Source organism: Bifidobacterium saguini DSM 23967 (genome assembly GCF_000741715.1).
GTDB classification, from domain to species: domain Bacteria; phylum Actinomycetota; class Actinomycetes; order Actinomycetales; family Bifidobacteriaceae; genus Bifidobacterium; species Bifidobacterium saguini.
On sequence record NZ_JGZN01000003.1, the window covers coordinates 1 to 57671 of the forward strand.

Genomic DNA, 57671 nt, shown 5'->3' on the forward strand with positions numbered 1-57671 from the left:
GCCTGCCCATAGTACGAGAGGACCTGGGTGGACGAACCTCTGGTATGCCGGTTGTCGCGCCAGCGGCACGGCCGGTTGGCCACGTTCGGAAGGGATAACCGCTGAAAGCATCTAAGCGGGAAGCCTGCTCCAAGATAAGCATTCCATGGATCCCCGGATCCTGAACCCCCCATGAAGAACACGTGGTCGATAGGCCGGACGTGGAAGCCCCGCGAGGGGTGGAGCCGACCGGTACTAACGGGGGAAGGCGAAACCCTACGCCAACCTTTTTCGAGTTGGCGACCGTGCTGCGCACAATGACACGCGGACGACAGAAAGACATTGCATCGTCGCGGAACATCGGAAAACGAACATCAGGAAGCGTCCACCATCCGGTCCCCGAACCACCACATGCCGGCCAAGACATGGTCTTGGACCGTATAACAGAAGATTTGCGGCGGTCATGGCCCAGGGGAGACGCCCGGTCCCATTCCGAACCCGGAAGCTAAGGCCTGGCACGGCGATGGTACTGCACCCGACAGGGTGTGGGAGAGTAGCACACCGCCGCATCAACACGTTAGAGAGAGGGAGGAACCAAACGGTTTCCTCCCTCTTCGCATATGCGCGAACAAATGTGATTGATGCAAACAAACACGCTTTGAACCATGTTTAAGGCGCGCGAAGTAGCGTAGCCAATTAACTGTGATACGTCGTGAAGCTCTACGAGGATGTACGGAATCATTGGCATCGCAATCGTTGATAATGCAGGATGTCTGTAATCATTAGAAGACTTGTCGCTACATACCGCTAATCTTTGTAATTTGCATGAGGTGTGTCATATTGCGGGCATACCACCGACAATGAAGCGTCCGCATAGGCATATGGTGGCCATGCGCGCGCTCCCAGGGGAATACCACAACTTTAGCGAGCGATAAGGAACGTCCATTGGCTAATACAGCTACGACGAACACCACTACCATCATCGCACGCGCCGACCAGCATGACATTGACCTGCACAAGGCGTCGGATCGCGTGAACTTCGGCTCCATCAAAGAGCCTATCGATGTGCCCTATCTGCTGGGCGTACAGACCGACAGCTTCGACTGGCTGATCGGCAACGAGCGCTGGAAGAAGCGCGTCGAGGAAGACGAGGCCAACGGCACCAACACCGTGGCTCACACTTCCGGTCTCGATGAGGTCTTCAACGAGATCTCCCCAATCGAGAACTTCGCCCAGACCATGTCCCTGACCTTCTCCGACCCATACTTCGAGGAGCCGCGTCACACGGTCCAGGAGTGCAAGGAGAAGGATTACACCTACTCCGCACCGCTGTACGTGAACGCTGAGTTCGAGAACGGCGATACCGGCGAAATCAAGTCTCAGACCGTGTTCATGGGTGACTTCCCGCTGCAGACCCCGCACGGTACCTTCATTATCGGCGGCACCGAGCGAGTCATCGTCTCCCAGCTTGTGCGCTCTCCGGGCGTTTACTTCGATCGTCAGCAGGACCGTACTTCCGACAAGGAAGTCTTCGGCGCCAAGATTATCCCGTCCCGCGGCGCATGGCTCGAGTTCGAGATCGATAAGAAGGACCAGCCGCAGGTGCGCGTGGACCGCAAGCGTAAGCAGTCCGCCATCGTGTTCCTGATGGCCATCGGCATGACCAAGCCCGAGATTGCTCAGGCCTTCAAGGACTGCCCGCTGGTGCTCGATGCACTGCAGCGCGAGACCCTGGAAACCCAGGACGAGGCTCTGGTCGACCTGTACCGCAAGATTCGCCCGGCCGACACCCCGACTCCGGAAGCCGGCAAGAACCTGTTGGATTCCTTCTACTTCAACACCAAGCGCTACGATCTGGCCCGCGTCGGCCGCTACAAGATCAACCGCAAGCTCGGTCTTGAGGCTGACTTCAATGATCGTTCCCTGCACCAGGAAGACATCATCGCTACCATCAAGTACCTGGTGGCTCTGCATGATGGCGCCAAGACCTTCGCAGGCACCCGCAATGGCGAGAACATCGATCTGCGCGTGGATGTGGACGATATCGATCACTTCGGCAACCGTCGTATCCGTCAGGTTGGCGAGCTGATTCAGAACCAGCTGCGTACTGGCCTGAGCCGTATGGAGCGCGTGGTACGCGAGCGTATGACCACTCAGGACGCCGAGGCTATCACCCCGCAGTCTCTGATTAACATTCGCCCGGTGAACGCCACCATCAAGGAGTTCTTCGGTACTTCCCAGCTCTCCCAGTTCATGGATCAGAACAACCCGCTCTCCGGTGTGACGAACAAGCGTCGTCTCTCCGCTCTGGGCCCTGGTGGTCTGTCCCGTGACCGCGCATCTATGGAAGTGCGAGACGTGCACCCGTCCCACTTCGGCCGTATGTGCCCGATTGAGTCTCCTGAAGGCCCGAACATCGGTCTTATCGGCTCCCTCGCAACCTTCGGCCGTGTGAACCCGTTCGGCTTCATCGAGACCCCGTACCGTAAGGTCGTCAACGGTCACGTCACCGATGAAGTCGAGTACATGACCGCAGACCGCGATCTCGACCACGTCATCGCCCAGGCCAACCAGGAGCTCGACGAGAACGGCAACTTCGTGCAGAAGTCCGCACTTGCCCGAGTCGGCGAAGAAGAAGCAGTCGATGTGCCGGTGAGCTCCGTGGATTACATGGATGTCTCACCTCGTCAGATGGTCTCCCTTGGCGCCTCCCTGATTCCGTTCCTGGAGCACGATGAGGGCCACCGTGCACTGATGGGTACCAACATGCAGCGTCAGGCCGTGCCGCTGATCGAATCCGAGCGCCCGTTGGTGGGTACCGGCTCCGAATGGCGTGCTGCCAACGACTCCGGCGACGTGATCAAGGCCGAGAAGGACGGCGTGGTGACCTACGTCTCCGCCGATCTGATTCGCGTGATGAACGACGATGGCACCACTAGCTCCTACAAGCTGGCCAAGTTCCAGCGTTCCAACCAGACCACCTGCTACAACCAGCGCCCGATCGTGCACGACGGCGAGCGTGTGGAAGCCGGCTCGGTCATGGCTGACGGCCCCGCCATCCAGAACGGTGACCTGGCTCTGGGTAAGAACCTGCTCATCGCCTTCATGCCTTGGAACGGCTACAACTACGAGGATGCTGTGATTATCTCCCAGCGCCTTGTGCAGGACGATACCCTCTCCTCCATCCACATCGAGGAGTACGAGATCGACGCTCGCGAAACCAAGCTGGGTGCCGAGGAAATCACCCGCGACCTGCCGAACGTCGGCGAGGACGCAGTGGCCAACCTCGACGAGCGCGGCATCATCCGTATTGGTGCTGAAGTCGAAGCTGGTGACATTCTGGTCGGTAAGGTCACCCCGAAGGGCGAGACTGAGCTGACTCCAGAAGAGCGCCTGCTGCGCGCCATCTTCGGTGAGAAGTCCCGCGAGGTGCGTGATACCTCCCTGCGTGTGCCTCACGGCGAGACCGGTACCGTTATCGGCGTTAAGGAAATCACCCGTGAGGATGCCGAGGAAGACGGCGACGAGCTGCCTAACGGCGTGAACCAGATGATTCGCGTCTACATCGCTCAGCACCGTAAGATCACGGTGGGCGATAAGCTCTCCGGCCGCCACGGCAACAAGGGCTGCATCTCCCGCATCCTGCCGGAAGAGGATATGCCGTTCCTCGCCGACGGTACCCCGGTCGACATCATGTTGAACCCGCTGGGTGTGCCTTCCCGAATGAACCTCGGCCAGGTGCTCGAGCTGCACCTTGGTTGGATTGCTCACTCCGGTTGGGACATTTCCCTCGACCCGAACCTGGAAGCCGAGTGGAAGAAGCTGATTCCGTCCGGTGCCGAGAAGGCTGAGCCGGGCACCCCGGTGGCAACCCCGGTGTTCGACGGTGTCAAGCCGGAAGTCTTGAAGGGCCTGCTGTCCACCACGCTGCCGAACCGCGATGGCGATCGACTTGTGGGCCCGGACGGCAAGGCAACCCTGTTCGACGGCCGTACCGGCGAACCGTACACCAAGCAGATCTCCGTTGGCTACATGTACATGCTGAAGCTGCACCACCTGGTCGACGACAAGATCCACGCTCGTTCCACCGGTCCGTACTCCATGATCACCCAGCAGCCGCTCGGCGGTAAGGCCCAGTTCGGTGGCCAGCGCTTCGGCGAGATGGAAGTGTGGGCCCTCGAGGCCTACGGTGCTGCCTACACGCTGCACGAGATGATGACCACCAAGTCCGATGACGTCGACGGCCGCGTGCGCGTCTACGGCGCCATCGTGAAGGGTGAGAACCTGCCACCGGCAGGCATCCCTGAATCCTTCAAGGTGCTTCTCAAGGAAATGCAGTCCCTGTCCCTGAACGTCGAAGTGCTCAACGCCGAAGGCGTGGCCATCGACATGAAGGATGAGGAAGACGATCCGGTGAGCTCCGCCGACGATCTGGGCTTCAACATTGGTGCCCGCCCTGATGCGGCCGCCAAGGAAGACCAGAAGGCAGAAGAGCCCGAATACCAGTGATCCCACGGGTCGTAAGCCCACTTGATTGGCCGGCCTCAAGCTCAAGTAAGAGCTGCTGAGGCCGGCGCAATCCAGCAGTATGCAAGGCATACGCAGGCTTACGACTCCACACAGCGTGAACGAAATTTTTCAATAGAAACGGATTAATAAGTGCTGGACGTCAACGCATTTGACAAGCTTCGCATCGGCCTGGCCACCGCGGATGACATTCGCGGCTGGAGCCACGGCGAAGTCAAGAAGCCTGAAACCATCAATTACCGTACTTTGAAGCCTGAGAAGGACGGTCTGTTCGGTGAGCAGATCTTCGGTCCGACCCGTGACTGGGAGTGCGCCTGCGGTAAGTACAAGCGCGTGCGCTTCAAGGGCATCGTCTGCGAGCGATGCGGTGTCGAAGTGACCCGTTCCCGCGTTCGTCGTGAGCGCATGGGCCACATTGAACTGGCCGCACCGGTCACCCACATCTGGTTCTTCAAGGGTGTGCCTTCCCGCCTCGGCTACTTGCTGAACGTCACCCCGAAGGATCTGGAACGCGTCATCTACTTCGCCTCCTACATGGTCACCGAAGTGGACGATGAGCAGCGCCACAACGATCTGCCTGGCCTGCAGGACGAGTTCGATTCCGAGATCGCCCGCCTCGAGCAGCGTCGCGACTCCGACATCGAAGCCCGCGCCAAGAAGGTGGAAGAGGACCTCGCCGCCCTCGAAGAGGCTGGCGAAGCCAAGGGCCCGGCTCGTGCCAAGCTGCGCAACGGTGCTGAGCGCGACATGGCTGCCATCCGTACCCGTTACAACGATCAGATCGCCCGCGTGGACGCAGTCTTTGACAAGTTCAAGAAGCTCAAGCCCGGCGACATGGTTGACGATGTGGACCTGTGGCGTGAAATGCAGGATCGCTACGGCGATTACTTCGACGGCTGCATGGGCGCCGAAGCCATCAAGAAGCGTCTGCAGTCCCTCGATCTCGAGGCTATCTCCAAGGAACTGCGCGAGGAGATCAAGGACGCTTCCGAGCAGCGCAAGACCAAGGCCTTGAAGCGCCTGAAGGTCGTCAACGCCTTCCTGACCACCGGCAACAAGCCGGAGGCTATGGTGCTCGACGTGATTCCGGTCATCCCGCCGGATCTGCGCCCGATGGTTCAGCTCGACGGTGGTCGTTTCGCCACCTCCGATCTGAACGATCTGTACCGTCGTGTGATCAACCGTAACAACCGTCTGAAGCGACTGATCGAGCTTGGCGCTCCGGAGATCATGCTCAACAACGAGAAGCGCATGCTTCAGGAAGCCGTCGACTCCTTGTTCGACAACGGCCGTCGTGGTCGCCCGGTCACCGGTGCCTCCAACCGCCCGCTCAAGTCCCTGTCTGACATGCTCAAGGGTAAGCAGGGTCGTTTCCGTCAGAACCTGCTCGGTAAGCGAGTCGATTACTCCGGTCGTTCTGTGATCGTCGTCGGCCCGTCTCTGCGCATGCACCAGTGCGGTCTGCCGAAGCCGATGGCACTCGAGCTGTTTAAGCCGTTCGTCATCAAGCGTCTCGTGGACCTTAACTACGCGCAGAACATGAAGTCCGCCAAGCGTCTCGTGGACCGTGGCGACTCCGAGGTGTGGGGCGTGCTCGAAGAGGTTATCTCCGAGCATCCGGTGCTCCTGAACCGTGCACCTACGCTGCACCGTCTGGGTATTCAGGCCTTCGAGCCGATCTTGGTGGAAGGCAAGGCTATCCACCTGCCGCCGCTGGCCTGCGCCGCCTTCAACGCTGACTTCGATGGTGACCAGATGGCAGTCCACCTGCCGCTCTCCGCCGAAGCTCAGGCTGAAGCCCGCTCCCTGATGATGGCTTCCGACAACATCCTGAAGCCGGCAGACGGCCACACCGTGACCATGCCGTCTCAGGATATGATCCTCGGTCTGTACTACCTGTCCACCGTGCTGGAAGGCGCCAAGGGCCAGGGCCGTGTGTTCTCCTCCCTCGAGGAAGCCGAAATGGCTCTTGACCGTCACGAGATCGACATGCAGGCCAAGGTGCTTATCCGCCTGCCGGAGAGCTTCGTGCTGCCGAAGGATTGGGAACCGGGCGAAGTCAAGGTGCTCGACCCGCGTGAAGGTGAGAGCGACGTTGCCAAGGAAGAGCGTTTCCACGATGGCAGTGTGCTGTTCGCCACCTCCTACGGCCGCATTCTGTTCAACCAGACTCTGCCGACCGATTACCCGTTCGTCAACGACCAGGTGGCCAAGGGCCGTCTGTCCAAGATCGTCGATGACATCGCCATGCGCTACTCCACCCAGCAGGTGGCCGTAACGCTGGATGCTCTGAAGGATCTTGGCTTCACCCGTGCACCGTGGTCTGGCGTGTCCTTCGCCTTCTCCGACGTGAACGAGCCTCCGGAGCGCGACCAGAAGATTGCCGAGTACGAGGCTAAGGCCGATAAGGTCAACGCCAACTACGAGATGGGTCTTCTGACCGAGGAAGCTCGTCGTCAGGAACTCATCGACCTGTGGACCGAGTGCACCGCAGCCGTTTCTAAGGAAGTCGAGGATAAGTTCGATCCGACCTCCAACCTGGCTATCATCGTGCAGTCTGGTGCACGAGGCAACATGATGCAGATCAACCAGATCGCAGGTATGCGAGGCCTCGTGGCAAACCCGAAGGGTGAGATTATTCCTCGTCCTGTGAAGTCCAACTACCGTGACGGCCTGTCCGTGCTGGAGTACTTCATCTCCCAGCACGGTGCACGTAAGGGTCTGGCCGATACCGCACTGCGTACCGCAGAATCCGGTTACCTGACCCGTCGTCTGGTGGACGTTTCCCAGGACGTCATCGTCCGTGAGGAAGACTGTGGCACCAAGGCCGGCCTGATGATTCGCGTGGCCGATCGCGACGCCGATGGCAACCTGACTCTCGTCAAGGCCGCTGACGGTGGTCCGTACTCCCGTCTGCTCGCTGCCGATGTCATTGACCCGGCAGATGGCCAGACCGTGCTGTACAAGCGTGACGATGCTCTGTCGATGGACGTGCTCAACGACCTCGTTGCCCACGGTGTGGAAGAAGTCAAGTGCCGTTCCGTGCTGACCTGCGAGTCCAAGCGTGGCGTGTGCTCCAAGTGCTACGGCTGGTCTCTGGCCACCAACACTCTGGTCGACGTTGGCGAAACCGTTGGTATCGTCGCCGCCCAGTCCATTGGTGAGCCTGGTACCCAGCTGACGCTGCGTTCCTTCCACTCCGGTGGTGTGGCCGCCGCATCCGATATCACCCAGGGTCTTCCTCGTGTTACCGAGCTTTTCGAAGCTCGTACCCCGAAGGGCGAGGCTCCGATCACCGAGTTCGCCGGCACCATCAAGATTGTGGAGAACGATCGCGGTCGCCAGATCATCCTGACTCCGGATGCCGATTCCGGCGCTCCGAAGGAAGAGGGCATCATCAAGCCGATCACCTACCAGGTGTCCAAGCGTGTGCCGCTGAAGGTTGCCGATGGCGATCACATCAAGGTCGGTACCCAGCTGGTCGAAGGTTCTGTGGATCCGAAGAAGATCCTCACCATCCTCGGCAAGCGTGCTGCTCAGGTGAACATCGTGGAAGAAGTGCACACTGTGTACCGCTCCCAGGGCGTGGATATCCATGACAAGCACATCGAAGTCATCGTGCACCAGATGACCCGCCGCGTCACCATCATCGACTCCGGCGATACCGATCTGCTGCCTGGTGAGCTGGTGGACAACGCGCGCTTCCGCGAGATCAACCGCAACGTGGTCAAGAACGGTGGCAAGCCTGCAGTCGGCCGTCCGGCTCTGATGGGTATTACCAAGGCCTCCCTGGCTACCGATTCTTGGCTGTCTGCCGCATCCTTCCAGGAGACCACCCGCGTGCTCACCGAAGCCGCACTCTCCGAGAAGGTCGACGACCTCAAGGGCCTCAAGGAGAACGTCATCATCGGTAAGCTCATCCCGGCTGGTACCGGCCTCGCCCGTTACCGCAACGCTGTGGTGGAGCCTGACAAGGCCATCCGCGACACCATTTACCCGAACTTCGGTCTGGGTGGCGACGGTGACCTTGGCGATGCCAACTTCTCCGATGCTGACCTGTCTGACCTGAACTTCTCGAACCTCGAGTTCGGTGATTTGAAGCTCGGTGACGACTTCAACCCTGACGACTTCTACTCCGATCAGGGCGGTCTGACTGACGGTGACGATCAGCAGTGAGCTCACACTGACTGATTCGAGTCACTAAGCGCAATGCATAAGGGCGGTTCGGAACACTTCTGGTTCCGAACCGCCCTTTACGTTATGCACTGATAATTGCTGAAATAGACGACGATTGATATTGATCAGTACGTCAACAGTGCACTGAATAATCAGTTCGATAATCAATCGGACTGCTGAGTCAACTCGAAGAACAAATCTCCCAAGCGTATGCTCGTCGGAACAGTTATCTCCACCGGCGAGTCTTTCAATACCTGTGTCTCCTGCCCATCATGAAGAATATAGGTGCCATTCAAAGAACCATAATCCTCAATCCACAGTGAGCCATTGGCGTCAATGCTGATAGCCGCATGATTACGCGAAATGGTGCGAGTCGGGTCATCAATGCGTGCGGACTGGGCTCCCTGTGGCACATCAAGCGACGGCTTGCGACCAAGTAATGTGCTGGTCTTGATAACGATGTCTTGGCCAGTCACATCATTATGAAGCACATAAGCGATCTGCGGATTCTTGGCAGTAAACGAGGAGGACAGCACGGTGCTATCCCAATCCTCAATATGATTATCATGCAGATTCTGCTGCGAATCATCGTTATGCGCTTGCGGTGTGGTATCGAATTGAGGGTCATCTTCGTACCAGCCAAGCTCCGGCGCGGGAGGATACGGTAAAACCGACATGGCGCGTCCTTTCACTGGCGCGTGGCCAAAGCGGCTTCGATAGCAGGATCGCCTAATTGATGTAGCCAATCCACCAATGCTGGATATGTATTGGGGTTACGAGCAATGCATACGCGCAATTCCGGCGCATACTGAGCAATTTGAGCGATTTGCATCTGATCCGTAGTATGCAAAGCCTGCTCAACGGTAAAACCATATGGATTAGTAGGAATCGGCTCCTCGAATTGTGGCGTTGCCTGCTGGGTTGCTTGCTGGGATGTCTGCGGTGCTGCCTGTGTAGCTTGATCGGTTTGCTGCGTTGCTTGTGCGGCAGCTGCAGTCATATGCTCTTCAGATGCTATTGCAGTATTCTGCAACACTTCCGCAGTAGGCTGAGTCTGCACTGTAGAAGTCGGCTGTGCAGTTTGCGCAGGCTGTGCAGTCTGCACAAACTGCACGTTTGCGGACGCCTGCTGATCATGAATAGGGCCGCCAATGGCATCGGCGGTAAAACCGATTTGTGCTAGAGTTTCGCGGGCACGTGCATCGCCAAACTCTGCAAGCCAGCGCTTGAGACCGGGATAGCAACGTGGATTGACGGCTACATTCGCGCCAAACTCTGGATTTTCGTAGGCGATTTTTGCTAAAAGAATCGGATCCGCGTGAGGGTCTTGCACTGCTGCAACTGCAACATCATAATCAACCATGAGATAACCTCCTTATATACACTACGGCTGAATTGCACGGCTGGTTCGTAACGTTTGCAACGTGGTATCTTCGATGACGCCGAGGTCTTCGCCAGCACCAAGACGAAACGCGTTAAACGTGTGGGTGGGCATTTTCGAATCGGGTATATCCACCACGATGACTGTTATGTTGTCGGTGCCTCCGGCATCAAGCGCTGCAGCAACCAGCGCATCCACCGCTGCTCGAGGACTTGCATGGGCGGCAGCAATACTTGCGATGCGATGGTCCGGTACTTCGCCGTACAGGCCATCGGAACATATGATGAATCGCCCAGACATATCGGCAACATAGATATCCGGCGCAATACCATCCGGGTCGCCGAGACACTGGGTGATGATATTGCGCGGTACAAGCGCTTCGGCTACTTCCGGTGTCATCAATCCTGAATCGATAGCTTCCTGCCGCTGCGAATGGTCATGCGTGATCCGAGCCAGCGAAGCAGCATCCCACATGGCAACGTTGCTAGTGTGACCAATGTTTTGAGTGTTTGGGCTATGTTGTGCCATTACAGATTCGCTAGGGGAGTGTGCATAGCATGGATTCATATGATATGTGCGGGAATCTCCGATATTGATGATGTACGTCTGACCGAGATCGTGAGAACGTGAGCTATCCAGAGTGGAGTCATCGATATCGGTTGTTTGCGCATCAGCTGCTGAATCTGGCATATATGCGACTGGCATCTCGACCATATCGCAATCTGTGTTGGGTGAATGCTCAGCTCCTGACGGATAGCTGGCTCCAGACAAAGGACGTGCCGGTAACACCAATCCACAAATCGTAGTCCCCGCTACGCCCCCGAGCTGCTTGCCTAATGCCAGAATATGCTGTTGCGCTGCAGTGAGAGTCTCGCTGATATCCTGACGATGCCGAGTGGGCAGGTTTGCAAGCAGGCTGAGTTGCCGAATGGCTAATTGGCTTGCTTGTTCTCCGCCGAATCCGCCGCCCATGCCATCGCAGACCATGTATACGCCCTGCTGGGCAAAACCTGCATCTTGATTATTCCGCCGTTTGAGACCGCGATCGCTGGTCATCGCTATGCGGATGGAACCTACGATCATGATGTCTTCCCCTTAGAAGGTCTGCGTGAAATGAGTATGAACGATTTGGCTTGCGGCTTCGTTGGACGCTTGTGTGCCAGTATACGCACACTTGCTAAGGAAAGACGTGCTTGTAAACGCCTTACACAAGGTAACGAATGCAGCATTGTTGCGCGTAGCGCATCAACTTGGACCCAATATCGGCTGGCCTGTTCTGATTGCACGGCATTGCCGGAGAACGCGGCATAGTCAGCTTCTCGACATAATTGATGCAATATCTCTTCAGAGGCATTGAGCTGACGCGCTATATCATCGGCTTGATCTCGTCGAGTGCCTTGCACGGTAACACCACTTTCCGCGGCCAAAGCGCAGATGGCATTCCAGCCGGAAGCTACGCGGGTCTGCGGGGAACCATGCCGTCGAGCTCTGGCCAGCAATACGGCTTTGCCGGCTATAATCAATGCGCAAATCATCAGAATCGTCCACAAGGGGCTGCCATAGAGTGCTACTGCACGAGTCGTGCGCCAAAATCGCAGCCAGAACAGACTGGTTGGTTGATCGTCGGCATCAGCGCCGGAAAGTGAGCTTTGACCCGTGGCTTGAGCCTGATCGCGCAGCGGATCCGTGAGCGGCACTGGTGGTTGACGCACCAAAGTCTGAGGATTGGGAGGAGTCAGATTCTGATTATCATCCGGAACCTTGGTCTCCTTGGGGGTGGGGTAGAAGGCCACCCAGCCGTATCCTCGCAATTTGATTTCCACCCAGGCAGTGACATCATTGCCAGTGAAATCGATTGTGGTGGTATGACCAGAAACGGTTTGCGTACGGGCTTCGGAAATACTGCCATCCTTATCTTTCGGTAGGAACCCCATAACCACACGCGAAGGTAACCCGAGCTCTCGAGCCATCAAAGCCATAGCTGAGGCGTATTGTTCGGAATCGCCTACCATAGCGGTCCCCGATAGCAGTTTATTAATGCGGTAGTTACCATGCCCAGCTTCCGAAGGATAATCACCTTGCAAACCATGTGAGAACCAGCCTGAATCCTTCAATGTAGTGGTCAAGGCTTCTGCCGCCGCGCCTCCGGAAGCTTGACCGCCAGCAATAGAGGTGGCTAGTTTGCTTGCCGAATCCGGTACCTCCTCGGCTCGAGGCTGACTGATTCGAGCTGAATCGGCTTTTTCGATTTCCTGTTTACTGGGAATAGTGGGAATGATGCCAGATTCGGTATACGTCATTCCTTTGCGAGTACCAGAGGAGAAAATGGCCGAATCGGTATCACTGTTGTAATAAAAAGTGTCCGCATCATGCTGGTTGGCGAATCGAACGCTTGACGCGGCACCGGCCAGAGGAAGCCAGGTATCGGTAAGACCTTCATGCACGGTGAACTTGGCCGTAAAACGTTTGCCTTGCTCATCAGTGACGATGGAAGTACCCACTCTGCGATAATTCGAAGAATCCGAAGCCTCAGCGGAATCGGAAAGATTCCATACCGAACCGTCGAAACGATCCATAACCGCCAATCTAACCGGCGTACCGGCTGGCAGATTGGTTACCGTGAGCAGTACATCGTTTTTGTGGTTTTTTACATAGGATCGCATACCGCTTAGCGGACTGGTGTAGTCATAAGGCTGATAGGCGGATCATAAAAATCTCTTAACACCATACGGTTTTGCGGAACCGCAGTAGTGCCTGCAAACGCCAATGCTGCAGCCAAGAGCAGAATAATTGATGCGGAAATCCACCGGCCCCATTCCATCAAACCAAGCCGCCAGGAAAGCCATACGATGAGGAGTATCGCGAAAACAATACCGCTGATGGCACGATGCCATCCGGTATGTGTGCCGAGCAATGCACATACGGTCATAGCTGCCATCAACGGTAGTGCGCTTAGTAATGACAGCCAAGCGTTGATATTGAGTGTGAATAGGGAAGCGAAAAATGTCAGCCACAATCCAATGGTCCATATGGCCATGAGACTGCCGTCGGCAACACCTATAGGGGGCTCAATGGCAATCAAGTATTTGAAAGAGCCGAACGTCATTTCCCAGCCTCGGCTCAAGGTGGTGAGGCTGGGAATGATGTGAGCGATGGTTGTGGAATTCAGTGTGATTATCGGTCCGAGAATGAACTGGGCTATGACCAACAATACGATTTGCCACCATAGGCGTAATGCAGGTTGCGTGCCGGCAAGTGCAATGAGCGCGCCAAACAGAGTGGAAAGCAAAGCGGCTGCTACCCACTGTGCAGGTGCTCCGTATACGTCGATAAGGTTGGCTTGGGCCAACAACATAAGCAGCATGATGACGGCAAGACTTATACCGTATTTCACTGATGCCTTCTGGGCTCCCTGCAGCCCATGCCGCATGCCGCCTCGAGTCATCCATATTACGGAATGAGTGGAATCTGCCCATGATCCGGTGGTAGACACTGCTGCAAACGTGTTAAACGCCGCGTCATCTTCGGATAATGATTGAAGCGCCGGTGCCGTAGGAATGCTATTGGTCATGCGAGCACCCCCATGATGATAGGCAGATCATCCAATTCGCCTACCGTGGCCAAAGTGAAATTGTTGAATTGCTTGATGGTTCGGTTTGCCCCCAGATGAGCTTGCAACACCACGCATCTGGCTGAACGGGGCAAAGCTTTGGTCATACGTTTGATATGATCGAGGCCTTTCAACGATCCCACGGTAAAGAAATAGAATGAAGCATCCGGGGCATGTGTCAGGGTATTTACCGCCAGATTGGGGTTGTCCTCACGGTCAGGCGTGATACCGCTTGCCTGATCAAGCAATTCCATAGCATTGCGTGGGCGTGTATAGGATTGACCTGCGTGCGTAAACACCGGCCTATCCTGGAACAGACATTTCACTCCGATGGATGCGTGAATGGACACAGCCATTTCGAATTCCTGCGCAGTGGCATAATCATTGGGATCAACGCCAATAGTCAATGAAGTGTCCGTTCGTTTGGTTGCTTCATACTGACGAATCATTAACGATCCGGCTTTTGCTGAGCTGAGCCAATGTACGTTGCGTACATCATCGCCGGGAGTATATTCACGAAGCCCGTAGAAATCGAGATCATCGTCAACGATGTGACCGGACGGCTGGCCTTCGAGGTCTCGAGGAACGCCGGCATTAAGCGTATTCAGTCTTACGGTTTTGGGATGAATGAAAATGGTGAGACGCTCGCCCAATTGCTTTTCATGACGGATAAGCCCGAAAGGATCGCCCTTGCGAACCCGCAGAGGGCCTACGGCGAGCACCGCTCGAGACACTGTGCGGAATGATAATTCAGTACGTTTGGATTGCCCCGAGGCCAGCATAGGGATGGTGAAACGCTCATGAGTTTCACCGAGCGGCAAATCGCCTCGCGCATGAGTGGTGGCTGTTTTCCCCGTATTGTTGATATCGACAATGATGCGCATGGAATCGCCCACGGTCACGCGCTGGCTTGATGCTTTGATATGTGCGTCAAATCGAGTATTGCCCAAGGATAGTGCAATGGCCGCTGAGAGCATTACCGTTGCCACGATGCCAAGCGCTAGAAGTTCGTGCCATCCCAGAACAGGGAATAACGATAGACTGATTGCCGCAGTGGCTCCTACTGCCCATCCCCACGGTGAAACATATGCTCCAAAGGCATGTTTGATGCGGTGAGCGTAGTGTTTCAACATGCGTTTCAGCGCGCGTCCACGACGTTTGCTGAAACGCGATGCTGCAACAAATTGAGTAGCCATGATCGTCTCTTTCAGGCACCAATGGTGGGAGCGGGAACGTCATCGAGGATTTGTGCAATCAGCATTTCGGCAGTAGTGCCATCGAAAGCCGCTTCGGGAGTGAGCACAATACGGTGCGCCAGCACTGCCACAGCAAGATCTTTGACATCATCCGGCACAACATAGGCGCGTCCATCCGCGGCTGCCCAAATTCGGGCACATCGTGTGAGCGCAAGTGCACCGCGCATGGAAGAGCCGACGGTAATGCGTTCATGGTGCCGTGTTGCCTCAACGATGCGCACGATGTATTCGCGAATGACGTCGTCCACATATACGTCGGATGCGGTGGCGCGCAGTCGAATAATATCGTCTCCAGTTAATACGGGGGAAACGGTTTGTGCGCGATCCGTGACATCCACTTGCTTGAGAATATCCACCGAAACATCATGGCTGGGATAGCCGATAGAGGTTTTAATGAGAAAACGATCCATCTGTGCTTCGGGAAGCGCATAAGTGCCTAGCTGCTCAATAGGATTCTGTGTAGCTATTACGATGAATGGTTGCGGCACCGCATGCGTTGTGCCATCCACCGTAACCTTCTGCTCCTCCATGACTTCCAACAATGCGGACTGTGTTTTTGGTGAAGCTCGGTTGATTTCGTCGGCTAGCACGATGGAAGCGAAGATAGGACCTTTGCGAAATTCGAACTCTGCACGCTTTTGATCATAGAAAGTGACGCCCACCACGTCTGACGGCAGTAAATCCGGGGTGAATTGGATGCGTTTGAAACTGGTGGAAATGGAGTTGGCAAGGCCTCGAGCCAGCTGAGTTTTCCCGGTACCGGGATTATCTTCCAGTAGCACATGTCCACCCACCATTAACGCGGTAACACATTGCTTGATGGGTATGGTCTTACCGATAACCACTGTGGAAATGTTATTGACCAAGTCGTTGAATGAGCGTTGAAATGCTTGAATGGCCGCAGTGGGTTGAGTCAATAGGCCGGTAGAAGGCGTGGGAAGTGGCCTGGCCGGCAGCGATGGTGCGGTTGGTGTCGCTGATTCGTCGGGAATGCGCACTCTGTCTTTGTCGAATGACGGAGTGGTGGCATGCGTATGTGGCAGATGCCCGAGACGAGTGCGATCTGATAGCTGTGTGGCATCGGAAAGCTGCGTTTCGTCGTTGATGTGCTCGCTCATTATTCTCTCCTGCTGGATGCTGTTTGTTGTGAGGACTGTGGTCGAATGAAAGGTGCTTATATGGGCTTGTTATCTCGGGGTGTTGGCGAGTCCTAATATCCAAGGGTTCGCCATGAGTCTGGTGACTCGTGCGGAGGCTTTCAACGATGCGGACTCGCTGGCCGCTGAAGATCGCGTGCCTTGGATAGTGCCACCGGTAGCGGTATTATCGAGCCCCTGTAATCCGTTGTTGCCAGTGACTTTCACACTCCAGGTGTACGAGTCCGCAGTTGGTAGTCCGGTCACGTCCAAAGGCTGGCCGGGCGTCCAAGTGAATGGCTTGTCGTTAATGATGATTTGAACGGTTGCATCTTTGCCATATGTGTTGACGGATCCTCCAGAGACAGTAACGATATGTTCGTTATCGCTCCACTGCAATTCATTCGGTGCTGTGATGGATGCCGGAACCTGATAGGTGTAGGGACTTTCTGAGGAAGGTCCACCGGTAGCCGGTTCGCTGCTTGCTCCGTTGAATATCTGCTGCACTGAGGCGTTGCCGCAGGTTGCCCAGGGAGACATGGTGAATGAATGAGATGATTTGTCTTCAACGGTTGCGGAACCTATGCCATCTGCGGAAACTTGGAAAGACTGGGCATAGCCTTGTTTGGACCAACTTACGATGCATTGATTGCCGGAACCGGAAGTTCGCACATTGCTAGGCGCCTGAACCTGATACTGAGGCGTGTATGCAACCTCTGCTGATGCGGCATTGGCGTTACGCGTGGGATGCACGACTGCCGTAATGGTGTATTCGCGGACGTTGAGTGCATTTTCTGGCACGGTGAATGTGGCAGTGCCATTGGAACAAGCGACTGTTGTTTGCAAGGCGCCGGTAAGGGCGATTTCAGTACAACCCGCATTGCGATTATTGGCGGAAGACGCGGTTAGGGTGACCGTTGTGCCATCATTGGCCATACTCACATTGGGCTTATCAGGGTCTCCCCAAATATCTTGTGGGCTGGATGCAGCGGATTCAGGGCCCCAATTCACCTTATTGTGGGCTTTGACTGTGGCGGTAATGGTGGCGCCATCGGAGATATCGTTGTTGTTGAAGTCAAAGGACAAATGAGTGCTGGGTCCTCCGGTTTCCTTGGTCTGAGGGGCTCCTGCTCCGCTGACGGTTACGATGTAATTGTCGATGGAACTGAAATCTCCCTCGGGAGGGTTCCACGTTACTGTGGCTTTCTTGTTTCCGCCTTGCACAGTGACGTTGGAAGGCGCTGACGGTACTCGATCCGGTGTTGCTTCGACAGCGCTGGAGGATTTGGACCAGCCCACTTCATTCTTGGCGCTGACCGTGAATGAGTAGGTTTTTCCATTAGACAAGCCGGTGATTTGGCAGGCGGTTACCGCTCCGCATGATTTCTCTCCTGTGCCGGCGCCGGTCCACTGCACCTTGTAATCCGTGATAGGGCTGCCATTGGCGGAGCCTGGTGTCCAGTTGAGATTGACCGCTCCATCTTGTGGATCGCCAGCTATGGGAGAAAGCAAGGGTGCGTCAGGCTTATCGATAACCGAAATCGTGATGCTGCCTGTAACTTCTCGCTCCTTGGTCTTCGTTCCATCTTGGACGGTAACTAATACTGTGTTCGAGGATGCTCCGATATCTGAAGCGGCCGATATCTCAATGGTGCCAGAGGCTCCGCAACCGGTTACGGAAAGTTTGGCTGCATCATCGGTACGACAATTGACTACGGTCAGTGGCGTTTCAGGGAAAGGATTGTATGCGTTGGCCAATATGTTCATCGACTCAGTGGAACCGGCTTTGATAGTGAGCGAGGTATTGCTGAGTCGTGCCAATGAACGTGTAGAGACGGCTACGCGTACTGTAATTCCTGCATTTACGGTCCCTTTACTGTATTTGATTGCTACGGGGATGGACACAGTAGTGCCAGGTGCCGCGTCAACATTTGCGGAGATTTTCAGTAGGCCGCTGGACGACAGATTTGCCTTTATCGGTCCCGAGGAGGCTCCACCCGAATAGGTGTATTGCTTCTCATCGTCATGCAAGCCGCTTGGAGAATGAGTCAGTGCGGTCAGATCAATGGTTTTTGCTTCCGCGCCCGCTTCGACATCGATGGTGGGAGAGGAGAATGTAGGCGGCGGAACGTCTCGGCCGATAACCGTGATCTGGAGAGTAATCACAGCGGAATTGATGATTTTGGTCTTCGATGAGCCGGGTTTGCCATCCACGGCAGTGAACGTTATGGATGCCGGTCCGGCATAATCGCCATTCGCCGTGAATTTCAACGTAGTGTCATTCACATATAGGTCGGAATTTGATGCCTTGGTTGCGCTGACTGAACTTGCACTTTCAATATGAGGCTCTTTACCGGCGCCTACTCGTACGTAATCGTTGATGTTGATTTGGATGGTTTCTCGAGCATTGACTTTCAGCTCAGGAGCCTTGGGGCGCAGAGTTGGTGGAAAAACGCCGTAGGCCGGTACTTGGATGAACGCGGTAGACGTGATGTTGTATTTCGTGTTTGTCACCGTGTAAGGAACCGCACGAGCTTCAGATGTGAGATCTACCGTAATAATGGTTGAATGATCGCCACCTTTGACGCGTGCGTGGTCGGCGCCGGAAGGATGTACGCCAACAGTAAGCTCATCTGCAGTGCCTGAAGGGTTTGCAATCCATTGGGAAACGTCCACATCGACGGACTTTTTATCGATGGTTGCAGCAGATGGTACGCGATAATCGTATGCCGTGGGCGGCTCTATTGGAGCATTGGGGTCGACGTTGATACTCAATGTAGCGGTATCAGAGAGCCCGGCTTTATCTCGAACGGTATATGCAACGTATGCTGTGGTGACGTTGGCGGGTGTGGTGAAGGAAATCATATTGTTTTGTACAGTGACGCCTTCTACACCTTGCGCTTCAACGGATTTATCGACGATCAGGTCGGTATTGTCCCCGGAAATATCGTTTTGTGTCACTGGCACGGTAGCTGCGGTATTGGGACGCAACGTAATCTCATCATCGCGCGCATATACGCCGGAGTCAGAAGCACCTTGGAATACGCCTACGCGTATTTGAGCTTGAGCGCGCTGGCCGGTCCAATCTTCTACAGCGTATGAGAAAGTGTCCGTACCGGAAGAGTCCGGGTATGCCTCATAGACCAGATAATCAGAACCGACCTCGGTGATACGACCAAGAGAAGGAGCCTTATTGCCTAAGCCGAGCAGCTGGTCGTCATCGCCATCCGCATCGATGCCGGTAAGGGTAATGGGAATACGTACCTTTTGACCGGCAGCTACCTGTGCTTGCGTATTATGCGGGGTAGGAGGTGCTTTGCTTTCGGCGTTGCTCTCATGCACGGTAATGGTGATGGTTGCGGACGTTACATTGCCGAGATTGTCTTCCACGGTGTACGTAATAGGGAATACGCCGGCGTCTTGTGAAGCTTGATATCTGACTGTATCCGCGGATACGAAGGCAAGCCCTTTGAAGGTTTTCTTATCGTATTGCAGATTGTTTTTCAACCGTACGGTAGTGCCATCTGGATAATCCACATGATCGAGCACGTCCACGGAAACAATGCCTCCGGTACGCACCTGCGTGTTGATATTGCTGGCCTTGGGGGTAGAACTTGACGCGGTCAGAGCCGGAGGCTGCAACACGATGGTGCCGGTGGAAGTGCCAGCTGCATTAGCCACCGTGTAACTGATGGATGTGGGCTTTGTAGGAACCTGACGTGCGGTGATGTACACGCGCTTATGACTTACCAGACCGACTTTGATGCCGGAATCGGCGGCCGCGCTTACTGAAGTGACGGATAAGATGCCGCCCATTGGATCGACATCATTGGTGAGCGGCTCCACGATAGCGGTATTGTCCGCTCCTAGCAGCGCCACATCATTGGCGGCAATCGGTTTGGCTGACTCGCCAGTGACCGGCTGAACTTCCACACGAGCCAGACCCGTGGCGGGAATAGAGCCTTGTGTAATGGTGTACGGCACATAATAGGTGCCCGGGTTGGATGCCCTGAATGAAATGGACATGTCCGCAACATTAGTGGTAGTGGTCGCTCCATTGGGAGTGTCCACTTGGCTGAGCTGTGCGGGTTGCGCGGAAGTGCCATGCACGTACGGGGTAAGATCGATAACGGTATCGGTTTCCGGCGTAGTGGTTTTTGTTACGGGATCGATGATGGCAGCCAATGTATTTGCCGGTTTTACTGAGAAATACATCAGGCCACTGCCAGTGGCTTCACCATCAGAGACCGTGACTTCCACGGCTACTCGTCCTGATGATTGGGCGCCAGTATTGAAAGTGAGTTGCCCATCTGCTCGTGTGGAGACCTGCACTTGGTCGCTGTTTTCAGGCACGGCGGCGACCAATGTCAACGGATCGCCATCCGGATCGGTGAAGCTGCCAAGCGCGTTGGCTGTGTAGCTTGCCCCTTGTTCCACACTGATTTCCGGAGGCGTGTCTGATTGCAAGGGAGCATGATTGCCTTGCCCTGTGAGATTAACCGTTACTGTGGCGTTGGAAGTCTGCCCTCGTCCGTCTGAAATATCATAGGAAAATGTTGCCGTTCCGGGTGACGCGGATGAGGCATCCAATTGCAAGTATCGGCCATCATAAATTGGAGCGACGGTAACGTTAGTACCATTTACCGCACTGACCTGAGTGATGTTCAGCACCGAGCAGTCGGTTTGTTCGTCATTGCGCAGCACGTCAAGAATCTGTTCGGATCCAGCACGAGCCCCGATATGATCATCTACGGCTCGAATTTGACCAGACTGTGCGGAACAGGTTTTCGAAAAATCATGATGATTGTCTGCGGAATCGTTGGTGTTCTGATCCTGCGCGTTCTGCTCGGTTTGTATGGTATTCCACTGGATTTTGATGACTTTGGTGTCATGATTAGGGTTCCATACGTTGCCATTGGTCACGTCATTGAGCACTACCAGCCGGTGATTGGTGCGAAATACCAATTCGGAAGTGGTGTTGACGGATTCAAGAGTTTGGAAATCCTTGTCTGAACCTTCGGATGAGCATACGCGAATATAGTTATTGGCTCGTTGACTCCATGCTGCGTATACGCAATCGTTGGTGGATACTGGCTGAGCGGCGGTTGATTTGCCACCTGTGGAGAATAATCGCGCCGAATTATGATTGCCGAGTTGGGCTATGGCCAGACCTTGTGCAGAAGCGGCGGCAACCCATCCGTGTTGCTTACCATCGGTGGAAGGGGCTTGAAGCGTGAGCGATCCAGTGGTTTTCATGCTCACTCGACCATCTTTGAATAGCAGTACATTACCGGATGAGATTACAGGCGTATCACCGATAATGGTGAAGCTCTCAGCAGGCTGCGGCTTGCCGTCAGATAATGATTCCATCTCCTGTGCTTTTGCATCATTGGGATGGTGAAGCACCACAACCATGCCATCTGATGGTCGATAGCCATATACCTCGCCGGTATGGGTTACCGCAATACGGCCGCCTGACCCCAGCTGCATCTGAGGCGAGTCAGTGGTTGGCGTCAGCGAATCAAGTTGATCGGATGAACCTGCCCACACATTGCCGGTTTTTTCATTGATGAAGGCAATGGTGCCTCCACCTTCGATGGCTGTGGTATTGGCTTTGATATCGGTTTTTGCGTCAGCGCTGACCGTGGATGCTTTGATGAAAGTAGCCTGATTGGGCTCAGTCAAAACGGTGTCACTATTATGCTGGACAACGTCGAATCGCGGTGCTGACGATGAAATGCCGGCATCCGCTTCCTGATTCTTGACATTAAATCGTGCGGCTTTTTGATGATTCAGCGAAGTTACCCATACGGTGCCATCATCCAATTGCACATGGCGGCGGGTAATGGTGCTGACGATGACTGCTCCGGCGATAAGCGCCAATAATGCCAGGAGGGTTAACACAGGCATAAGCCATGTGCGGTTCTTGGAGGGCAAAACGTGACGCACAAGAGCACCTAAACGATGCCGGTTGCGCGGCTGAGATGGCGTGACCATAACAATTCCCCCGAACTCCTGTTGTCCCTCTTGATAGCCTAGTCTGATTCAGGTTTTGCTGTACAAGCAACTGCGGGACTGGTGGACATCTGCCGGTTGCTGCGCACTATGGAAACCTGAATACAGGTTTGTGCGCCGTCCTGAGCATCGACCGTAATTGAAGTATCCGTAGTGGTGGTGGTTTGCACACTCTGATCAGCTGCTGTGGACTGGATGAATGACCATGCATAGCTGTCGCCGTTTTGTGGATCGGGATTCGTCCAGGTGAAAGTGACTGAAGAGCCGTCTTGAGAATATTGTCCGGAAAGATTCTCAGGAGATGGTATCTGGTTATTAAGCGTTGCGGCTGCAGAATCATCTGTATTGCTGCGGTTGCGTGTTGAATCGTCTACACCGGATGCATCGACATGTGTGGGTGTGGCTGTTGAGGCAGAATCCATATGAGGAAGAACCACAAAGACGAACGTCGAGGTTACGACTGCAATCGCTGCTAACGCCGCTCCCGTGATGATTGCAGGCTTAAGCCAGGTTCGATGCGTTCGATTGGGTGTATGCGTGTTTGTTGCATTCTTGATACGGCGTTTGGCATCTTTGGGATATGGGGGTATCCCTTCGGCGACTAGTGGAGTGATCTGTCCGTATTCTTCATGCTGGACTCGTTGCATAGCGCGCGCGAATTCAAGTGCCGAATAATAGCGTTGATCAGGATTTTTCGATAAAGCCTTGCCGAGTACCGATTCCACCGTTGCCGGTACATCTGGTCTGCCAATACGGGGCAATGGCTGGTTGATAATGAGTTCGGCAAGTTCGGATGATGTGTGTGGATGATACTCATGTTGGTATGGCGAGCATCCTGCCAACAGTGCATATAACGTGGCCGCAAGCGAATAAATATCTGCTGTTTCCGACCCATTGGTCCGATGTTCAAGTACTTCCGGGGGAGCCCAGGGAAGAGAAAAACCGGTGGCTGCACGATCGTATACATCGGTTGAAATGCCGAAATCGCTGAGGACGGGTAGCCCCTGCGTGGTGATGAGGATATTACTAGGCTTGATATCGTGGTGAATGATGTTATTGCGATGCGCGGTATATAACGCACCTGCGAGTTTGATGCCGAGATCCAGCACCTGCTCGCATGACATGGAGCGTGATTTCATAGCGCTGTTGTATGAGCCGCCAGAAGCATACTCAAGAACCATGAAACCATGACCATTAGCGCTTACTCCGGCATCATAGACCGACAGGATATATGGGTTGGAGGAAAGCTTGGCCATGAAGTTCGCTTCGCGGCTGAAAGCGGCGGCGGCATGGGGTTCCAGTGTGGCATTGCTGACTTTTACCGCAACCGGGCGCTGCGGCATGCGTTGATTGTAGAGGAAAACCGTGGCTGCGGCGCCAGAGCCTAAGCGTTGAACAAAATCATAGCCCGGCAATTGCGGCGGTGCGATGGTAACGGACATCGAGAGCCTCCCCCTTGACGCTTGAACAATACTCCCCTTGTTCAGGATACTGCCAGCATAAAGGCAATATTGAGGTAGGGAATAATTTTTCCCTAGTGAACAATGGGGCTTAGTCTTGAATCATGAGTAAGAACGTGAACCCTTCATTACTGTTGGACGGCATCGAGCGCGATGGTGCGGCGAGGCTGGTCATTGGTGTGCCCGGTGCCGGGAAAACGGAATATGCATTGGCACTATTGCTGGAAGGATTGCGCAGGTATGGCGATGCTCACGCCGTAATGACGGTGTCAGGGCGTATTGCAGCCGATCAGTTGGGCAATCGCGTAATTCGCGAGCGAGGGTTCTCAACCCAGGCAAGACCGGTCACCACATTAGGAGCGGTGGCGTTCCGCGTGATTGCGGCATCCCGTGCTTCGCGTAATTTACCTGCTCCGCGTTTGCTGAATGGTGCCGAACAGGATATGTTGCTCAGGCAGGTCATGGCTGTTCATATGAGTCATGTGATAGCGGGCGATGAATGTGTAACCTGCCGACTTCTCAGTGAATATTTCGCGCAGTCTCAATGGGCATCGTTGATTATGGATCCTAGCGGTTCTGTCGCGGGAGGCTCCACCAGCGCAGAAATCATGGCGAGAGGCATTTCGGATGCGTTCATTAGTCAGTTGAGAGATATGCTTGCGCGATTGGATGAACTCGGCGTTGGCCCGCGCGAGGAACCATCATTGATACAGTCGGTTGCCGCCGACTCACGCCTATCGGTGCAATGGCGTCTGGCTTTTGCTCTGCGCGCTGAATATATTCGCGCGCAAGTCGAAACATATGCTGGCCAATATCGTTTGGACGCGTCGTATTTATTAGTAGCCGGTGCGCGTGAAGTGCAGGAAATCCGTGTAAATAGGAACGATTTGGCTCAAGATGGGCCAATGCGAACGGAATCAGATTTGGAGCTTCCGACTCTGCCGCGGCTTATTGTGGTGGATGATGTTCAAGATATCACTTTGGCAGGCATGCGTTTTCTTGAGGAATTACATCAGTCCGGCACGGCAGTTGTATTGGTTGGCAATCCGGACGAAGCAGTGCAGACCTTCCGAGGATCCTATCCTGAGTATCTTATGCGCCGTGCTTGTTCGGGGCCGTTGAATGCTGCCGTGGTTCCTCTAGGATCTCAAAACGCAGGTGAGCCAGGAAAGGCGGCGGATTATGCGCATGTGGTGGCTTCGCGAGTATCGCTGTCCATTCCGTCTGAGGAAGAGGAAGAACTCCCTCCCGCAAAACGACCGGGCAAGCTGACCGCGGTTTTACGTTCGGGGATGCAAATATCCGCAAAGGATGATTCGGTGCTTTCCGGTTTATACCGTTCCTCGCGCGAAGAACTGGATGACGTGGTGTGGCGTATCAAACGAGCCCACCTTGACCAGCATGTTCGATGGAATGATATGGCGGTCATCGCGCACGACAATGCCACTGTGCGAGTATTTGGCGAACGTCTTCGTCGCGATGGAGTGCCGGTCCGGTATTCATCGGTCACTCGGCCTCTTAAAGATGAGCCTGTATTCAAGGGTTGTTTGCTCTTGTTGAACTTGCCCTTCTTCGTGTGAATGGCATCAACCATTGCAATATGACGATGGCCCAGATAGCCTCATATGCGCGTGCGCGGGTGAGAACCTTGATGAATGGTCCTTTGATTACTTCGGGGAAAAAACCCGGGCAGGGTGGAACCGCGCGTCTGGCTCCAATTGAATCCGCCATGAATGCTTTGGAATCATTATCAACCATCTCCGGCGATGAAGGCGCGTTATTCGCATTAATGCAAGGATGGCATGCGCTGAGCGAACTTGCTGACTCTCAGTGCATGGCGGATTCGGCAGAGGATGCTATTGCGCAGCATGCTGAATTGACGGTTGACGTTGACGACGCCCTTGTGGATGCCGACTCTCATAAGGAACTTGCATTTGGCATTGATGCACTCTATGTCATGCTCGCTTTGGATGTGAGTTCGGCTCCGGCCCAGCAGGTACTTGCTTCGATACATGCTGTATTGGGCAACGATGTGCAGGCACAGGCTTTCATGAATCTATGGAATCTTGTCAATCGCGTCAGCGAAGGGTTGCGTTCACTGCCAGAAGACCAGCGCAATATGCCAAGCAATGCATTGTCCATTGCTTGGCAAGCCGCAGGTGTCGCGTCGGCATGGCAGAAGATAGCGCTCGCGAACACACCGGATGGTCGAGCCTCCAATGACAGGCTGGATGCGGTTATGCGATTATTCCAATTCGCCGAAGATGCTACTGCCAGCAACAGCATCGTGGGTTTCATCACTCAAGTACGTAATATGCAGGTTCAGGCAGACTCTCTGGCGCATGTTGGCCCGGTAGAAGATGCGGTAAGTCTTGCCACTCCGGCAGGTGCAGCCGGCCGCCATTGGCCATATGTGTGGATTGTTGAGATTGAACAAGACGTATGGCCGAATCTTGCCGGGCGCAACACCATGTTCGGCGGGGAAGAGCTTGCAGAACTGGTTCTTCGAGGAACGTTGGCGAGTGTTGATGAGCAAGGTCACGATCCGCGATTCGTGTCGGTACTTTCCAGTGAGAAGAAAAGCTTCTTGGTCTCATTAACTAGAGCATCCAAGCAGGTGTATCTCAGCGCGGTATGGAATGATGATGCAAGTCCCTCGGACTTCCTGTTTGGTTATTTGCCGGAACATTATTCCCGCAACAAGCAAGAAGCGACTTTTACTTCGGTGGGCTATAGCGAAAGTGGGCAGACCGGCGAGGTGGAAGATTCGGATACTGCTGCATGTGCCGGATTGGATGGTTCTCCACGAGATTTAGTTGCTGCGGCACGCGCCTCACTCGTTTGTGAATCAGAACATGCGTCTCAGGAGCATGATGCGGCTACAGCTTTGGGCATATTGGCCGCGCACGGCATTGAAGTCGCCCATCCCGACAATTGGGCGTTTACCGCCCAAGGCGATTCGGACATGAATGAACCAGAAGATGAGCGTGCAGCTACTGCAACTGCAGCAGAAAACATGCCGGTGGTTACGCTATCTCCCTCGGCGGTCGACGGATTATGGGCATGCCCTGTGTGCTGGATGTTAGAGCATCAATTTGCCGGCCCGCAACCAGGGTCGGTGAATGCTGGGTTTGGTACGTTGATTCACGCTGTAGCCCAACAAGGAAGCGAAGAGCATCTGGACCGTCTTGGCGTCGATGAGCAGGCGCTTCAGGCTTTGGGCCTGGATGCTTCTTCAAGTAGGGAACAGCGTATTCAGGCGGTTAGCGACAGGCTGATGGCGCTGTATGAAGATAAACGGCCTGATCCCAATGCGGTGGCTGATACGCGAGAACGGTATCAGGCTACGCGTAAAGATGATGCCGCTGCGGATATGTTGCATAACATCGCCGATTATTTCGTGACATCCGCGGAGGAATCATACCTTGGGAAAAACTTCGGTAAATTCAATATTGGTGCATTGCATCAGGTCGATTGCGAGCTGCAGTTTGCTGCTCGATTTGATTTGAACGATATTCTCGCGGCATACAATGCTATTCCCGGTGTAGCTCCTATTGATTGCTCCACATTGCTGGAGTTGATGGGAATGCTGGTTGGAGGATGGCCTGAGGGTATGTGCGAAAACCTGATCGTGCGGCTTTCCGGACGCATGGATCGTGTGGAGCATCGAATTCTTGCGGATGGAAGCAGTAATATTCGACTGATTGACTATAAAACTGGTGCTGTGCCGGTTCTCAAACAGGTTTTCAACGATCTTCAGCTGGTGTGCTACCAATTGGGGCTGATATTCTCGGAGCAGGGCCCCCGTGGAGAAGCCGCGTTGCGTAAAGCTCCAGCAATAGGGCAAAGCATGTTGTTCCATGTTGCGAAGAATGCGTCTCCTGCGGCAAGCCGAGCGCCTGAAGGTGCCTTCCAGCCGCCATTATTTACTGATGGAAGTCTTAATGCAGAACCCTTCGACCAACGATACTTCTACACCAAGCCAGACAAGTTCTACGATATGCCTGTGCTTGCGCCGGAACATAAACCACATGGGGTAAGCGAGGAGGCATGGCGGCAATTCCTGAGTCTGGCGGGTACCCAAGCTATGTGGTCGCTCACCATGATTTCGCGCGTATTCTATGCTGCCGCAGCTAGTCGGTCGGCAAAACTGGATGCGCATCCGCAATCCACGCACGTTGAATACTGTCGAATGAAGCACGTATGCCCAGCGTGCGCAGGTCAGGTGGACACCGTATTTGAAACGAGGCAGGCATGAGCGCTTTTACCCCAAGTCCAGAGCAGGCGGTCATCATCGATGCTCCTGCGAATGAAGATGTACTGGTGGTTGCCGGAGCTGGCTCCGGCAAGACCTTTACCATGACTCAACGCATTATCGCCCTAATTCACCGGGGTGTAGCTCCTGAACGTATCCTTGGTTTGACGTTCACGCGCAAAGCCGCAGGAGAACTACTTGACCGAGTTTCGGCCGCAGTGGGAGATACCGGCAATCAGCAGACACATACTTCATCTGGCAGTTCACCCGATCTGGCAGGGAATGCGTCTCGCGCCAATCATGCTGGCACGTCATGGGACCATGCTTTTTTCAAGCCCGCGATTTTCACCTATGACGCATTTTTCCAAACATTGGTAAGACAATATGGCCTGCTGGTCGGCTTCGATCAGAATACGCAGCCATTAAGCGAAGCCAGTGCACTGCAGCTTGCCATCGAAGTCATCGACCAGCACATGGACTTGGTGTTCAGTGAAGACTTTGGTGCGCTTACCACGGTGGCAGAGCAAGTCATCAAATTATCCGGAGCTATTGGCAGCGCCATGATTGGCGCGGGATGCACCGATTTCGAGGACGCCATGAATCGGGTAAGCCGATGGGATACCGCCTTCATTGACGTATTGAATAAGAACCTTGAAGAGGAGTCGATACCTGATAGTGAGCCCAAGGTTCATAACATCAGTAAGACTAAAAAAGATACTGATGCCAGCTGGCAAGCCAAATTGGATACTCGAGCTGAGGAAATGCATGCGTTATGCGTCTACCGGTGTGGCGAACTGCTCGCCGCAACACGTAAGCGTGAAGTATTGCTGCAGTTAGTGCGCGCGTATACGCAAGCCAAAAGAGAACGGAACATGGCGGAATTCTCCGATTTCACCATTGCTGCCTATCAGTTGATTGAGCGTTTCCCCTCCATCGGGGAGCAAACGAGGCGCAGATACAGCCATGTGTTGCTGGACGAGTATCAAGACACTTCCACTACTCAGGCTGCCCTCATTGCGGCGCTATTCCACCCAGATGATGACCATCGATGCGCCGTCAATGCCGTGGGTGACCCGTTCCAGTCAATCTATGCTTGGCGAGGTGCCAGCCCTGGCGCTTTCCGCATGTTCCAGCATGACTTCCATATGCCATCCGAATCGCGTCCATTCCCATTATCTGTTACCCGACGAAATAGCCGGATTGTGCTCGAAGCTGCTAATGACTTGACGTTGCCTTTGCGTTCCCGCCCCTCGCGCCCCTCAAGCTCACTGATGCGGGAAGTCGATGTTTCGTCACTTCAAGCATTAGATAACGCTCCGGAAGGCACGCTTGGCGTGCTTGGTTTCGAGACGGGCGGACAGGAAATCGATGCGGTAGTGCGGTTCTGCAAGCATGCGGTGCGAAAATACGGCCAGCATGAATATGATCAAGCGCATGTGGCCGTATTGTTCCGATCCAAAATACCGATGCCGTTGTATCAAGAAGCGCTTGAACAGGCAGGTTTGACCACATTTGTAGTAGGGTATTCCGCTTTACTGGAACGCCCGGAAATACGCGACATCATGGCGTTGCTGCATGTGGCATCGGACCGGACGGATACACAGGCGCTTATGCGTTTGCTGGCAACTCCGCGGTTCAATCTCTCTGCGGCTGATTTGACGGCATTGGCGCGAATTGCCGAAGAGCTCAACACTCAACAGCGATTCAGGGCGCTAGTGGAAGCTGGATTGGTTTCCGCTGACACTCCTGCGTCACAACAGGCAGCAGTAGTGCGTGAACATCGAGACCAAGTTGCCAATGCAGTGTTCGTTCCCGATTTGCTATTGCATGATGATCTTGCCTCAAATTTGAGCCGATTAAGCAAACATGGCCAACAAGGCGTTATGCAAGCCGCGCAGGCTGTGCAGCAGGTACAGCATGCCGTTGGGCGTCCGTTGGCGGAAGTGGTTCGCGTGGCCATTGAGGCGCTGAACCTCGATATTGACACTGTCGTGGCTCATGCCGTGCGAGGAGACGGGCGTCTTGACCCGACCGTTGCCCGAATGCCAATGAATTCCATCGTGGATTTGGTCGATACTTACACACAAGAAATTGCTGCCGATCAAACGCCGACGCTTCGCGGTTTCATGGCCTGGGCCGATTATCTGAGCAGTGTGCAAGATGAGGCGGCCAATTTGCCGGACGCTCCAGTAGACGTGGAACTCATGACCGTGCATCAATCCAAAGGACTTGAATGGGATGCCGTGGCGGTCGTGGGCATGACGCAGGGAGGATTCCCCAGCAACCAGGGCGATCATCTTACCGTGACGTTGGAGGAAGGCCACGAAGGCGGCATGGAACAAGGCCAATGGCGGGCTCCCGAATATCACGAAACAGCGAATTCGTGGCTTACCAAGCCCATAGCGGTACCGGCACCAATGCGAGCTGATGCCGACATATTGCCCCGTTTCCCTCACGATGCTGATATCAATGCTGACCCTATTGCCGCGCTTCAATCATTGGAAGGTGTGGAAGCCATCGATGATGAAGCATTCGGATCATTGCGTGATATCGGAGATGGCGTGGAAGACTCCGATCGTAGCGTCTGGTACCTGACTCAGACAGAAGAGTATGGTCGCAGACTGCATGCCGACGAGCGCAGACTGGCATATGTGGCGCTCACCCGAGCCCGCAATGATGTGTTGATGACCTATAGCGTGCATGCGAATGCACCCAGCAGAGATCCATCCACCGTAAAGAAAGGCGCAAAAAAGTCCGCTCCTTCCAACTTCTGGATGGAAGTTCATGATGCCTTACATGCACACCCACATGCAGTAAGTGCGGAACAATGCGTGTCTCAGCTGGGAGACAAGGCGGTATTTGTTACTCAACAGGGTGATGCTATTGCAGCGCCTCAAGGATTCTTTGCGGGAGATGCGTCCCGCGAATACTGTGAAGCCGTGGTAGCCGACGCTTGGCGCACACCATTGGAACATGGAACGGAAAACAATGATTTGTGGTGGCCTTCATTATTGAGTCCGGATATTCGTCAGCGACTGAACCACGGTGTTGACTCTGTTCATCAGGCTATTGCCAAAGCCGAACAGACTCTGACGACCAGCGGCAAAACCTCAACGTTGATTTGCGGTCCGCTCTCTCAACGCGCGCAACTTCTAGCCGATGATGCCGATTTGATGAGCAGTAATGAAAGCAGTGCCATCCTCGACGACATGGTGAAAGCGAAGGCGCAGCGTATTCTTGCTGCGGGCAGACAAAACGTTACCAGTTTGCAGGCTCGCGTTGGTGGCATGAGTGAGCGTGAAGAGCGCGATTATTGGCGTTACGTTGTACGCCCGGTGCCGCGCATCTCCTCACCAGCGGCGCAGGAGGGCACCCGTTTTCATGATTGGGCGGAGCGTTTTGTGAATGCCGGCAATCCAATGGAACGGTCGGAGCATGGACTATCGCTTGAGACTGGCACATACTTGGATGAGTACACGGGTCAATACGGCGATGAATATAGGGGAGTAGCTGTTCCAGAAGAAGGGCATCTGCCGATATGGGCTAAGCGGCTTGCCCAGTCACATTGGGCGCAGCGTGTGCCGATATGGGCCGAACGCTCCATCGTGGTGAACGTTCCCGGGATTGGCATTGTCAACGGCAAACTGGATGCCGTCTTCGCTGGAGGGCTGAACTTGGAGGATACGTCCAAACAGTTCACCGTAGTTGATTGGAAAACCGGTAAACGTCCTATCAAGCCAGAAGAAGTCGAACGAAAATTAGCACAGTTGGACATGTATCGCCTGCTGCTATCTGTAGTGGAAGGAGTAGAGCTGGAGAGTGTCGACGCTACCCTTTACTATGTCAGTGAGCCTAAGGAAGGCTTGCGTGAGATTCATGCTCGCGGCAAAAATAAACAGGAAATCCTTACCGAGTTGAGCTCCGGAATCCCTGAACAATCTGACAACGACTAAGCGCACCAGCGCTTATGACTGGGTGCCATGAAGACACGTCGAACATAGTGTGTTTCGACCGTTGAACATCAAGGTGCCTGTCCGCGGGAGAAACGCACCGCGTGACGTTGCTCAGGGGCCGCTACCCTCGGAAGGCATGTGTGGGCGGGCGCACATGCCGGACGAATTACCAGTAAGGAGTACATTGTGTCTACGACTCGTGTTGGTACCAAGTCGTATGCTGCCCACCCCTCCCCATATCGGAGGCTGTTCGCATTATCAGGGGCTAAAGCTTTCTGCATTTCCGGTGCGGTGGCTCGTTTGCCGATCTCCATGATGAGTCTCGGCATTGTCTTGGCATTAAACCATCTGTATGACAATTGGACCATAGCCGGCACCATGAGCGCCGTCTATGTGCTTGCCATGTCCTGCGTTACGCCGTTTTATGCCAGGGCATTCGACCGTTTCGGGCAAGCTCGAGTCGGCCGCATTGCACTCGCCGTGCAGATAATCGCTATGTTGTCGTTCGCCTTTGCGGCTCTGATCCGCGTGCCGATAGCGGTGTTATTTGTGCTCGCCATCATCATGGGACTCACGCAGTTTTCGTTCGGTGCATTAGTCAGAACGCGTTGGGCATATGCATTACGCACGGTGGAAGATGGTGATCAGCTGCTCAATACCGCCTACGCTATGGAAGCAGCCATTGATGAGATCGTATTCATTCTTGGGCCGATCCTGGCGGCCTGGCTCGCCACCTCAGTGCATCCGGTTTCGCAACTTTTCGTACCTACATTGGCTTGTGGCATTGGTGGAACGATATTCTTCTCTCTGAAATCCACTCAGCCGAACATTATTGTGCAAGAAATCGATGTACCGGTTCGCACAGCGGAACAGTGTGACGGCATCGGCTCGTCAGCAAAGACGGCAAGCGCAGCAGCTGCATCGGGAGCTGCGAATGCCGCCGACCAGTTGACGCTGCGACAGTTGAAAACCCATGCGCCCAAGCCTAAGAGCGTGCTGTTGTACGCCGGTGTACTGCCATTATTGGCGGTGTTCATCGTCTTTAACATGAGCTTCACGTCGTTCGACGTGTCAATCACCGCAACAATGAAAGCTATGGAGCTGGAGCCCTTCCTGGGCGTTCAGCTGGCCATGTTCGCCGTTGGCTCATGCGTAGGCGCATTAGTGTTCGGCTCCCGCCAGCTCAAAGGTTCGCACTGGGCGCATATGGTGATGTTCCTTGCGCTGCTCACGATAGGGTATGTGTTCTTCCGCCTGACGATGGATAATCTCATCCTGTTGGGAATCGTGGAGATTCTGACCGGTTTGACGGTTTCGCCACTGTTCGCCACTGGTAACTTGATCGTCAAGGATCTTGTGCCGGCCGAATCGTTGACGGAAGGCCTCAGCTGGGTCACCACAGCAGGTACTGTGGGCACGTCAATCGGTTCCTCGGTAGCCGGAATCGCTTTGGATTCAGCAGGTCCTCATATCGGTATGATGCTGCCGTTCCTCTTCACTCTGGCAGCAGTGCCCATCGCCTTGTGTGGATGGTGGCTCGCCAAACGCCGTGCCTGAGGCAACACACATCTGCCATGACTCGTAGTTCATGGACATTTCATTGGACTGCATACGGCAGAGTGATAATCTGTTTGCCGATTCAACGGCGTACATGATGATGCCCATGCGCATGAAATACATGATTGCATGAGCACCGCAACGCCTAGGAAAAGTATGGAAATGGATGACGAGATGGCGCTCGGTACGCTGGGCGGCCAGCATGTCAACGCGCAGTGGAAGCAGGACAATCATGATTAAGGTTTCCGTGGTCGGTGCCAAAGGACGTATGGGCTCTCATGTGGTCGAAGCCGTTAACAACGCCGAAGATACCGAACTCGCGCTCGCATTGGACGCCGGCGATGATTTGACCCAGATCACTCCCGCCAACACTGATGTGGTGGTGGAATTCACGGTGCCAAGCGTGAGCCTCAATAATGTACTGACGCTGATTGGACAAGGCGTGGACGTGGTGGTGGGTACCACCGGTTGGACCGATGAGAAGCTCGCTCAGGTCAAAGCCGCCATCGCCCAAGGGCCGAAGCCGGAAACGCAGAAGGTGTTCATCGCGCCGAACTTTGCCATTTCCGCAGTGCTGGCCGACTACTTCGCCACCAAGGCCGCCAAGTACTTCGAATCTGCCGAAGTCATCGAGTTGCACCACCCGACCAAGGTGGACGCTCCTTCCGGCACCGCCATCCACACCGCACGCGGCATTGCCGAAGCTCGCAAGGCAGCCGGCATGGCTCCTGTGCCGGACGCCACCGAAACCGATGGTGGCTCCCGCGGCCAGGTAATTGACGGCATCCACGTACATGCCGTACGTCTACGTGGCCTGAATGCCCACGAGGAAGTGCTGTTCGGCAATGCTGGAGAGCAGTTGACCATTCGCGCCGATAGCTTCGATCGAACCAGCTTCATGCCAGGCGTTCTGCTGGCCGTACGCAAGTTGACCGGCGACGCTCCGGCGGGTCTGACCGTGGGCCTTGATCAATTCCTTGACCTGTGATGCACGCCTGTGATCTTAAGGGATCCAGACAAATCACATATCAATTATCAATCACACATACCAATTACATCCATCACACACAAACGTACGTTTCTCTACATTACAGAAGCGTCCACAATGGGAAGTACGGTGAACATTATGAGCGAGCATGACATGCATCTTCTTGACCCTGCGCCTTTCGGCCGAATTCTGCCGGCAATGGTTACCCCTATGAAGGCAGATGGCAGCGTTGATTTTGACGCGGCGGTCAAGCTCGCCAAGCATCTCGTCGCCGATGGCGCAGACGGTCTGGTGGTTAATGGCACTACCGGTGAATCGCCTGTGACCCACATGGAAGAAAAGGTCGAACTGGTTAAGGCCGTCAAGGAAGCAGTGGATGTTCCGGTGATTTCCGGAGCTGGTTCCAACGACACCGCTCATACCGTGCGCATGGTTGAGCAGACTCAGGAAGCCGGTGCCGACGCGGTGCTCGTCGTTATGCCCTACTATTCCCGCCCCTCGCAGGACGGAATCGTCGGCCACTACAAGGCCGTCGATGAATCCGCCGAAAAGCCGATCATCGTATATGATGTCCCCGGCCGTACCGGTCTGAAGGTCAAGGTGGAAACCTACGACCGTCTGGCCGAACTCGAACACGTCAAGGCCGTCAAGGACGCCACCGGCGATCTTGCAGCCGCAGTGGAGAAGCAGCAGCGCACTGGTCTCGCCTGGTATTCCGGCGATGATGGTCTCTTCCTGCCGTTCCTCTCCATCGGTGCAGTTGGCATCATTTCCGTGATTGCCCACGTTGCATCCAACCCCATGCAGCAGCTTGTTCAGGCATTCGATCGTGGCGATATCACCACTGCCCGTCGTCTTGCCAATCAGCTTGCCCCTCTTGTCCATGCTCTGAACGGTGACGGCTACCAGGCCGTCATGGCCAAGGCTGCGCTCAAGGTCAAGGGATATATTCCTTCCACCACTATGCGCCTGCCCAATATCGGTCCGGATGCCGCTCAGCTTGATAAGGCAGAAGAGGGCATGCGCGCCGCTGGACTGCTGTAAGCAGCTGCTGTACACGGGTTGCCAGCCCGCCGCTTCTGCATGACAGAGCAGAAGCACAAATAACAGAAATAATCCAAGAAGATATGGCACAAGAACAAAAGAAGACAACAAAGAACAATAACTCTCGGCGCCGCGGCTCCTCTTCTCGCAAGGGAGCCAAGGGCGCCGGTAGCCGCAACAACCAGTCCCGCAAGATTAATCAGGCACCTACCGCACCTCAGCAGGATGCCGTGCTGATTGCGCCTCCGAAGTACCGCAAGGGTTCCATGCGCATCACGCCGCTTGGTGGTCTGGGTGAAATCGGCCGCAACATGAACGTGATCGAATACAATGGTCACCTTCTGCTCATCGATTGTGGCGTGCTTTTCCCCGAAGAAGAGCAGCCGGGCGTTGATTTGATTCTGCCCGATTTCAGCTACATCAAGGATCGTCTGGACAGGGTCGATGCTTTGGTACTGACCCACGGTCATGAGGATCATATCGGCGGTGTGCCGTATCTGCTGAAGTTGCGCCCGGATATTCCGCTGATCGGCTCCAAGCTGACCCTTGCCTTTGTTGATGCCAAGTGCAAGGAACATCATCAGAACCCCACCAAGGTGGAGGTCTCCGGTCGTGAAAAGCTCAAGGTGGGTCCATTCGACCTTGAATTCATCAACGTGACCCACTCCATTCCGGATGCTTTGGCCGTATATGTCAAGACTCCGGCTGGTTCCCTGATCGACACCGGCGATATCAAGCTCGACCAGCTGCCGCTCGACCATCGCATCACCGATCTTGTGGAATTCGGCAAGATCGGCGAAAAGGGTGTGGACCTGCTGATGATGGATTCCACCAACGCTGAGGTTCCGGGCTTCGTGAAGCCGGAAACCTCCATTGGCCCGGCACTGGATCAGGCATTCGCTCAGGCTACCCGCAAGATTATCGTGGCCAGCTTCTCCTCCCATGTGCACCGTGTGCAGCAGGTGGTGGATGCCGCCCACAAGTACGGCCGCAAGGTTGTGTTTGTCGGTCGTTCGATGGTGCGCAACATGTCCATTGCCGCCGATCTTGGCTACCTGCATATTCCTGAAGGCACGGTTGTGGACCTGAAGCAGGCCAATGATATTCAGGATGACAAGCTCGTCTACATGTGCACCGGTTCCCAGGGCGAGCCGATGGCCGCGCTTGGCCGCATCGCAGACGGCAACCACCGCGATATTCACATCAACGAGTTTGATACGGTGATTCTCGCCAGCTCCCTGATTCCAGGCAACGAGCATGGCGTGTACAAGGTGATCAACAAGCTGGTGCAGCTTGGTGCCAAGGTAGTGAACCGCGATAACGCCGCCGTGCATGTTTCCGGCCACTGCAATGAGGGCGAGCTGCTATACATGTACAACATCGTTAAGCCGAAGTGCGCCATGCCTATCCACGGTGAGAACCGTCATCTGGTGGCCAACGGCCTGATTGCCGTCAAGACCGGCGTCGACCCGCAGAACGTGGTGCTTGCGGAAGACGGCGACGTGGTGGACCTCTACCACGGCAAGGCCGCGGTGGTTGGCTCTGTGCCATGCGGTTACGTGTACGTCGATGGCGATTCCGTTGGCGAGCTGACCGATGATGAGCTTGAGAAGCGCCGCATCCTCGGCACTGAAGGCTTTGTTTCCGCATTCGTGGTAGTGGATACCGATAATCGTGAAGTGGTTACCGGCCCGAAGATTTACCTGAATGCCGTGGCCGAAGACGAAAGCGAATTCGACAAGGTGCGCCACCAGATCGTCGAACAGCTGAATGATGCCCTGATGCAGGGCACCCGCGACACCTACAAGTTGCAGCAGATCATGCGTCGCACGCTGGGCAGCTGGGTTGCTCGCCAGCTGCATCGCAAGCCGATGATCGTGCCGGTTGTTGCCGATATCGCTCAGGATGTTGAAATCGCGGATCAGCACTGAGCGACGCTGAAAGTAGCGGGTCAGGTGGAGTAATACCCCTGACCCGCTACAGTCGTATATAACCTTTACTTAAAAAGTCGTTATGCCATTCCGGCGCACTGCGCCACCTCCCGCCAACCGGGAGGTTTTTGTATGAAAGGAACACTATGCCCGGATCGAACCTGACCCGTGTTGAGGCCGAAGAACGCAAGGCCGTAGTCGAAGCACCGATTCACTATCATGTGGATCTTGACCTGACCGTGGGCCCGAAGAACTTTGGTTCCAAAGCTCTGATTTGCTTCAATGCCGAGGAAGGATCCTCCACTTTCCTTGACCTGATCGCCGACGAAGTGACCGCCATCGAACTCAATGGTGAGCCGTTGGATCCGGCCGTGGCATACAAGGACAGCCGCATTGAGCTGACCCACCTGAAGGCCAAGAACGAGGTCACCGTCACCGCGTTGTGCCGTTACTCCAACACCGGTGAAGGCTTGCACCGCTCGGTCGATCCTTCCGATGGCAACGTGTACCTCTATTCTCAGTTCGAGGTTCCGGACGCCCGCCGTGTCTACGCCGTGTTCGACCAGCCTGATCTGAAGGCCACTTTTGACTTCAAGGTGCTTGCTCCGAAGAGCTGGATTGTCACCTCCAACATGCCTGCCGCCAGCGTCGAAGATGATGTGCGCGAAACCCTTGACGGTACTCTGGAAGAAAAGCCGAACGAGTCCAGCCGCCTGTGGATTTTCGAGCCGACCCCGGTCATGAGCTCCTACCTGACTGCCATCTGCGCTGGCCCGTACGCCGAATGGCATACCGAATACCACAACGAAGACGGCCGCATTGTGCCGATGGCTCAGTACTGCCGCCAGTCCCTTGCCGAGGCATTCGCCAAGGACGTGGATTATCTGTTCGACATCACCAAGAAGGGCTTCGCCTTCTACGCCAAGACCTGGGGTGTGCCGTACCCGTACGCCAAGTACGACCAGATCTACGTGCCGGAATACAACGCCGGCGCTATGGAGAACATCGGCATGGTCACCATCCGCGACTCCTACGTGTTCGAATCCAAGGTGACTGATGCTCTGGCCGAACGCCGCGTGGTAACCGTGCTGCACGAGCTGGCTCACATGTGGTTCGGCGACTACGTGACCATGAAGTGGTGGAATGATCTGTGGCTCAACGAGTCCTTCGCTGAATTCACCTCCACACTGGCCACCGCTGAAGCCACCGAATGGCATGACGCCTGGGCCACCTTCTGCTCCGGCGAGAAGAGCTGGGCCCTGCGTCAGGATCAGCTACCGACCACGCACCCGATTGTGGCCCCGATCAATGATTTGAACGATACCTACGTCAACTTCGACGGCATCACCTACGCCAAGGGCGCTTCCGTGCTGAAGCAGCTGGCCTTCTACGTGGGCCGCGAACAGTTCTTCAAGGGCATCAACAGCTACCTCAACCGTCACGCCTACTCCAACGCCACCCTGGCCGACCTGCTGGGCGAGCTGGAGAAGACCTCCGGCCGTGACCTGAAGGCATGGAGCGCCAAGTGGCTCGAGAAATCCGGCATCAACACCATCGCCGCCTCGGTAGACGAAGCCGCTGATGGTACCATTGCCGAGCTCAAGCTCACCCAGACCGCTTCCGAAGAGCATCCGGTGCTGCGTCCGCACCGTCTGGCCATCGGCTTCTACAACGAAGATGAAACCACCGGCAAGATCATGCGTACCGAGCAGATCGAACTTGACGTGGATGGCGAGACCACCATTGTGGAGGCTGCCGCAGGTAAGCAGCGTCCGGCTCTGATCCTCATCAACGATGACGATCTGACCTACACGAAGATTCGTTTCGATGCCGAGTCCCAGGCGTTCGCCGAAGCCAACCTGCACCGTTTCGACGATGCACTGGCTCGCGCCGTGACTTGGCTGGCCTTCTGGGATATGACTCGTGATGGCGAATTCCCGGCCGAGCGCTTCGTAGACATGACCCTGCGCCTTCTGGCCACCGAAACCGAATCCACCACCTTCCGTTACGCGCTGGCCTGCATGAGCACCACCGCCCACCACTACGTGGCACCTGCTCGCCGTGAGGAAGTGCTGCGCCACGTAGCCGCCGAACTGTGGAAGCTGGCCAACGCCGCCGAAGCCGGTTCCGACAACCAGTTCCAGCTCATCACCGCATACCTCGGTTACGGTGAGGAAGGCGATGAAGCATTCGCTGCCAACGCTCACGGCCTGCTCGACGGCACGGTGAGCCTGCCTGGTCTGGAGATTGACAACAACTTCACCTGGACCATCATCCAGTCCCTCACCTCCGTTAATGCATTGAGCGATGACGAGGTTGAGGCTCAGCTGGCCAAGAAGGATTCGATTGTCAACCGTGAGTTCGCACTCGGTGCCCGCTCCGCACGACCGACCACTGAAGCCAAGGAATGGGCTTGGGATCAGGCGCTCAACAACACTGAGCTGACCAACTCCCAGCTGGAAGCCGTGGCTCGAGGCTTCTCCGCCACTCCGAACACGGAGCTGGCCGAGCCGTTCGCAGCCAAGTACTTCGAGACCGTGGACTGGATTTGGGCCAACAAGACCTACCACATGGCCGAAGCGCTGCTCAACGGTCTCTACCCCGGCTACGCCGACCCGGCCACCCTCACCAAGCTCGGTGACGCATGGCTTGAGGAGCACTTCGCTGCCGACAACGCTCTGAAGCGTTTGATCGTCGAGAACGTGGCCTCCTCGCACCGCACCCTTAAGGTTCGCGACTACAACGCAGCCCTGTGATTGTGTTTTCGCCTAACTCCCCTCTCTGAGGGGAGCCGTCGTCAAGGCGACTGAGGGGAGCTGCCCCAGAGCAGCAGTCCACATACCAAAAGAAAACCCGCAAGCAATCCTCAACAGCGTATCCTCGCTCAAGGCTGGCAATGTGCCGGCCCGAACAAGCGAAGGATACGAGGATGATTGCGGGTTTTTCCATACTCTCACTACTGCTGATTCTGCTGGCCGGCATTGGAGCTGGATTCGTGGGATACGCAGTGGGTGCATCCTCGCTGGTTTCTTACCCGGCGCTGCTTGCGTTCGGCATTCCACCGGTGCTTGCTAATGCATCGAATACGGTCGGTGTGGTAGGCACTGGCATTGGCGGCGTGATGGGTGCACGTCGCGAGCTTAAAGGCCAGACTTTGCGCGTTATCACGTATGTGGCCATCGGTGCTATCGGTGGTGTGATCGGCGCATATTTGCTGCTGGAACTTGATCCGAAAGTCTTTGAATTTGCGGCTCCCGCACTGATTTTGTTCAGCTCGCTGATTATTGCCGTCAATCCTCGTGGGCGCATGCAAGCGAAGCAGGCGGCCGCTGATGCCGCGGCCCAGCTGAACCACATCAATGCCGCCGAGCAAGCCACGTCAACGGAATCGGTTGCTGAACAGCACAAGGCCGAGGAGCGTGCGTCCAAACTTTCCATCGACCAGCCGGTGCAGCCGATGAACAAAGACTCCTGGTGGGTCTGGGTCGGCGTGTGGGCCGTGGCCATCTATTCCGGCTACTTTGGTGCTGGCGCTGGCACTTGCGCGCTCGCCGTACTTGATGCCGCTAAAATCGGACCATTCCACAAAATTAATGCACTGAAAACCCTGATTGGTACCGGTGCGAACATTACCGCATCCGTGGTGTTCATTGTGCGCGGCGCAGTCGATTGGCCAGCTGCCATCATGCTGTGCGTCGGCTGCTTCATCGGCGGCTACATCGCTCCTCCCATCACCCGCAAGATACCCGCGAATATTATGCGTGCCGCCGCCGTGGTCGCCGGTATTATACTCACCATCGATTTGGCGCTCAAGACTTACTGAAGCGTGATTATCGCAAGCAAATGCAACCGAATTGAGCAGCAATGTGTCAATCGGTATGACATCGTGCGCTGAGCCGATTACCATAGTGCTCGTTATAGAACGAGACGGTATCAGACCGCTCAAGTGAAGGATGCAATAGTATGCCGAAAATGTTTGGAACTGATGGTGTTCGAGGACTAGCCAACAAGGATCTGACCGCGCGCTTGGCACTTGATTTGGGAGATGCGGCTGTGCGCGTGCTGGGCGATGCCGGCACAAAGGATGACCAGCCTGAGGGTCGTCGCCGTGCGCTCGTAGGGCGCGATACCCGAGTTTCCGGCGATTTTTTGGCTTCTGCGCTTGCTGCAGGCATGTCTGCCGGTGGTTTTGACGTGATTGACGCTGGCATTATCCCCACTCCGGGCGTGGCTTATCTGACCAGCGTGCTCAATGTGGAGATGGGCGCCGTGATTTCCGCATCCCACAATCCGATGCCGGACAATGGCATCAAGTTCTTCGCTCGTGGCGGTTTCAAGCTGCCTGATCAGAAGGAAGACGAAATCGAGGCTGTGCTTGGCCAGGATTGGGAGCGTCCGACCGGTGCCGGCGTGGGCCGCGTGAGCCACGATCAGACCACGGCTACCAACCTGTACATCGACCATCTGGTCTCCACCATCGCTCCGCTTAACGACGATCAAACCCAGCCGAAGCCGCTGAAGGGCTTGAAGATTGTGGCCGATTGCGCCAACGGCGCCACTTCCGTGGTGGCTCCTGAGGCTCTGCGCCGCGCTGGCGCCGATGTGATTGTGATCAACGCATCCCCGGACGGCTACAACATCAACAAGAACGCCGGCTCCACCCACCCCGAACAGTTGCAGGCGATGGTCAAGGCCACCGATGCCGTAATGGGTGTGGCCTTCGATGGCGACGCCGACCGCTGCCTTGCCGTGGACGAAGACGGCAATATGGTCAACGGCGATCAGATCATGGGCATCCTGGCCCGCGCCAAGAAGCGCGAAGGCAAGCTCAAGCACGATACGCTCGTGGTCACTGTGATGAGCAACCTCGGCCTGAAGCTCGCCCTGAAAGATATGGGCATCAAGACCGTGGAGACCTCCGTGGGCGATCGTTACGTGCTCGAGGAAATGCTCAAGGGTGATTACTCACTCGGCGGCGAACAGTCCGGCCATGTGATCAACCGCGAATTCGCCACCACCGGCGACGGCACCCTGACCGCGCTGACCCTGTGCAACGAAGTCGTCAAGTCTGGCAAGAGCTTGAAGGAACTTGCCGCCGACTTCCCGCAGCTGCCGCAAACCCTGATCAACGTGCCGAACGTGGACAAGAAGGCGGCGTCCACCAACAAGCGCATTCAGGAGGCCGTGGCTCACGAAGAAGAGCTGCTCGGCGATTCCGGCCGTGTGCTGCTGCGCCCCTCCGGCACCGAGCCTCTCGTGCGCGTGATGGCCGAGGCCGCCACCCAGGCTTATGCCGACGAAGTGTGCACGCGTCTGGCCAAGATCGTGGCTGAAGAGCTTGCACTGAAGTAGTCCCTTCCGCAAAGGAAATCCCGCAAAAGGAACCCGTATGTTTGGAAAGAACACCAAAGTCGATCTCGAACTCAACCGTATCGTTGAGCAGCTCATCAAAACCGGCGGCAAGGAGAAGATTCTGCCCATTGTGCAGTCTGGCGAACCGGTACTGCGCCAACAGACTATGGCCTACAATGGCCAGCTCTCCAAGCGCACGCTGGTCAAGCTCATCGACACGATGCACACCACGATGCTCGAAGCTCCGGGCGTGGGTCTCGCCGCTACCCAGATTGGTCTTGGCCTGGCGCTCGCTGTGGTCGAAGACCATGTGCGTGACGATGAGGACGATCCGCGTGAAATCGCGGAATTCCCCTTCCATGTGATCATCAACCCCAAGTACACGCCCGCCAGCGACAAGACCGCATCCTTCTACGAGGGCTGCCTGAGTTTCGACGGCTATCAGGCCGTGCGCAAGCGTTGGCTTGATATCGATGCTGAATGGGATGACGAGGACGGAAACCGTCACAAGGAGCGTCTGCACGGCTGGCCGGCACGTATTTTCCAGCATGAAACCGATCATTTGAGCGGCGAACTCTACATTGATCGTGCGGAGATTCGCTCGTTGACCACCTATGAGAACCTCGAGGACTACTGGTGCAACGACCCGGTGCCCACCGAGGCCGCCGAAGAACTCGGCTTCGCACTGTAAACCGATTACCCTATCTCAGCGTCACCATGATTGCCATGACTGTAGGTTTTTGAACACTGACTGTAGGCTTTTGAACGTTTTTCGTTCAATTTCCTACAGTCAACGTTGAAAAACCTACAGCCAGTGTTCAAAAACCTACAGCCAAGGGTGAATGGGCATCGGCACAGAGTGGTGTGCGATTGAGACCATGAATGCTCTGTATGCAAAGCTGCACAATTATGCGTTGATAGGGTGATGTTGGATTCCTCGACAGGTCTGAGGATCCGTTTATACTTCTGACCTCGTGAGTGAGTATCAGGACAGCCGTCAGCAGCGTGAGAACCGCCGCCGCACTATGGTGCGCGTGGTGTGCGTTGTCATAGCTGTGGCCATGCTTGGCTCCCTGGTTATCCCGGCAATTTACGCTGGACTTTGACGCTGCCTGTGCGCATTCGTGCTTGCGGCTTTCACGTCTGATGCCTAATGATTCGAATTGCGCGGTCAGCGGAACACAACAAGCATCACTGGCCGATGCTGGACAATCGAAATCATAAGCATTTACTGCCGCGGCAATAGCACCAGACATCATCAACAAGTAATGTTTGGCGACGGAATGTGCACAGGCTGTCAACAAGGACGTGGCATCAAGGAACTTTCAAGAATCAACAGTAAGGTAAAACACGATGGCAGAATTTGACTTTACCCAGGCAATCGGCGAGGCCCGCGCTAAGTATGATTCCATCGCCAAGGCGTTGGACGTGGACCGACTCAAGGCCGAGATCAAGGAACTCGAGGCTCAGGCAGCAGCCCCGGGCTTGTGGGATGATCCCGAAAACGCGCAGAAGGTGACCAGCAAGCTTTCCGCTACCGAATCTCAGCTCAAGCGCCTGAACTCCGCATCCCAGCGTATTGACGATGTGGAAACGCTCGTGGAGCTTGGCCGTGAGGAAGGCGATCAGGATTCGTTGGAGGACGCGCAGAACGAAATCGGCGCAATCCAGCAGGACCTCGATCAGATGGAAATCCAAACTCTGCTCGACGGTGAATACGATGAGCGTTCCGCCGTGGTCACCATTCGTTCCGGTGCCGGTGGTGTGGATGCTGCGGACTTCGCACAGATGCTGCTGCGCATGTACCTGCGCTATTGCGAGCGTAATGGCTTTAAGGCCAAGGTGATGGATACTTCCTACGCTGAAGAAGCCGGCATCAAGTCTGCTACCTTCCAGGTGGACGCTCCGTACGCATACGGTCGCCTTTCCGTGGAAGGCGGCACGCATCGTCTGGTGCGCATCTCCCCATTCGACAATCAGGGCCGCCGCCAGACCAGCTTCGCCGCTGTGGAAGTGGTGCCGCTGGTTGAGGCCACCGATCACATCGATATTCCGGATACGGATATTCGCGTGGATACCTACTGCTCCTCCGGTCCTGGCGGTCAGGGTGTGAACACCACCTACTCCGCTGTGCGCATCACCCACTTGCCCACCGGCATTGTGGTGACCATGCAGGATGAGCGTTCCCAGATTCAGAACCGTGCCTCCGCTATGGCTGTGCTCCAGTCTCGACTGTTGGTGCTGCGCCATGAGGAGGAAGCCAAGAAGAAGAAGGAGCTCGCCGGCGATATCAAGGCCAGCTGGGGTGATCAAATGCGTTCCTACGTGTTGCACCCGTACCAGATGGTCAAGGATCTGCGCACCGGTTACGAAACCAGCCAGACCCAGGCCGTGTTCGATGGCGACATCAACGGCTTTATCGAGGCTGGCATCCGCTGGCGTCACGAGGAGCGCCGTCAGGCTGAATCCGAAGAGTAAGAAAAGTAATCGGTACTCTCCGAAAACCTGTCCAGATCTGCTAAAAACTGCAGCGAGTATTGGTTATGGCTCCCTTATCGGGGAGCCTGCAATACCGCTTACAGCACTGGCAATATAAGGGAAACACAAAGGAAAACGGATATGGCATTGATCTCACTGGACAAAGTGTCCAAGATCTACCCTAAGGGTACGCGTCCGGCGCTGGACAATATCAGTCTTGATATTGAGCGCGGCGATTTCGTGTTCCTGGTGGGTGCTTCTGGTTCAGGTAAAACCACATTATTGAGTCTTCTGCTGCGCGAAGAGGAGGCCACCAGCGGTGAGATTCGCGTGGCCGGTAATGATTTGCGACGCATTACGAACCGTCAGGTGCCGCAGTATCGCCGTTCTTTGGGCTTTGTGTTCCAGGACTACAAACTGCTGAACAATAAGACGGTCTGGGAGAACGTGGCGTTCGCGCTTGAGGTGATTGGCACTCGCCGTTCGACCATCAAGTCGCTGGTTCCTAAAGTGCTCGATACTGTGGGCTTGACCGGCAAGGAAAAGAATTATCCGCATGAGCTTTCCGGTGGTGAGCAGCAGCGTGTGGCCATCGCCCGCGCGTATGTGAATCATCCTCAGATTTTGCTGGCCGACGAGCCTACCGGCAACCTTGACCCGACCACATCGCTCGGCATTATGGAGGTGCTGGATTCCATCAACCGCACTGGTACTACCGTGGTGATGGCCACGCATAACGAGGAAATCGTGAACTCGATGCGCAAACGTGTGGTGGAGTTGCATAACGGCAAGATTGTGCGTGATGAGGCTCATGGCTCCTATGATTCCGCGTTGTTCTTCCCGGATGCCGAGGTTGAGGCGCGCTCCGATAAGGCGAATCACATTACTGTCCCCACGCGCGCTGCCATTGACATGGGGGAGGGGCCGTCCGAAGGCATCGCCCGTTTGGCAAACTCGGTGCATTCCGGCCGCACGGGCCGTTATGGTGAAACGTTTGCGCCGATTGAAGATACGTTGACTTGGGGCAAGGGGCTGCCGCTCGATGAGCAGGCTGCCGCAATGGAACAAACGCAGGCTTTCGATCCGCTGAAAGATACGGCTGATGATGCCGCGGCTTCCTCCAATGAGCGTGATGATTCCCGATTCGCTCCGCCGCGTGTGTCGGAAACTCAGGAAGCCGCGCCGCTGGCACCTCCGGCTCCGCCAGCTCCTCCTGCACCTCCGGCTCAGCGGTCTACTGCTGAGGTTGCACCTGCGCCATCTGATACGAGTACTGCTGACGCTGACAAGAAGGGGGAGTAGTAAGTCATGCGTGCGCAATTCATCCTGTCTGAAACATGGACCAATCTGCGTCGAAATCTGGCCATGCTGCTGTCGCTGATGCTGGTCACGTTCATTTCCTTCCTGTTCATTGGTGCATCCGTACTGACACAGGCGCAGATTACCAAGGCCAAAGGCGACTGGTACGACAAGGTTGAGGTTGTGGTCTGGCTCTGCCCAGACGGCACCAGCCAGTCTGCCAACTGTGCTTCGGGCAAGTCGCCTTCCGCTCAGGAAATCACTGATTTGCAGAAGACTATTCGCGATGAGCTCAATGATGTAGTCGCCAAAATCGATTACGTCAGCAAGCAGGATTTCTACGACAACACGTTCACCAAGCAGTATCCAAACGGCGAATTCCAAGGCCGAACCCTCACTGCGGATGATATGCAGGATTCGTTGTGGCTCAAGCTCAAGGATCCCACCAAATATCAGGTGGTGGCCGAGGTGCTTTCTGGTAAGCAAGGCGTGGAGGACGTGACCGATCAACGGCAGATCTTCGACCCGGTGTTCGCCGTGCTGAACCGTGCAACCGCAGTGACCGCAGTACTGGCAGGCGTGATGGTGCTCGTGGCCATCTTGCTGACCGGAACCACGATTCGCATGTCCGCAGCGTCCAGGCGTACGGAAACCGAAATCATGCGATATGTCGGAGCCTCCAACTGGACCATTCGATTGCCGTTCATCTTGGAAGGTGCGATAGCATCCCTGCTGGGTTCGGTGCTCTCCTGTCTGATGCTTTCGGTCATCGTGCGCGTATTCATCACCGGATGGCTGGCACAGTCGGTGACATGGATTCCGTATGTGAATCAGCTCACAGTGCTGATGATTTCGCCATTCCTGATACTTGGCGCGGTATTGCTGTCGGTGATTGCCTCCACGATTTCGCTGAGGCGTTATCTGAGAGCGTAAGCACTGCGCAACACCGCATGCATTCTCAGATTCGCATGTTATGGTGTGCACTTGTATGGCAATGAAAGGATCTTTTCGTCCATGAATAAGACGACCAACACAATAAAACCCGCGCTGGCAGCGTTGACGGCGGGTATGTGCTGCGTGGCCGGATTGGTGATGGCTCCTGCACAGCCTGCTGAAGCGAGCACCTACTCCAATTTGGTCAGCGCGCAGAATCAGCATGCGGCTTCCGTGGCACGCGAGGCGCAGCTCAAAGCGCAGCTGGCCGGTGTCAGCAGCGAGCTTGCAAACAAGATCGTGGAGCTGGACGATCTGACCAACAACAAGATCGTTGCTGCTCAGGATAAGGTTACGCAAGCCAATGCCGATGCGGCCGCCGCTCAGGAAGAGGCTCAGGCTGCGGCTCAGCGTCTCGAAGCCGCTCAAAAAGATAAGGAAACGCTTGAGCAGCAGATTGAGCAGACCGGCAAGGACTATGATGACGCGCATGCCGCTGTGGCTCAGCTTGCTCGAGACAGCATGCATGGTTCTAGCACGTCCGAAGTCATGAGCGTGGTTACTGGTGCCAGCAGCACGCAGGACTTCGTCAATTCCATGCAGTCCCGTGATGCATTGTCTCGCAATGAGGCCAATGCTGCCTCTACGGCTGCCAGTGATTTGAGCACATCTAAGAATCGTGGCGAGCGTCTTGCCGCCATCGAAAAGCAGATTGCCACGCTGAAGACGCAGGCTGATCAGAAGTCGGCCGCGGCGCAAACCGCTGCTGAAAATGCTCAGAGTGAGCGTGATGCTCTCGAACAGCTTCGTGAAGAGGGTGAGCAGCGCCGTAACGAGCTGACCTCGATGGTTTCCAACCTGAAGGATCAGCAGGCGGCCCAGGCGGCTCAGACGGTGTTGCTGGCTTCCCGCGTGGATTCCTACAACCAGCAGTACATCAAGGAACAGGCTGCTGCCGGCGGTCAGGTGAACAATGGCCAGCAAGGTGGTGGCGGTACTGGTGGCGGCACCAGTGGTGGTACGTCTTCCGGTGGCAGCAGTTCGGCTGGTGGTAGCACGGGCCAAGGCACTTCGAATGGTGATGTCGGCAACCGTTACTACCCGGGCCAGTGCACCTGGTACGCCTACAATCGTCGTAAGGAAATGGGCATCGGTACGCCGTCCTACCTGCACAACGGTGGCGAATGGTATCTGAATGCTCCTCGATACGGTTTGCGTGTGGATCATGTGCCTCAGGTGGGTGCGGCATTGTCCTTCCCGCCTGGCGTTGCCGGTGCTGATGGTACGTATGGCCATGTGGCGGTGGTGGAATCTGTTTCCGGAAACACGGTGACGATTTCCGAAATGAACGTCAAGGGCGCATACGTGATCAGCTGGCGAACGCTGTCCAACGCCAGCGCGTATTGGTACGTGCACTGATACGCGGTATGCGCAACGCCTAAGCTGCTCATAGCGAATATGTGAGCTGGACAAGCTATTAAGCTAGACAATCCCCCTCCTATTCTTGGGAGGGGGATTATTGAATGAAAGGAGGGAAACCCTATGGCCAAGGAAACCGGTGAAAAGCTGATTGTGCAAAATAAGAAGGCTCGTCATGACTATGCCATTGAAGACAAGTATGAAGCCGGCATTGCGTTGACTGGTACTGAGGTGAAATCCCTGCGTGAGGGGCGTGCCTCACTGTCTGAAGCGTTTATTTCCATTGATCGCCGCGGAGAGATGTGGCTGGAAGGTGCCAATATTCCCGAATATCTGAACGGTACGTGGAATAATCACGCTCCGAAACGTAAGCGTAAGCTGCTGCTGCATCGTCAGCAGATTACCAAGCTGGCCCGTGGCATCGAAGCCAAGGGTTACACCATTGTGCCGCTGAGCTTGTATTTCAAGGATGGCAGGGTTAAGGCTTCCATTGCGCTGGCTCGAGGCAAGAAGGAATTCGACAAGCGTCAGGCGTTGCGCGAGGAACAAGACAAGCGTGAGGCGTTGCGTGCTATGCGCTACGCCAATATGCGTCACTAAGTACTGTTCCGTTGATGCTGGTGCTCGGCCGCTAAAGGCTCTTCTCTTTTCTGAGAAGAGCCCTTTTCTTATGCCGCTCACAATGATTGGTGTCCACAACGTGAGCAGTATCTCGCAATATTAACCACTCCGTAGCATTGCGAACCTACGCTCTGGAGCCAGCTGGGAAACATACCCGCCCGGTTGACTAGATGGAGAGAGGAAATCCAATGTCTCTAAGCAAGGGAATACAATCCGTGGCCGCAGCTACATTGAGCGCGGCAATGCTTATCGCCGTAGCCGCCTGCGGCACTACCGACAAAGCCGATACCGCTTCGGCCAATACCGACTCCGGTTCATCCAATAGCACGCAAGGATTCGATACCAGCAGCATCAAAAAGGACGATGCCATTGCCGCGCTGCTTCCGGATTCTGTTGCTGGAGATGGCACGCTGACAGTCGGTACCGATACTTCATACGCTCCGGCTGAGTTCTTGGCTGAGGATGGCAAGACGCCGGTCGGTTTTGATGTTGATTTGTCCAAGGCTCTAGCCGCTGTATTTGGTCTTAAGGAAAAGACCGTTTCGTCTACTTTTGATTCGATTATTCCGTCCGTTGGCTCCAAATATGATATTGGCATTTCGTCCTTCACTGTGACGAAGGAACGTCTGGATGCCGTCGATTTCGTCACCTACTTCAAGGCTGGCTCCACTTGGGTAACCAAGAAGGGCAATCCGGACAAGGTGGATACCTCCAACCTGTGCGGTGTCAAAGTGGCTGTACAGACCGGTACTACGCAGGAAGAGGAAATCAACGCCGCCAACGACCAGTGCAAGGCCGATGGCGAGGCTGAGATTGATGTCCAGTCCTCCAAGCTGCAGACTGATGTGACCACCGCTGTGGCTTCAGGCAAGGCATCCATCTTCTATGCCGATTCCCCGGTGGCTGGCTATGCCATTGAACAGACCGGCGATACGCTGGCCGCTCTTGGTGACGATACCGGTGTGACCCCGGAAGCCGTGGCCATAAAGAAGGGCGATTCCGCTACCGCCGAAGCTGTGCAGAAGGCTATGCAGAAGCTGATGGATGACGGCACCTACAAGAAGATTCTTGATACTTGGGGCGTTTCCTCGGGTGCTGTCGACAAGGCTGAAATCAACCCTGATGTATCTGAGTGATACACGCGAGTGATATGGTGTCAGGACTCTGTGCCATGCCAACCAAATCGTATATGTATGCACGTTAGTGTATAACTATACCTAATGATTGATGACGGCCGGCCATCAAGGCCGGTCGCCCAAGAGAAGAAGAGAAACAATTATGCAGTCCAAGAAGCTGAAGACCATCGCGGCCGCCGCTCTCAGCGCGGCAATGCTGTTCACCGCCGCTGCCTGCGGCACCACCGACGAAGCCACCTCTGGTTCTGGTTCCGACTCCGGTTCCGGTGAGGCCAAGGCCATCACCAGCTACGATGTGAGCTCCGTCAAGAAGGATGATGCCATCGCCGCACTGCTGCCCGAATCCGTTACCAAGGATGGCAAGCTGACCATCGGCACCAACCCGTCCTACGCTCCGGCAGAGTTCCTGGATTCCGACGGCAAGACCCAGATTGGCTACGACATGGACCTGGCTCACGCTCTGGGCAACGTGTTCGGCCTGAAGACTGAAATCGTCTCCTCCAACTTCGACACCATCATTCCGGCTATCGGCTCCAAGTACGACCTGGGTATCGCGGCTTTCACCATTACCAAGGAACGTATGGAATCAGTTGATTTCGTCTCCTACTTCACTTCCGGCATGGCCTACGCCGTGGCCAAGGGCAACCCGAACAAGGTTGACGCCAGCGATCTGTGTGGCCTGAACGTCGCCGTGGAAACCGGCACCGTTGAAGAGGAAGCCATCAACGAAACCGCCAAGCAGTGTAAGGCCGACGGCAAGAAGGACATCACCATTCAGTCCTCCAAGCAGCAGACCGATGCCACCACCGCAGTGGTGACCGGCAAGGCCGATGTGTTCTTCGCTGACTCCCCGGTGGTTGGCTACGCCATCGCGCAGACCGATGGTCAGCTCGAACAACTGGGCAAGGACTTCGACTCCGTGCCGAACGCCATCGCTATCAAGAAGGGCGACACCGGCACCACCGAAGCCGTGCAGAAGGCTATGCAGAAGCTGATGGATGATGGCACCTATGGCAAGATTCTGCAGCACTGGGGTGTTGAATCCGGTGCTTTGACCAAGGCTGAAGTCAACCCCGACGTCGAGTGATCGCTAGTCGTAGTTGCTGGCTCAAGGGGTAGCTCACCCTGTATAAAGAATGGGGCGCTTATGTTGCATGTAACACGGGCGCCCCATTCATGCGTTAAGGTGCAACGTTAGTTCTTATGGTCGCCTTCAGCGACCTCAATATGTACACAAGGAATCAACAATGGCGAAGAAAGTAGTTGACGGCGAAGGACTCGACATCCCCAACCGCATCAAAGCCCTACCGGTTAAGCGCCCGGGTCCGATTGTGGCCGCAGTGATTGTGGCGCTGCTCGCCGCAATGCTCATTCAGGGCATGATTACCAATCCGCGACTGGATTGGCCCACCGTGTGGAAATACCTGTTCAACGAGAATGTGCTCGAAGGTATTCGTTACACGCTTGAGCTCACTGTGATTTCGATGGTGGTGGCCATCATTCTTTCGGTGATTCTTGCCATTATGCGCAAATCCATCAACCCCGTGCTGCGTGGTGTCAGCTGGTTCTTCATCTGGTTCTTCCGCGGAACCCCTGTGTACACGCAGTTGATCTTCTGGGGCCTGTTCTCCGTGCTGATTCCCAAGCTTAGCCTCGGCATTCCATTCACTTCCGTTGAATTCTGGAGCATCGACTCCAACGTGGTAGTCACCGCATTCAACGCTGCATGGATTGGTTTGGCGCTGAACGAAGCCGCATACCTTTCCGAAATCGTGCGTGCTGGCCTTGAAGCCGTTGACCCCGGTCAGACCGAGGCTGCAGAGGCACTGGGCATGAACCGTACGCTGATTATGCGCCGTATCGTGCTGCCACAGGCCATGCGTATCATCATCCCGCCCACCGGCAACGAAACCATCGGCATGTTGAAGACTACATCCTTGGTTACCGCAGTGCCGTTCACTCTGGAACTTCAGTTCGCCACCAATGCTATCGCCAACCGAATCTACAAGCCGATTCCGCTGCTGCTCGTGGCCTGCTTCTGGTACCTGCTCATCACCTCCATTCTCATGGTGCTGCAGTCCCGCTTGGAGAAGCACTTCGGCAAGGGCTTCGATGCTCGCGCTATGGGCACTCGCGGCAAGCAGCCGCCGCTGCCGGGTAAAACCGAAGGCGAGCCCAAAGATGATGTGAACAAGCTGAACGAAGCCGCATTCACCGGCATGACCGCGTGAGCAGGAAAGGTGAATCAATCATGACTGAAACTCTTAACAGCTCCGCCGTTGTTCCCGCCATCAAAGCCACGCAGGTACATAAGGCGTTCGGCACGTTGCATGTGCTCAAAGGCGTTGACCTGACCGTGATGCCGGGCACGGTAACCGTGATTCTGGGACCCTCCGGTTCTGGCAAGTCTACGTTCCTGCGCCTGATTAACCAGTTGGAAACCCTGACCGGTGGCTCCATCGAAGTCAACGGCGAACTCGTTGGCTACAAGCATGTGGAAAAGAACGGGCAGGACATGCTGCAGACGCTGAACGACAAGGAGATTGCCGCACAGCGCTCCAAACTCGGCATGGTGTTCCAGCGTTTCAACCTATTCCCGCATATGACCGCCATCGAAAACGTGATGGAAGCACCGGTCCATGTGCAGCACAAGTCCAAGAAGGAAGCCCACGAGCAGGCCGTCGCCGAACTGCAGCGCGTCGGCTTGGGCGACCGACTCGACTACTACCCATCTCAGCTGTCCGGTGGCCAGCAGCAGCGTGTGGCCATTGCGCGCGCACTGGCCATGAAGCCGGAAATCATGCTCTTCGACGAGCCGACCTCCGCACTCGATCCGGAACTGGTGGGCGAAGTGCTCAACGTTATGCGTTCCCTCGCCAAGGAAGGCATGACGATGGTGTGCGTGACCCACGAGATCGGCTTCGCTCGCGAAGTGGCTGATCAGGTGGTGTTTATGGATGGGGGAGTCGTAGTCGAAAAGGGTGGCCCCGAAATCATCGACAACCCAACCGAGCCACGCTTTAAGGACTTCCTACAGCATGTGCTGTAGGAAGGCAGTCATATTACCTCAGCACTGTCGTGCTTCGGCGTCGCCTGCGGGCAGTTCACTGGACTGCCCGCTTGACGGCTCCGCCTGCAGCATGTGCTGTGATTAGTTCTGTAGTTATTTTGTGCAGTTCATGGCCGCTGAGGGAGGCCGATATCTGCTTAGCGACACGCTCCGGGCCGCTCTGGCCAAGTCTTTACGGTCGTACAGCAGATATCGACCTCCCTCAGCTCCTTATGTGAGTACGTTACGCATTGTTGTTAGGCTTATAGGCTATGTGTGGAATTGTTGGATATGCAGGAAATGTTGAAACCGCTTGCGGCAAGCCGCTGGAAGTGTGTCTTCAGGGCTTAGCTCGTCTGGAATACCGTGGTTATGATTCGGCCGGTGTGGCCTTGAGCGCGCCGGGCATGGATAAGGTGGCTGTGCGCAAGAAGGCTGGCCGTTTGAAGAACCTGGTCGAAGACATCGAGCGCAAGCCCATGCCGGCCGCAACCGTAGGCATTGGACACACTCGTTGGGCTACCAATGGTGAGCCGAGCGATGTGAACGCCCATCCGCATACCAGCATGGACGGTAAGGTTGCCATCATCCATAACGGCATCATCGAAAACGCCTCCCAGCTGCGCCTCGACCTGCAAGCTGAAGGTTTCCGTTTCGCCTCCGCCACTGATACCGAAGTGGCTGCCAAGTTGCTGGGCAAAATCGTTGACAAAATCATCGAAGAAGAAGGCCATCCAGACCTGTTCAAGGCCGTACGCCGCATGGCCCGCATGCTTGAAGGCGCATTCACCATTCTTGCCACCGACTGCCGCCAGCCGGATATCGTGGTAGGTGCGCGTCATGATTCCCCGCTCGTAGTGGGATTGGGCGAAGGTGAGAACTTCCTTGGCTCCGATGTGGCCGCATTCGTGGCCTACACGAAGCGTGCTATGGAAATCGATCAGGATCAGGCCGTATGCGTATCCGCAGATAAGGTTGTCGTCACTGATTTCGAAGGCAACGTAATAGAGCATCCGAAGACCTACACCGTGGATTGGGATGCTTCAGCCGCCGAAAAGGGCGGTTGGGATTCCTTCATGGATAAGGAAATCCATGAAGACCCGGCTGCCGTACAGCGCACCTTGCTTGGCCGCTTCGATAAGAACGGCGACATCACCCTCGATGAAGTTCGCATCGACGAACACGACTTCAAATCCATCGACAAAATCATCGTCGTAGCTTGCGGTACCGCAAGCTATGCCGGCCAGGTGGCCAAGTATGCCATCGAACATTGGGTGCGTATCCCTGTGGAAATCGAACTCGCACACGAATTCCGATACCGTGATCCGATTCTGACCCCGCGCACGCTGGTGGTGGCCATCTCGCAGTCCGGCGAAACGATGGATACGCTGATGGCATTGCGTCACGCGCGTGAACAGGGCTCCAAGGTGTTGGCTATCTGCAACACCCAGGGCGCGTCCATTCCGCGCGAATCCGACGCCGTTCTATACACGCACGCCGGTCCGGAAGTGGCAGTGGCCTCCACCAAGGCTTTCGTGGCGCAGATCACCGCCGCCTACCTGCTGGGCCTGTACCTGGCTCAGGTCAAGGGCGCGATGTTCCGTGATGAGATTCATCAGGTGCTTGACTCCCTGAAGGACATGCCGCGCAAGATTCAGTGGGTGCTGGACACGCAGCCGAAGACCATTCAGGCTGCCGCCGAGCGCATGGTGAACGCCAACTCGTTCCTGTTCCTCGGCCGCCACGTAGGCTATCCGGTGGCATTGGAAGGCGCACTGAAGTTGAAGGAAATCGCCTACACCTTCACCGAAGGCTTCGCAGCCGGCGAATTGAAGCATGGCCCGATTGCCTTGGTGGACGAAGGCGAACCTGTGGTGTTCATCGTGCCGCCAGCACGCGGCCGCAATGTGTTGCATGCCAAGGTGATTTCCGGCATCGAAGAAGTCAAGGCTCGTGGCGCATACATTATCGCAGTGGCCGAGCAGGGCGACCCGGATGTAGAGCGTTACGCGGACGTGGTGTTCTGGCGTCCTGCTTGCCCGACATTGATGAGTCCGCTTGTGGATGTGGTGCCGCTGCAGTTGTTCGCAATGGATATGGCCAAGCTCAAGGGTTATGACGTGGACAAGCCACGCAACCTCGCCAAGTCCGTTACCGTGGAGTGAGCCTAATGCCGAGGCCACATCGATTTGTGACTGAGGAACCTCATATTCCGTTTGATTTGGATGTGCTCTATGAGGATGAGCGGCTTATCGTGATTGATAAGCCGCACTTTCTTGCCACGATGCCACGCGGCATGTGGTATCGCGAAACGGCGTTGATTCGGCTGCGCGAGCAGTATGGTGAGCCGGATATCATTCCAGCGCATCGTTTGGATCGTATGACGGCAGGCGTGCTGGTGTTCGTGCGTGATAAGTCATGCCGTGGCGCATATCAGATGCTGTTCCAGAACAAGCAGGCGGTCAAGATGTATGAATGCTTGGCTCCATGCAAGCCGATTAGTCGGCCACGGTTTGGCACAGTGACGCAACTGGAATCGCCTCGGCCTTTCCCACTGCTACGGCGATCGCATATCACCAAAATTCGCGGCATTATGACCGCTTATGAAGAGCCTGGTGCCGTCAATGCTGAAACAATAATCGAGCGCGGTCCACTGGAAGACAGCAAGCAGCTGGTTTGCCGGTACACATTACATCCGAAAACCGGTAAAACGCATCAGTTGCGCGTGCACATGAATTCGTTGGGGCTGCCCATTGTCGGCGACAATTATTATCCACGCATTCAGAATTGCCCTTACGACGATTTCAGTCAGCCACTGGCGCTGGTTGCACGCACATTGACATTTACCGATCCCATCACCGGAGAGTTACTCGAATACACCTCGCGTATGCCGCTTAGCTGATACTGCTCAATTCAGATCACGTACGGAACCTCGTTCAATCAGTTCGGTGGGAATAACGGTTTTGATGCCGGTGGGTACTTTCTCGCCTTCGCATTGACGGCGAATCATCGAAAAAGCGGTCGCTCCAATATCGTCGAAACGCATACGCATGGTGGTCAGATTAAGACGCGGCACCATATCCACCAGCGAGTCATCCACGCCTACGACGCTCACATCTTCCGGTACACGCTTGCCTGCGGATTGCAGGCCTTGAATTGCGCCGTATGCCATCTGATCATTGGCTGCGTAAATCGCTGTGCAATCGGGGTTGTGAGCCAAAGCCACACCTGCCTGGTAGCCGGAATCCGCGCACCAATCACCGATGTACATACTGGGCACAGTTGCGCCCATCTGCTCCAGGGCCTCTCGCCAGCCACGGGCGCGAGATTCGGCGGCACGGGAGGTAGCGGGGCCGGCGATATGGTAGACGGTTTTGTGGCCCTTGCTCATCAGGTAGTCCACGATGGCGGTGGAGCAACCGTATTGGTCGGCATCCACGGTGGGGCAGTAGTCGGCAGCTCCCTCGGAAATCAGTACGACCGGCAACTCCTTTGGCGGCTTGTACCCGATGAAGTCGGAGATGCGTTCCTCAAGCACTACGATGACGCCGTCCACTGGCTGTTGCTGCATACGCTCGATTGCGGCCGCCAAAGTTCGTTCGGAACCATGACGCATGGTTTGAATGGTTACGGAGTAGTCGTCTTCGGCGGCGGAGGAGATGATGGCATCAAGAATGCGGGAGTTGCCGAATGTGGCAGTATTGAACATCACTACGCCGATATCTTGGAATTTACCGCGTTTCAGCGCTCGCGCGGCATAATTCGGGCGATAGCCGAGCTTTTGCATGGCTGCTTCGACCCGTTGACGAGTTTCGGGCTTGACGGCGTCGCTGCCATTGGCCACTCGGGATACGGTTTGGGGAGAGACACCTGCGGCCTTTGCTACATCTTGCATGGAGACTTGTGATGCTCGTGACATAATGACCCCCGGTCAGTATCAACTTCAACTGTGCTCTCTCGAATAATGCCATTCATCATCGAACAAACGGTAACGATAACATCATTGTTTTCGTGACCATTGTATCAGACATGTCTAAAAACCTTGAATTCAACACAAGTGGACAATGTTTGAAATCGTGTTATGATGATAACGCAAACATTTTTATCAACCTTCGA

The 57671-nt window shown here is 55.4% G+C and carries 31 protein-coding genes, 2 rRNA genes and 2 pseudogenes; 26 read left to right on the forward strand and 9 right to left on the reverse strand.

The window, feature by feature from the left end:
- From BISA_RS00190 to BISA_RS00205, 4 genes are all read left to right on the forward strand, one after another.
- Window positions 1–257: ribosomal RNA gene (locus tag BISA_RS00190) — 23S ribosomal RNA — on the forward strand; the annotation flags it as partial.
- Between the two features lie 175 nt (window positions 258–432).
- Window positions 433–549 (forward strand): 5S ribosomal RNA (gene rrf, locus BISA_RS00195).
- 375 nt (window positions 550–924) lie between these two features.
- A complete protein-coding gene (rpoB, locus tag BISA_RS00200; protein WP_033889505.1) occupies window positions 925–4488 on the forward strand; it encodes a DNA-directed RNA polymerase subunit beta in 3564 nt (1187 codons plus the stop codon).
- A gap of 150 nt (window positions 4489–4638) precedes the next feature.
- A complete protein-coding gene (locus BISA_RS00205) occupies window positions 4639–8682 on the forward strand; it encodes a DNA-directed RNA polymerase subunit beta' (RefSeq protein ID WP_033889507.1) in 4044 nt (1347 codons plus the stop codon).
- Window positions 8683–8846: 164 nt separating this feature from the next.
- Here BISA_RS00205 and BISA_RS00210 read toward each other — a convergent pair whose 3' ends face one another.
- The 8 genes and pseudogenes from BISA_RS00210 to BISA_RS00245 form a co-directional block, all read right to left on the reverse strand.
- Window positions 8847–9359, reverse strand: a complete 513-nt coding sequence (locus BISA_RS00210) for an FHA domain-containing protein (protein ID WP_033889508.1) — start codon at window positions 9357–9359, stop codon at window positions 8847–8849.
- 11 nt (window positions 9360–9370) lie between these two features.
- Window positions 9371–10045 carry a variant leucine-rich repeat-containing protein gene (locus BISA_RS00215; RefSeq protein WP_033889510.1) on the reverse strand — a complete coding sequence of 225 codons (675 nt, stop codon included), beginning with the start codon at window positions 10043–10045 and terminating at the stop codon, window positions 9371–9373.
- Window positions 10046–10066: 21 nt separating this feature from the next.
- The gene (locus tag BISA_RS00220; protein ID WP_033889511.1) at window positions 10067–11146 is read right to left on the reverse strand and encodes a PP2C family protein-serine/threonine phosphatase; all 1080 of its coding nucleotides are present in this window, start codon (window positions 11144–11146) and stop codon (window positions 10067–10069) included.
- Window positions 11143–13634: pseudogene (locus BISA_RS11790) on the reverse strand (transglutaminase domain-containing protein). The gene BISA_RS00220 and the pseudogene BISA_RS11790 overlap by 4 nt, the downstream one beginning before the upstream one ends.
- On the reverse strand, window positions 13631–14869 hold the full coding sequence (locus BISA_RS00230; RefSeq protein ID WP_033889512.1) for a DUF58 domain-containing protein: 1239 nt from the start codon (window positions 14867–14869) through the stop codon (window positions 13631–13633). Before BISA_RS00230 ends, BISA_RS11790 begins: the two are co-directional and overlap by 4 nt.
- Before the next feature lie 11 nt (window positions 14870–14880).
- Window positions 14881–16047: an AAA family ATPase gene (locus BISA_RS00235; protein ID WP_033889514.1), complete on the reverse strand. Its 1167-nt coding sequence runs from the start codon at window positions 16045–16047 to the stop codon at window positions 14881–14883.
- 69 nt (window positions 16048–16116) lie between these two features.
- Window positions 16117–22062: an Ig-like domain-containing protein gene (locus BISA_RS00240; protein ID WP_033889515.1), complete on the reverse strand. Its 5946-nt coding sequence runs from the start codon at window positions 22060–22062 to the stop codon at window positions 16117–16119.
- Between the two features lie 38 nt (window positions 22063–22100).
- Entirely contained in the window at window positions 22101–23522 is a 1422-nt protein-coding gene (locus BISA_RS00245; RefSeq protein WP_033889517.1) for a serine/threonine-protein kinase, read from the reverse strand.
- Between the two features lie 122 nt (window positions 23523–23644).
- Here BISA_RS00245 and BISA_RS11795 point away from each other — a divergent pair.
- From BISA_RS11795 to BISA_RS00350, 22 genes and pseudogenes are all read left to right on the forward strand, one after another.
- Window positions 23645–27798: pseudogene (locus BISA_RS11795) on the forward strand (PD-(D/E)XK nuclease family protein).
- Window positions 27795–31748: an ATP-dependent DNA helicase gene (locus BISA_RS00255; RefSeq protein ID WP_033889518.1), complete on the forward strand. Its 3954-nt coding sequence runs from the start codon at window positions 27795–27797 to the stop codon at window positions 31746–31748. Before BISA_RS11795 ends, BISA_RS00255 begins: the two are co-directional and overlap by 4 nt.
- A 186-nt stretch (window positions 31749–31934) precedes the next feature.
- Entirely contained in the window at window positions 31935–33305 is a 1371-nt protein-coding gene (locus BISA_RS00260; protein WP_033889519.1) for an MFS transporter, read from the forward strand.
- 232 nt (window positions 33306–33537) lie between these two features.
- Complete coding sequence (dapB, locus tag BISA_RS00265; RefSeq protein WP_033889521.1) at window positions 33538–34293, forward strand: 4-hydroxy-tetrahydrodipicolinate reductase; 756 nt, start codon at window positions 33538–33540, stop codon at window positions 34291–34293.
- Window positions 34294–34431: 138 nt separating this feature from the next.
- Complete coding sequence (dapA, locus tag BISA_RS00270) at window positions 34432–35337, forward strand: 4-hydroxy-tetrahydrodipicolinate synthase (protein ID WP_033889750.1); 906 nt, start codon at window positions 34432–34434, stop codon at window positions 35335–35337.
- Window positions 35338–35420: 83 nt separating this feature from the next.
- Window positions 35421–37268: a ribonuclease J gene (locus BISA_RS00275; protein ID WP_033889522.1), complete on the forward strand. Its 1848-nt coding sequence runs from the start codon at window positions 35421–35423 to the stop codon at window positions 37266–37268.
- 146 nt (window positions 37269–37414) lie between these two features.
- Window positions 37415–40024, forward strand: a complete 2610-nt coding sequence (gene pepN, locus BISA_RS00280) for an aminopeptidase N (protein ID WP_033889524.1) — start codon at window positions 37415–37417, stop codon at window positions 40022–40024.
- Window positions 40025–40197: 173 nt separating this feature from the next.
- The gene (locus BISA_RS00285; RefSeq protein WP_033889525.1) at window positions 40198–41091 is read left to right on the forward strand and encodes a sulfite exporter TauE/SafE family protein; all 894 of its coding nucleotides are present in this window, start codon (window positions 40198–40200) and stop codon (window positions 41089–41091) included.
- A gap of 140 nt (window positions 41092–41231) precedes the next feature.
- Complete coding sequence (gene glmM, locus BISA_RS00290) at window positions 41232–42620, forward strand: phosphoglucosamine mutase (RefSeq protein WP_033889526.1); 1389 nt, start codon at window positions 41232–41234, stop codon at window positions 42618–42620.
- 37 nt (window positions 42621–42657) lie between these two features.
- Complete coding sequence (locus BISA_RS00295; RefSeq protein ID WP_033889527.1) at window positions 42658–43311, forward strand: peptide deformylase; 654 nt, start codon at window positions 42658–42660, stop codon at window positions 43309–43311.
- 283 nt (window positions 43312–43594) lie between these two features.
- On the forward strand, window positions 43595–43726 hold the full coding sequence (locus BISA_RS13460) for a hypothetical protein (protein ID WP_272945240.1): 132 nt from the start codon (window positions 43595–43597) through the stop codon (window positions 43724–43726).
- A gap of 247 nt (window positions 43727–43973) precedes the next feature.
- Window positions 43974–45098: a peptide chain release factor 2 gene (gene prfB / locus BISA_RS00300; RefSeq protein ID WP_033889528.1), complete on the forward strand. Its 1125-nt coding sequence runs from the start codon at window positions 43974–43976 to the stop codon at window positions 45096–45098.
- A gap of 141 nt (window positions 45099–45239) precedes the next feature.
- Window positions 45240–46400, forward strand: a complete 1161-nt coding sequence (gene ftsE, locus BISA_RS00305) for a cell division ATP-binding protein FtsE (protein ID WP_051917230.1) — start codon at window positions 45240–45242, stop codon at window positions 46398–46400.
- Between the two features lie 6 nt (window positions 46401–46406).
- A complete protein-coding gene (ftsX, locus tag BISA_RS00310; protein WP_033889529.1) occupies window positions 46407–47330 on the forward strand; it encodes a permease-like cell division protein FtsX in 924 nt (307 codons plus the stop codon).
- An 81-nt stretch (window positions 47331–47411) separates the two neighbouring features.
- On the forward strand, window positions 47412–48749 hold the full coding sequence (locus BISA_RS00315; protein ID WP_033889530.1) for a CHAP domain-containing protein: 1338 nt from the start codon (window positions 47412–47414) through the stop codon (window positions 48747–48749).
- 123 nt (window positions 48750–48872) lie between these two features.
- A complete protein-coding gene (gene smpB, locus BISA_RS00320) occupies window positions 48873–49349 on the forward strand; it encodes an SsrA-binding protein SmpB (protein ID WP_033889531.1) in 477 nt (158 codons plus the stop codon).
- 209 nt (window positions 49350–49558) lie between these two features.
- A complete protein-coding gene (locus BISA_RS00325; RefSeq protein ID WP_033889532.1) occupies window positions 49559–50506 on the forward strand; it encodes an ABC transporter substrate-binding protein in 948 nt (315 codons plus the stop codon).
- Window positions 50507–50648: 142 nt separating this feature from the next.
- Window positions 50649–51593 carry an ABC transporter substrate-binding protein gene (locus tag BISA_RS00330; protein WP_033889534.1) on the forward strand — a complete coding sequence of 315 codons (945 nt, stop codon included), beginning with the start codon at window positions 50649–50651 and terminating at the stop codon, window positions 51591–51593.
- Window positions 51594–51753: 160 nt separating this feature from the next.
- Entirely contained in the window at window positions 51754–52737 is a 984-nt protein-coding gene (locus BISA_RS00335; RefSeq protein WP_033889535.1) for an amino acid ABC transporter permease, read from the forward strand.
- A 20-nt stretch (window positions 52738–52757) separates the two neighbouring features.
- Window positions 52758–53555, forward strand: a complete 798-nt coding sequence (locus tag BISA_RS00340) for an amino acid ABC transporter ATP-binding protein (RefSeq protein ID WP_033889536.1) — start codon at window positions 52758–52760, stop codon at window positions 53553–53555.
- Window positions 53556–53827: 272 nt separating this feature from the next.
- On the forward strand, window positions 53828–55720 hold the full coding sequence (glmS, locus tag BISA_RS00345) for a glutamine--fructose-6-phosphate transaminase (isomerizing) (protein WP_033889537.1): 1893 nt from the start codon (window positions 53828–53830) through the stop codon (window positions 55718–55720).
- A gap of 5 nt (window positions 55721–55725) precedes the next feature.
- Entirely contained in the window at window positions 55726–56457 is a 732-nt protein-coding gene (locus BISA_RS00350; protein ID WP_033889538.1) for a pseudouridine synthase, read from the forward strand.
- Between the two features lie 6 nt (window positions 56458–56463).
- On the opposite strand, the gene BISA_RS00355 is transcribed toward BISA_RS00350, so the two are convergent.
- Entirely contained in the window at window positions 56464–57450 is a 987-nt protein-coding gene (locus BISA_RS00355) for a LacI family DNA-binding transcriptional regulator (RefSeq protein ID WP_081889936.1), read from the reverse strand.
- Window positions 57451–57671: the final 221 nt, after the last annotated feature.

What these genes read in the sequence shown, in the direction of transcription:
- BISA_RS00350 (WP_033889538.1), top strand. Translation starts at nt 55,726, where the DNA reads ATGCCGAGGCCACATCGATTTGTGACTGAGGAACCTCATATTCCGTTT.
- BISA_RS00330 (WP_033889534.1), top strand. Translation starts at nt 50,649, where the DNA reads ATGCAGTCCAAGAAGCTGAAGACCATCGCGGCCGCCGCTCTCAGCGCG.
- BISA_RS00295 (WP_033889527.1), top strand. Translation starts at nt 42,658, where the DNA reads ATGTTTGGAAAGAACACCAAAGTCGATCTCGAACTCAACCGTATCGTT.
- BISA_RS00255 (WP_033889518.1), top strand. Translation starts at nt 27,795, where the DNA reads ATGAGCGCTTTTACCCCAAGTCCAGAGCAGGCGGTCATCATCGATGCT.
- BISA_RS00285 (WP_033889525.1), top strand. Translation starts at nt 40,198, where the DNA reads ATGATTGCGGGTTTTTCCATACTCTCACTACTGCTGATTCTGCTGGCC.
- BISA_RS00230 (WP_033889512.1), bottom strand. Translation starts at nt 14,869, where the DNA reads ATGGCTACTCAATTTGTTGCAGCATCGCGTTTCAGCAAACGTCGTGGA.
- BISA_RS00245 (WP_033889517.1), bottom strand. Translation starts at nt 23,522, where the DNA reads ATGTCCGTTACCATCGCACCGCCGCAATTGCCGGGCTATGATTTTGTT.
- BISA_RS00275 (WP_033889522.1), top strand. Translation starts at nt 35,421, where the DNA reads ATGGCACAAGAACAAAAGAAGACAACAAAGAACAATAACTCTCGGCGC.
- pepN (WP_033889524.1), top strand. Translation starts at nt 37,415, where the DNA reads ATGCCCGGATCGAACCTGACCCGTGTTGAGGCCGAAGAACGCAAGGCC.
- smpB (WP_033889531.1), top strand. Translation starts at nt 48,873, where the DNA reads ATGGCCAAGGAAACCGGTGAAAAGCTGATTGTGCAAAATAAGAAGGCT.
- ftsX (WP_033889529.1), top strand. Translation starts at nt 46,407, where the DNA reads ATGCGTGCGCAATTCATCCTGTCTGAAACATGGACCAATCTGCGTCGA.
- BISA_RS00340 (WP_033889536.1), top strand. Translation starts at nt 52,758, where the DNA reads ATGACTGAAACTCTTAACAGCTCCGCCGTTGTTCCCGCCATCAAAGCC.
- glmS (WP_033889537.1), top strand. Translation starts at nt 53,828, where the DNA reads ATGTGTGGAATTGTTGGATATGCAGGAAATGTTGAAACCGCTTGCGGC.
- glmM (WP_033889526.1), top strand. Translation starts at nt 41,232, where the DNA reads ATGCCGAAAATGTTTGGAACTGATGGTGTTCGAGGACTAGCCAACAAG.
- BISA_RS00240 (WP_033889515.1), bottom strand. Translation starts at nt 22,062, where the DNA reads ATGGTCACGCCATCTCAGCCGCGCAACCGGCATCGTTTAGGTGCTCTT.
- dapA (WP_033889750.1), top strand. Translation starts at nt 34,432, where the DNA reads ATGAGCGAGCATGACATGCATCTTCTTGACCCTGCGCCTTTCGGCCGA.
- BISA_RS00355 (WP_081889936.1), bottom strand. Translation starts at nt 57,450, where the DNA reads ATGCAAGATGTAGCAAAGGCCGCAGGTGTCTCTCCCCAAACCGTATCC.
- BISA_RS00210 (WP_033889508.1), bottom strand. Translation starts at nt 9,359, where the DNA reads ATGTCGGTTTTACCGTATCCTCCCGCGCCGGAGCTTGGCTGGTACGAA.
- dapB (WP_033889521.1), top strand. Translation starts at nt 33,538, where the DNA reads ATGATTAAGGTTTCCGTGGTCGGTGCCAAAGGACGTATGGGCTCTCAT.
- ftsE (WP_051917230.1), top strand. Translation starts at nt 45,240, where the DNA reads ATGGCATTGATCTCACTGGACAAAGTGTCCAAGATCTACCCTAAGGGT.
- BISA_RS00315 (WP_033889530.1), top strand. Translation starts at nt 47,412, where the DNA reads ATGAATAAGACGACCAACACAATAAAACCCGCGCTGGCAGCGTTGACG.
- BISA_RS00220 (WP_033889511.1), bottom strand. Translation starts at nt 11,146, where the DNA reads ATGATCGTAGGTTCCATCCGCATAGCGATGACCAGCGATCGCGGTCTC.
- BISA_RS00335 (WP_033889535.1), top strand. Translation starts at nt 51,754, where the DNA reads ATGGCGAAGAAAGTAGTTGACGGCGAAGGACTCGACATCCCCAACCGC.
- BISA_RS00215 (WP_033889510.1), bottom strand. Translation starts at nt 10,045, where the DNA reads ATGGTTGATTATGATGTTGCAGTTGCAGCAGTGCAAGACCCTCACGCG.
- BISA_RS00235 (WP_033889514.1), bottom strand. Translation starts at nt 16,047, where the DNA reads ATGAGCGAGCACATCAACGACGAAACGCAGCTTTCCGATGCCACACAG.
- BISA_RS00325 (WP_033889532.1), top strand. Translation starts at nt 49,559, where the DNA reads ATGTCTCTAAGCAAGGGAATACAATCCGTGGCCGCAGCTACATTGAGC.
- prfB (WP_033889528.1), top strand. Translation starts at nt 43,974, where the DNA reads ATGGCAGAATTTGACTTTACCCAGGCAATCGGCGAGGCCCGCGCTAAG.